This window comes from Vibrio sp. 1641, from assembly GCF_033339995.1.
Taxonomy (GTDB): Bacteria; Pseudomonadota; Gammaproteobacteria; order Enterobacterales; family Vibrionaceae; genus Vibrio; species Vibrio alginolyticus.
On the sequence record NZ_JAWOVP010000014.1, the window covers coordinates 1 to 56,674 of the forward strand.

59 protein-coding genes are annotated in these 56,674 nt (G+C 51.8%); 5 read left to right on the forward strand and 54 right to left on the reverse strand.

Annotated features, from left to right (window positions below; all coding sequences use genetic code 11):
* The 5 genes from R7Z47_RS19825 to R7Z47_RS19845 form a co-directional block, all read right to left on the reverse strand.
* Positions 1-217, reverse strand: a 217-nt coding sequence (locus R7Z47_RS19825) for a DMT family transporter (protein WP_000679421.1), incomplete at its 3' end; no start/stop codon positions are given.
* 116 nt (positions 218-333) lie between these two features.
* Entirely contained in the window at positions 334-1,179 is an 846-nt protein-coding gene (locus R7Z47_RS19830; protein WP_001749984.1) for an ANT(3'')-Ia family aminoglycoside nucleotidyltransferase AadA16, read from the reverse strand.
* A gap of 180 nt (positions 1,180-1,359) precedes the next feature.
* The gene (dfrA27, locus tag R7Z47_RS19835) at positions 1,360-1,833 is read right to left on the reverse strand and encodes a trimethoprim-resistant dihydrofolate reductase DfrA27 (protein WP_001749985.1); all 474 of its coding nucleotides are present in this window, start codon (positions 1,831-1,833) and stop codon (positions 1,360-1,362) included.
* A gap of 132 nt (positions 1,834-1,965) precedes the next feature.
* On the reverse strand, positions 1,966-2,418 hold the full coding sequence (locus tag R7Z47_RS19840) for an NAD(+)--rifampin ADP-ribosyltransferase Arr-3 (protein WP_001749986.1): 453 nt from the start codon (positions 2,416-2,418) through the stop codon (positions 1,966-1,968).
* A 173-nt stretch (positions 2,419-2,591) separates the two neighbouring features.
* Entirely contained in the window at positions 2,592-3,332 is a 741-nt protein-coding gene (locus R7Z47_RS19845; RefSeq protein ID WP_063860575.1) for a subclass B1 metallo-beta-lactamase IMP-15, read from the reverse strand.
* 152 nt (positions 3,333-3,484) lie between these two features.
* Here R7Z47_RS19845 and intI1 point away from each other — a divergent pair, with 152 nt between their 5' ends.
* From intI1 to R7Z47_RS19860, 3 genes are all read left to right on the forward strand, one after another.
* Entirely contained in the window at positions 3,485-4,498 is a 1,014-nt protein-coding gene (gene intI1 / locus R7Z47_RS19850) for a class 1 integron integrase IntI1 (RefSeq protein WP_000845039.1), read from the forward strand.
* 296 nt (positions 4,499-4,794) lie between these two features.
* Positions 4,795-5,352, forward strand: coding sequence for a recombinase family protein (locus tag R7Z47_RS19855; RefSeq protein ID WP_001162012.1), 558 nt, complete (start codon positions 4,795-4,797; stop codon positions 5,350-5,352).
* Between the two features lie 2 nt (positions 5,353-5,354).
* Positions 5,355-8,327 (forward strand): Tn3 family transposase, encoded by a 2,973-nt coding sequence (locus R7Z47_RS19860; protein WP_001138073.1) that lies wholly within the window; start codon positions 5,355-5,357, stop codon positions 8,325-8,327.
* Positions 8,328-8,333: 6 nt separating this feature from the next.
* Here the strand turns inward: R7Z47_RS19860 and R7Z47_RS19865 are convergent, their stop codons facing one another.
* From R7Z47_RS19865 to R7Z47_RS20065, 40 genes are all read right to left on the reverse strand, one after another.
* Positions 8,334-10,352, reverse strand: a complete 2,019-nt coding sequence (locus R7Z47_RS19865) for a DUF6531 domain-containing protein (RefSeq protein WP_411913056.1) — start codon at positions 10,350-10,352, stop codon at positions 8,334-8,336.
* Between the two features lie 132 nt (positions 10,353-10,484).
* Positions 10,485-11,210 (reverse strand): hypothetical protein, encoded by a 726-nt coding sequence (locus R7Z47_RS19870; protein ID WP_000988732.1) that lies wholly within the window; start codon positions 11,208-11,210, stop codon positions 10,485-10,487.
* Between the two features lie 113 nt (positions 11,211-11,323).
* Positions 11,324-11,698: a hypothetical protein gene (locus R7Z47_RS19875; RefSeq protein WP_000868821.1), complete on the reverse strand. Its 375-nt coding sequence runs from the start codon at positions 11,696-11,698 to the stop codon at positions 11,324-11,326.
* Between the two features lie 246 nt (positions 11,699-11,944).
* Positions 11,945-12,184 (reverse strand): permease, encoded by a 240-nt coding sequence (locus R7Z47_RS19885; RefSeq protein WP_000714162.1) that lies wholly within the window; start codon positions 12,182-12,184, stop codon positions 11,945-11,947.
* 72 nt (positions 12,185-12,256) lie between these two features.
* Positions 12,257-12,580: a hypothetical protein gene (locus R7Z47_RS19890; protein WP_015058952.1), complete on the reverse strand. Its 324-nt coding sequence runs from the start codon at positions 12,578-12,580 to the stop codon at positions 12,257-12,259.
* On the reverse strand, positions 12,522-14,249 hold the full coding sequence (locus tag R7Z47_RS19895) for a toprim domain-containing protein (RefSeq protein ID WP_000122923.1): 1,728 nt from the start codon (positions 14,247-14,249) through the stop codon (positions 12,522-12,524). Before R7Z47_RS19895 ends, R7Z47_RS19890 begins: the two co-directional genes overlap by 59 nt.
* A 177-nt stretch (positions 14,250-14,426) precedes the next feature.
* Positions 14,427-14,813, reverse strand: a complete 387-nt coding sequence (locus tag R7Z47_RS19900) for a hypothetical protein (protein ID WP_001077335.1) — start codon at positions 14,811-14,813, stop codon at positions 14,427-14,429.
* A 106-nt stretch (positions 14,814-14,919) separates the two neighbouring features.
* On the reverse strand, positions 14,920-15,066 hold the full coding sequence (locus R7Z47_RS19905) for a hypothetical protein (RefSeq protein WP_001032042.1): 147 nt from the start codon (positions 15,064-15,066) through the stop codon (positions 14,920-14,922).
* A gap of 204 nt (positions 15,067-15,270) precedes the next feature.
* Entirely contained in the window at positions 15,271-16,122 is an 852-nt protein-coding gene (locus R7Z47_RS19910) for a hypothetical protein (RefSeq protein ID WP_000595210.1), read from the reverse strand.
* 74 nt (positions 16,123-16,196) lie between these two features.
* Entirely contained in the window at positions 16,197-16,754 is a 558-nt protein-coding gene (locus tag R7Z47_RS19915) for a pyruvate dehydrogenase (protein WP_000064431.1), read from the reverse strand.
* Between the two features lie 73 nt (positions 16,755-16,827).
* The gene (locus tag R7Z47_RS19920) at positions 16,828-17,079 is read right to left on the reverse strand and encodes a hypothetical protein (protein ID WP_012728221.1); all 252 of its coding nucleotides are present in this window, start codon (positions 17,077-17,079) and stop codon (positions 16,828-16,830) included.
* Positions 17,060-17,329, reverse strand: a complete 270-nt coding sequence (locus R7Z47_RS19925) for a hypothetical protein (RefSeq protein ID WP_000184110.1) — start codon at positions 17,327-17,329, stop codon at positions 17,060-17,062. The genes R7Z47_RS19920 and R7Z47_RS19925 overlap by 20 nt, the downstream gene beginning before the upstream one ends.
* Positions 17,322-17,927 carry a 5'-deoxynucleotidase gene (gene yfbR, locus R7Z47_RS19930; protein ID WP_000071870.1) on the reverse strand — a complete coding sequence of 202 codons (606 nt, stop codon included), beginning with the start codon at positions 17,925-17,927 and terminating at the stop codon, positions 17,322-17,324. The genes R7Z47_RS19925 and yfbR overlap by 8 nt, the downstream gene beginning before the upstream one ends.
* 71 nt (positions 17,928-17,998) lie before the next feature.
* The gene (locus R7Z47_RS19935; RefSeq protein WP_000050848.1) at positions 17,999-18,202 is read right to left on the reverse strand and encodes a hypothetical protein; all 204 of its coding nucleotides are present in this window, start codon (positions 18,200-18,202) and stop codon (positions 17,999-18,001) included.
* Positions 18,203-18,403: 201 nt separating this feature from the next.
* Entirely contained in the window at positions 18,404-20,857 is a 2,454-nt protein-coding gene (locus R7Z47_RS19940) for a phosphoadenosine phosphosulfate reductase (RefSeq protein ID WP_001187970.1), read from the reverse strand.
* 87 nt (positions 20,858-20,944) lie between these two features.
* On the reverse strand, positions 20,945-21,331 hold the full coding sequence (locus R7Z47_RS19945) for a hypothetical protein (RefSeq protein WP_000042274.1): 387 nt from the start codon (positions 21,329-21,331) through the stop codon (positions 20,945-20,947).
* A gap of 232 nt (positions 21,332-21,563) precedes the next feature.
* On the reverse strand, positions 21,564-22,118 hold the full coding sequence (locus R7Z47_RS19950; RefSeq protein WP_001093868.1) for a hypothetical protein: 555 nt from the start codon (positions 22,116-22,118) through the stop codon (positions 21,564-21,566).
* A gap of 73 nt (positions 22,119-22,191) precedes the next feature.
* Positions 22,192-22,623: a hypothetical protein gene (locus R7Z47_RS19955; RefSeq protein ID WP_000687894.1), complete on the reverse strand. Its 432-nt coding sequence runs from the start codon at positions 22,621-22,623 to the stop codon at positions 22,192-22,194.
* Between the two features lie 60 nt (positions 22,624-22,683).
* Complete coding sequence (locus R7Z47_RS19960) at positions 22,684-24,309, reverse strand: DNA cytosine methyltransferase (protein WP_000201432.1); 1,626 nt, start codon at positions 24,307-24,309, stop codon at positions 22,684-22,686.
* Between the two features lie 77 nt (positions 24,310-24,386).
* On the reverse strand, positions 24,387-24,689 hold the full coding sequence (locus tag R7Z47_RS19965; protein WP_000410925.1) for a hypothetical protein: 303 nt from the start codon (positions 24,687-24,689) through the stop codon (positions 24,387-24,389).
* Between the two features lie 77 nt (positions 24,690-24,766).
* Positions 24,767-25,111, reverse strand: a complete 345-nt coding sequence (locus R7Z47_RS19970) for a hypothetical protein (RefSeq protein WP_000209093.1) — start codon at positions 25,109-25,111, stop codon at positions 24,767-24,769.
* 191 nt (positions 25,112-25,302) lie between these two features.
* Entirely contained in the window at positions 25,303-25,656 is a 354-nt protein-coding gene (locus R7Z47_RS19975) for a hypothetical protein (protein ID WP_000994741.1), read from the reverse strand.
* A gap of 68 nt (positions 25,657-25,724) precedes the next feature.
* On the reverse strand, positions 25,725-25,916 hold the full coding sequence (locus tag R7Z47_RS19980; protein WP_000651508.1) for a hypothetical protein: 192 nt from the start codon (positions 25,914-25,916) through the stop codon (positions 25,725-25,727).
* Positions 25,917-25,973: 57 nt separating this feature from the next.
* Positions 25,974-26,249: a hypothetical protein gene (locus R7Z47_RS19985; protein WP_000340223.1), complete on the reverse strand. Its 276-nt coding sequence runs from the start codon at positions 26,247-26,249 to the stop codon at positions 25,974-25,976.
* Between the two features lie 4 nt (positions 26,250-26,253).
* Entirely contained in the window at positions 26,254-26,706 is a 453-nt protein-coding gene (locus R7Z47_RS19990) for a hypothetical protein (protein ID WP_001176699.1), read from the reverse strand.
* The gene (locus R7Z47_RS19995) at positions 26,696-27,085 is read right to left on the reverse strand and encodes a hypothetical protein (RefSeq protein WP_000026577.1); all 390 of its coding nucleotides are present in this window, start codon (positions 27,083-27,085) and stop codon (positions 26,696-26,698) included. Before R7Z47_RS19995 ends, R7Z47_RS19990 begins: the two co-directional genes overlap by 11 nt.
* A gap of 61 nt (positions 27,086-27,146) precedes the next feature.
* Positions 27,147-27,371 carry a class I ribonucleotide reductase maintenance protein YfaE gene (yfaE, locus tag R7Z47_RS20000; RefSeq protein WP_001102700.1) on the reverse strand — a complete coding sequence of 75 codons (225 nt, stop codon included), beginning with the start codon at positions 27,369-27,371 and terminating at the stop codon, positions 27,147-27,149.
* Positions 27,372-27,436: 65 nt separating this feature from the next.
* A complete protein-coding gene (locus R7Z47_RS20005) occupies positions 27,437-28,321 on the reverse strand; it encodes a hypothetical protein (RefSeq protein ID WP_000477209.1) in 885 nt (294 codons plus the stop codon).
* A 73-nt stretch (positions 28,322-28,394) separates the two neighbouring features.
* Positions 28,395-28,895 carry a hypothetical protein gene (locus tag R7Z47_RS20010; protein ID WP_000793769.1) on the reverse strand — a complete coding sequence of 167 codons (501 nt, stop codon included), beginning with the start codon at positions 28,893-28,895 and terminating at the stop codon, positions 28,395-28,397.
* Between the two features lie 90 nt (positions 28,896-28,985).
* Positions 28,986-29,525 (reverse strand): hypothetical protein, encoded by a 540-nt coding sequence (locus R7Z47_RS20015; RefSeq protein WP_000018872.1) that lies wholly within the window; start codon positions 29,523-29,525, stop codon positions 28,986-28,988.
* Between the two features lie 264 nt (positions 29,526-29,789).
* Positions 29,790-30,125 (reverse strand): hypothetical protein, encoded by a 336-nt coding sequence (locus R7Z47_RS20020; protein ID WP_001071288.1) that lies wholly within the window; start codon positions 30,123-30,125, stop codon positions 29,790-29,792.
* A 61-nt stretch (positions 30,126-30,186) separates the two neighbouring features.
* Complete coding sequence (locus R7Z47_RS20025; RefSeq protein ID WP_000039318.1) at positions 30,187-31,983, reverse strand: VWA domain-containing protein; 1,797 nt, start codon at positions 31,981-31,983, stop codon at positions 30,187-30,189.
* 84 nt (positions 31,984-32,067) lie between these two features.
* Entirely contained in the window at positions 32,068-33,345 is a 1,278-nt protein-coding gene (locus R7Z47_RS20030; protein ID WP_000170086.1) for a DUF3150 domain-containing protein, read from the reverse strand.
* A 199-nt stretch (positions 33,346-33,544) separates the two neighbouring features.
* Complete coding sequence (locus R7Z47_RS20035) at positions 33,545-34,555, reverse strand: YqaJ viral recombinase family protein (RefSeq protein WP_000706865.1); 1,011 nt, start codon at positions 34,553-34,555, stop codon at positions 33,545-33,547.
* 62 nt (positions 34,556-34,617) lie between these two features.
* Positions 34,618-35,607, reverse strand: a complete 990-nt coding sequence (bet, locus tag R7Z47_RS20040; protein ID WP_001282585.1) for a phage recombination protein Bet — start codon at positions 35,605-35,607, stop codon at positions 34,618-34,620.
* A gap of 94 nt (positions 35,608-35,701) precedes the next feature.
* Entirely contained in the window at positions 35,702-36,232 is a 531-nt protein-coding gene (ssb, locus tag R7Z47_RS20045) for a single-stranded DNA-binding protein (RefSeq protein ID WP_000987165.1), read from the reverse strand.
* 60 nt (positions 36,233-36,292) lie between these two features.
* Complete coding sequence (locus R7Z47_RS20050) at positions 36,293-37,201, reverse strand: hypothetical protein (RefSeq protein ID WP_000739139.1); 909 nt, start codon at positions 37,199-37,201, stop codon at positions 36,293-36,295.
* A 10-nt stretch (positions 37,202-37,211) separates the two neighbouring features.
* Entirely contained in the window at positions 37,212-38,180 is a 969-nt protein-coding gene (locus R7Z47_RS20055) for an AAA family ATPase (RefSeq protein ID WP_000085162.1), read from the reverse strand.
* Between the two features lie 219 nt (positions 38,181-38,399).
* Positions 38,400-38,585 carry a hypothetical protein gene (locus R7Z47_RS20060; protein ID WP_001186917.1) on the reverse strand — a complete coding sequence of 62 codons (186 nt, stop codon included), beginning with the start codon at positions 38,583-38,585 and terminating at the stop codon, positions 38,400-38,402.
* A 303-nt stretch (positions 38,586-38,888) separates the two neighbouring features.
* Positions 38,889-39,209, reverse strand: a complete 321-nt coding sequence (locus tag R7Z47_RS20065) for a hypothetical protein (RefSeq protein WP_000547566.1) — start codon at positions 39,207-39,209, stop codon at positions 38,889-38,891.
* A 293-nt stretch (positions 39,210-39,502) separates the two neighbouring features.
* On the opposite strand from R7Z47_RS20065, the gene R7Z47_RS20070 reads away from it, so the two are divergent.
* Both R7Z47_RS20070 and R7Z47_RS20075 read left to right on the forward strand, forming a co-directional pair.
* Positions 39,503-40,144 (forward strand): hypothetical protein, encoded by a 642-nt coding sequence (locus tag R7Z47_RS20070; RefSeq protein ID WP_000796664.1) that lies wholly within the window; start codon positions 39,503-39,505, stop codon positions 40,142-40,144.
* Positions 40,145-40,266: 122 nt separating this feature from the next.
* A complete protein-coding gene (locus tag R7Z47_RS20075; protein WP_000709517.1) occupies positions 40,267-41,127 on the forward strand; it encodes a hypothetical protein in 861 nt (286 codons plus the stop codon).
* 38 nt (positions 41,128-41,165) lie between these two features.
* Here R7Z47_RS20075 and traN read toward each other — a convergent pair whose 3' ends face one another.
* The 9 genes from traN to R7Z47_RS20120 all read right to left on the reverse strand — a co-directional run bounded on the left by traN (position 41,166) and on the right by R7Z47_RS20120 (position 56,670).
* On the reverse strand, positions 41,166-43,964 hold the full coding sequence (gene traN, locus R7Z47_RS20080) for a conjugal transfer mating pair stabilization protein TraN (RefSeq protein ID WP_001256487.1): 2,799 nt from the start codon (positions 43,962-43,964) through the stop codon (positions 41,166-41,168).
* Between the two features lie 115 nt (positions 43,965-44,079).
* Entirely contained in the window at positions 44,080-45,087 is a 1,008-nt protein-coding gene (locus tag R7Z47_RS20085; protein ID WP_000983283.1) for a TraU family protein, read from the reverse strand.
* Positions 45,084-45,755: an EAL domain-containing protein gene (locus R7Z47_RS20090; RefSeq protein ID WP_001337754.1), complete on the reverse strand. Its 672-nt coding sequence runs from the start codon at positions 45,753-45,755 to the stop codon at positions 45,084-45,086. Before R7Z47_RS20090 ends, R7Z47_RS20085 begins: the two co-directional genes overlap by 4 nt.
* Positions 45,752-47,017 (reverse strand): TrbC family F-type conjugative pilus assembly protein, encoded by a 1,266-nt coding sequence (locus tag R7Z47_RS20095; RefSeq protein ID WP_000621288.1) that lies wholly within the window; start codon positions 47,015-47,017, stop codon positions 45,752-45,754. Before R7Z47_RS20095 ends, R7Z47_RS20090 begins: the two co-directional genes overlap by 4 nt.
* Positions 46,980-47,510 carry a S26 family signal peptidase gene (locus tag R7Z47_RS20100; protein WP_001010738.1) on the reverse strand — a complete coding sequence of 177 codons (531 nt, stop codon included), beginning with the start codon at positions 47,508-47,510 and terminating at the stop codon, positions 46,980-46,982. Before R7Z47_RS20100 ends, R7Z47_RS20095 begins: the two co-directional genes overlap by 38 nt.
* The gene (locus R7Z47_RS20105; protein ID WP_000351984.1) at positions 47,507-47,824 is read right to left on the reverse strand and encodes a hypothetical protein; all 318 of its coding nucleotides are present in this window, start codon (positions 47,822-47,824) and stop codon (positions 47,507-47,509) included. The genes R7Z47_RS20100 and R7Z47_RS20105 overlap by 4 nt, the downstream gene beginning before the upstream one ends.
* Before the next feature lie 14 nt (positions 47,825-47,838).
* Complete coding sequence (gene traC / locus R7Z47_RS20110; RefSeq protein WP_000637386.1) at positions 47,839-50,286, reverse strand: type IV secretion system protein TraC; 2,448 nt, start codon at positions 50,284-50,286, stop codon at positions 47,839-47,841.
* A complete protein-coding gene (locus R7Z47_RS20115) occupies positions 50,283-50,990 on the reverse strand; it encodes a DsbC family protein (RefSeq protein WP_001259347.1) in 708 nt (235 codons plus the stop codon). The genes traC and R7Z47_RS20115 overlap by 4 nt, the downstream gene beginning before the upstream one ends.
* 148 nt (positions 50,991-51,138) lie before the next feature.
* Positions 51,139-56,670, reverse strand: coding sequence for an Ig-like domain-containing protein (locus R7Z47_RS20120; RefSeq protein WP_000606833.1), 5,532 nt, complete (start codon positions 56,668-56,670; stop codon positions 51,139-51,141).
* Positions 56,671-56,674: the final 4 nt, after the last annotated feature.

Here is a 56,674-nt window from a genome sequence, read left to right on the forward strand (position 1 = left end):
CTGTAATTATGACGACGCCGAGTCCCGACCAGACTGCATAAGCAACACCGACAGGGATGGATTTCAGAACCAGAGAAAGAAAATAAAATGCGATGCCATAACCGATTATGACAACGGCGGAAGGGGCAAGCTTAGTAAAGCCCTCGCTAGATTTTAATGCGGATGTTGCGATTACTTCGCCAACTATTGCGATAACAAGAAAAAGCCAGCCTTTCATGATATATCTCCCAATTTGTGTAGGGCTTATTATGCACGCTTAAAAATAATAAAAGCAGACTTGACCTGATAGTTTGGCTGTGAGCAATTATGTGCTTAGTGCATCTAACGCCTGAATTAAGCTGCGCCGCGAAGCGGCGTCGGCTTGAATGAACTGTTAGACATCATTGGCGTGGAGCCGAGCAGACTGGCGGCTTCGTGCTTCACAAAGTAAATGAACGCAGTCAACTGATCAGCGCGTGAGGCCAAGCAATCCATCCCTTGTCCAAGGTAAGCCTGCTGGGCTTCAAGCAGCACGGGCTGATGTTGGACGGGCAGGCGTTCCATTACCCAGTTGGCAGCTACATCCTTCGGCGCGATCTTGCCGGTTGCTGCGCTGTACCAAATGCGAGACAAAGTAAGCACTACATTCCGCTCGTCGCCTGCCCAATCCGGTTGTGAGTTCCATAGTTTCAAGGTGTCGGCCAGTGCTTTGAATAGATCGCTTTCCGGGACTGAGTTGAAGAAATCTTCCGCGGCCGAACCTGCCAAGGCAAGGCTGTGTTGCCTTGCTTTAGTTAGCAGAATAGCCAGATCAACATCGGTTGTCGCGGGCTCGAAGATGCCCGCAAGAATGTCCTTGCGCTGCCACTCCCCGAATTGCAGTTCCCGTCTGGCTGGATAACGCCAAGGAACAACATCGCCGTACACGACGATGGTAACTTCCAAGGCACGGAGAGCTTCACTTTGGCCGGGAGAAGCGGAAACTTCCAGGAAATCTACGAACAGAGCCTGCCGCACAGTCTCATCGAGCTGTGCAGTCACAGTAACCAGCAAATCAATATCACTGCATGGCTTCAGGCCACCGTCGAGTGCAGAGCCGTACAAATGCACGGCCAGCAACGTCGATCCCAGATGATGCTCGATGACGTTGAGTGCCTGTGATAGCTGTACCGAAATCTCGGCGGGCACTGCGTTGCTCATGATGTCTAACTCCCAATTTGTGTAGGGCTTATTATGCACGCTTAAAAATAATAAAAGCAGACTTGACCTGATAGTTTGGCTGTGAGCAATTATGTGCTTAGTGCATCTAACGCCGCTAAGCAGCGGCACATTTTGCGTTTTGAGCGCAGCGAAGCAAAATGTGTCCGATGGCTTGGATGGTTAACCCCTTTGCCAGATTTGATAGCGATAATTTATATTTGAATGAAATTCCTGCTCGAACACCACATTGAACTCTTTGGGGATTTCCGGAAAGAAAACATTGCCCTCTGGCTCGGAATCTATTGTCGAGATATGTAGCGTGTCGGCATGGGCGATCAGACTCTTGTAGATCTCTCCACCACCAGAAACAACAACATGGTTCGTAAGAGTCTTTAGCTCCCTCATTGCTGCTTCTATAGATGGAAACACAACCACATCATCGTTAGTAGCTACCGATCCTGAGCGGCTGACAACTGCATACTTTCTATTTGGGAGAGCCCCCATTGCCTCAAATGTTTTACGGCCGACTAAGAGCCATTGATTGTAAGTTATTGCTTTAAAAAGCAGCTGCTCACCTTTAGCGTTCCACGGGATATCCGAGCCGCAGCCAATAACCCCATTTCTTGCTTTTGCAGCCATTAGTGATATTTTCACGATACTCCTTTGGGTTAACGCCGCCATAAACGGCGACAGGGTGGCGCGCCTATTGCGCATAAAATGGCGAAGCCATGCGCAACAGGCGCGGAATCTCTGGCGTCCGGTTTGATGGCTTTGTTATGCAAAGGACTAGTCTTCAATGACGTGTAAACCACGGCGCTTTAAGTCCTCCAACGAATCCAACATTCCCCTTATTAATTCAACAGGATGCCCCTCCCAGTCTTCAACAACGCCAACAATTCTCAAGGGTTCGCAGGTTCTATAGGACTGTGTTGGATTACCGGGAAATCTTTTGTTCGTAAGATTCGGATCGTCTTCGAACGGTCCTGTTGGCTCAACTATGTATATGTAGCCGCGACCCTCGAGGCCAGACAGTGACATAGCAAGTTCAGCTCCCCAAACTGCTGGCTCCATCAAGGCTGAAAAGTAGATGTGCTTAAGAATACGACCGTCCTCGAAATGAGAGATGAACCCTGTGGTTAGCAAGTCACCAATCGCCAAATTGGCTTTGGTTCCATGATAGAACGGTCCTTGCACCTGCTTGTAATTATCATGAGAGATGGGAATCCAATCTTTTACCATTTTAAGACCCTTAATTGTTGGGATTTGGCTGCATAACGCTGAGTTCAGCGGCAGTTTTTAAGTTGTGGTTTTATGGAATACTTTTGCGCAGCAAAACCATAAAACTGCGACTTAAAAACTGTCCAGCGCAGGCACGAAGTGCCGGAGCGGTGCTGCAACGACTTGTTAGAAAATTAGTTACTTGGCAGTGATGGTTTTTTACTTTCTTTTAGCCCTTTAACAGCCTGCTCCCAAGTAAGTTTCAAGAGTGATGCGTTCCCAGTTTCACTATGACTTGAAACAACCAACTTTGCTTTACCATATTTAGACATTAATATTTTGGCGGACTTTGGCCAAGCTTCTAAATTTGCGTCACCCAAATTACCAAGACCGTACGGTTTAACAAAACAACCACCGAACAAAACTCTATTTTCAGGTAGCCAAACCACTACGTTATCTGGAGTGTGCCCTGGACCAGGATAAAAAACTTCAATCTTATTATTAACTAGCCAATAGCTACCTCCGCTAAATGAATTTTTAGCTTGTACCTTACCGTCTTTTTTAAGAAGTTCATTTGTTAATTCAGATGCATACGTGGGGATAGATTGAGAATTAAGCCACTCTATTCCGCCCGTGCTGTCGCTATGAAAATGAGAGGAAATACTGCCTTTTATTTTATAGCCGCGCTCCACAAACCAAGTGACTAACTTTTCAGTATCTTTTGCCGTAAATGGAGTGTCAATCAGATAGGCCTCAGTATTTACAAGAACCACCAAGCCGTGTTTAGGAACAACACCCCAACCGTTAACTTCTTCAAACGAAGTATGAACATAAACACCTTCGTCAAGCTTCTCAATTTTTAAATCTGGCAAAGACTCTCCTGCGGCAGTAATGCTACAAAACATAAACATAAAGAATACAGATAACTTGTTCATACTTTACCTTTTCTAACTTTGTTTTAGGGCGACTGCCCTGCTGCGTAACATCGTTGCTGCTCCATAACATCAAACATCGACCCACGGCGTAACGCGCTTGCTGCTTGGATGCCCGAGGCATAGACTGTACAAAAAAACAGTCATAACAAGCCATGAAAACCGCCACTGCGCCGTTACCACCGCTGCGTTCGGTCAAGGTTCTGGACCAGTTGCGTGAGCGCATACGCTACTTGCATTACAGCTTACCAACCGAACAGGCTTATGTCCACTGGGTTCGTGCCTTCATCCGTTTCCACGGTGTGCGTCACCCGGCAACCTTGGGCAGCAGCGAAGTCGAGGCATTTCTGTCCTGGCTGGCGAACGAGCGCAAGGTTTCGGTCTCCACGCATCGTCAGGCATTGGCGGCCTTGCTGTTCTTCTACGGCAAGGTGCTGTGCACGGATCTGCCCTGGCTTCAGGAGATCGGAAGACCTCGGCCGTCGCGGCGCTTGCCGGTGGTGCTGACCCCGGATGAAGTGGTTCGCATCCTCGGTTTTCTGGAAGGCGAGCATCGTTTGTTCGCCCAGCTTCTGTATGGAACGGGCATGCGGATCAGTGAGGGTTTGCAACTGCGGGTCAAGGATCTGGATTTCGATCACGGCACGATCATCGTGCGGGAGGGCAAGGGCTCCAAGGATCGGGCCTTGATGTTACCCGAGAGCTTGGCACCCAGCCTGCGCGAGCAGCTGTCGCGTGCACGGGCATGGTGGCTGAAGGACCAGGCCGAGGGCCGCAGCGGCGTTGCGCTTCCCGACGCCCTTGAGCGGAAGTATCCGCGCGCCGGGCATTCCTGGCCGTGGTTCTGGGTTTTTGCGCAGCACACGCATTCGACCGATCCACGGAGCGGTGTCGTGCGTCGCCATCACATGTATGACCAGACCTTTCAGCGCGCCTTCAAACGTGCCGTAGAACAAGCAGGCATCACGAAGCCCGCCACACCGCACACCCTCCGCCACTCGTTCGCGACGGCCTTGCTCCGCAGCGGTTACGACATTCGAACCGTGCAGGATCTGCTCGGCCATTCCGACGTCTCTACGACGATGATTTACACGCATGTGCTGAAAGTTGGCGGTGCCGGAGTGCGCTCACCGCTTGATGCGCTGCCGCCCCTCACTAGTGAGAGGTAGGGCAGCGCAAGTCAATCCTGGCGGATTCACTACCCCTGCGCGAAGGCCATCGGTGCCGCATCGAACGGCCGGTTGCGGAAAGTCCTCCCTGCGTCCGCTGATGGCCGGCAGCAGCCCGTCGTTGCCTGATGGATCCAACCCCTCCGCTGCTATAGTGCAGTCGGCTTCTGACGTTCAGTGCAGCCGTCTTCTGAAAACGACAAACGATGTCAGAATAGAGTTAAATTTCCTATTGATTGACATATTCCGTCAAAGGTAATAGATTTCATCCTGACACTTTTGCCTTTGGAGGCATCTTGCAAGGTCAACGCATCGGCTATGTCCGCGTCAGCAGCTTCGACCAGAACCCGGAACGGCAATTGGAGGGTGTTCAGGTGGCGCGGGTGTTCACCGACAAGGCTTCTGGCAAGGACACCCAGCGTCCCGAGCTGGAAAGGCTGCTGGCCTTCGTCCGCGAGGGCGACACCGTGGTGGTGCATAGCATGGACAGGCTGGCACGCAACCTTGATGACCTGCGCCGCATCGTCCAAGGGCTGACACAACGGGGCGTGCGCATGGAGTTCGTCAAAGAAGGGCTGAAGTTCACCGGCGAGGACTCACCGATGGCCAATCTGATGCTGTCGGTCATGGGAGCCTTCGCTGAGTTCGAGCGCGCCCTGATCCGCGAACGTCAGCGCGAGGGAATCGTGCTGGCCAAGCAGCGCGGTGCCTACCGGGGACGAAAGAAATCGCTGAACAGCGAACAAATTGCCGAGTTGAAACGGCGAGTTGCGGCAGGCGACCAAAAAACCTTGGTGGCCCGTGACTTCGGCATCAGCCGCGAAACCTTGTACCAGTACCTGCGGGAAGACTGACCATGCCACGCCGCTCAATCCTGTCCGCCACCGAGCGCGAAAGCCTGCTGGCACTGCCAGATGCCAAAGACGAACTGATACGGCACTACACGTTCAACGAAACCGACCTGTCGGTGATCCGTCAGCGTCGCGGCGCCGCGAATCGATTGGGCTTCGCTGTGCAGCTTTGCTACTTGCGATTCCCTGGCACCTTTTTGGGCGTCGATGAGCCTCCGTTTCCGCCCCTGTTGCGCATGGTGGCCGCGCAACTCAAGATGCCAGTGGAAAGTTGGAGCGAGTACGGCCAGCGCGAACAGACACGGCGGGAGCACTTGGTCGAGCTGCAAACGGTTTTTGGGTTCAAGCCCTTCACCATGAGCCACTATCGGCAAGCCGTGCATACATTGACCGAGCTGGCCTTGCAGACCGACAAAGGCATCGTGCTGGCGAGCGCACTTGTCGAGAATCTGCGGCGGCAGAGCATTATCCTGCCCGCCATGAATGCCATCGAGCGCGCAAGCGCCGAGGCCATCACCCGTGCCAACCGACGCATTTACGCGGCGCTGACCGATTCTTTGTTATCACCCCACCGTCAGCGCCTGGACGAACTTCTCAAGCGCAAGGACGGCAGTAAAGTGACGTGGCTGGCATGGCTGCGCCAGTCGCCTGCCAAACCGAACTCTCGCCACATGCTCGAACATATTGAGCGCCTGAAATCCTGGCAAGCACTTGATCTGCCCGCAGGCATCGAGCGGCAGGTTCACCAGAACCGCCTGCTCAAAATCGCTCGTGAAGGTGGCCAGATGACGCCTGCTGATCTGGCAAAGTTCGAGGTGCAACGACGCTATGCCACGCTGGTAGCGCTGGCCATCGAAGGCATGGCCACCGTCACCGATGAAATCATCGACCTTCACGATCGCATCATCGGCAAGCTGTTCAACGCGGCCAAGAACAAGCATCAGCAGCAGTTCCAGGCTTCCGGCAAGGCGATCAACGACAAGGTGCGGATGTATGGGCGCATCGGTCAAGCGTTGATTGAGGCCAAGCAAAGCGGCAGCGATCCGTTCGCCGCCATCGAGGCCGTTATGCCCTGGGACACCTTCGCCGCCAGCGTCACCGAAGCGCAAACATTGGCGCGGCCTGCCGACTTTGATTTCCTGCACCACATCGGTGAAAGCTATGCCACGCTACGCCGCTACGCGCCGCAGTTCCTGGGCGTGCTCAAATTGCGGGCTGCGCCCGCCGCCAAGGGTGTGCTCGATGCCATCGACATGCTGCGCGGCATGAACAGCGACAGCGCGCGCAAGGTGCCCGCCGATGCGCCAACCGCATTCATCAAGCCGCGCTGGGCAAAGCTGGTTCTGACCGACGACGGCATCGACCGGCGTTACTACGAGTTATGCGCCCTGTCGGAGCTGAAGAACGCGCTGCGCTCCGGTGATGTCTGGGTGCAGGGTTCTCGCCAGTTCAAGGACTTCGACGAATACCTGGTGCCGGTCGAGAAGTTCGCCACTTTGAAGCTGGCCAGCGAATTGCCGCTGGCAGTGGCCACCGACTGCGACCAATACCTGCATGACCGGTTGGAATTGTTGGAGGCGCAACTCGCCACAGTCAACCGCATGGCTGCGGCCAACGACTTACCGGATGCCATCATCACCACCGCGTCAGGCCTGAAGATCACGCCGCTGGACGCGGCAGTACCAGACGCCGCGCAAGCCATGATCGACCAGACAGCTATGCTGCTGCCGCACCTCAAAATCACCGAGTTGCTGATGGAGGTCGATGAATGGACGGGCTTCACCCGCCACTTCACACACCTGAAGACCAGCGACACGGCCAAGGACAAAACCTTGCTGTTGACGACGATCCTGGCCGACGCGATCAACCTGGGTCTGACCAAAATGGCCGAGTCCTGCCCTGGCACCACCTACGCCAAGCTGTCTTGGCTGCAAGCCTGGCACATCCGCGATGAAACCTATTCGACGGCGCTGGCCGAGCTGGTGAATGCGCAGTTTCGGCAACCCTTCGCCGGCAACTGGGGTGACGGCACCACGTCATCGTCGGACGGCCAGAACTTCAGAACCGGCAGCAAAGCAGAAAGCACTGGTCATATCAACCCGAAGTATGGAAGCAGTCCAGGACGGACTTTCTACACCCATATCTCCGACCAGTACGCGCCCTTCAGTGCCAAGGTGGTCAACGTGGGCATTCGTGATTCAACTTACGTGCTTGATGGCCTGCTGTACCACGAGTCGGACTTGCGCATCGAGGAACACTACACCGACACGGCAGGCTTCACCGATCACGTGTTTGGCTTGATGCATTTGCTGGGATTTCGCTTCGCGCCGCGTATCCGTGACTTGGGCGAAACCAAGCTATTCATCCCCAAGGGCGATGCCGCCTATGACGCGCTCAAGCCGATGATTAGCAGCGACAGGCTGAACATCAAGCAAATACGCGCCCATTGGGATGAAATTCTGCGGCTGGCCACCTCCATCAAGCAAGGCACGGTAACGGCTTCGCTGATGCTGCGCAAACTCGGCAGCTACCCGCGCCAGAACGGCTTGGCCGTGGCGTTGCGCGAGCTGGGGCGCATCGAGCGCACGCTGTTCATTTTGGATTGGCTGCAAAGCGTGGAGCTGCGCCGCCGCGTCCATGCGGGGCTGAATAAGGGCGAGGCGCGCAACGCGCTGGCCAGGGCGGTCTTCTTCTACCGATTGGGTGAAATCCGCGACCGCAGTTTTGAGCAGCAGCGCTACCGGGCCAGCGGCCTCAATCTGGTGACGGCGGCCATCGTGTTGTGGAACACGGTATATCTGGAGCGTGCCACCAGTGCTTTGCGTGGCAACGGCACGGCGCTGGACGACACATTGTTGCAATATCTGTCGCCGCTGGGGTGGGAGCACATCAACCTGACCGGCGATTACCTATGGCGCAGCAGCGCCAAGGTCGGTGCGGGGAAGTTTAGGCCATTGCGACCGCTGCCACCGGCTTAGCGTGCTTTATTTTCCGTTTTCTGAGACGACCCCTACTGGGTTCCCGAGGTCATTGAGCTCAAGCTCGCGCCGGTTGCCCTGTGCATCTGTTTCCGCCACCAGCCGATGTGCAGCGTCGTACTCATAGCTGACGGTTGCACCATTTGGCTTAGTCAGCGAGCTCAGGAGGCCCACAGCATCATAGTTGTAGGCCGTGGTTCCTTCTGGTCCAGTGGAGCTGACAAGTCTTCCTCTGGCGTCATAGGTGAGGGTTTGGGTTACACCGTTGACGCCCTGAATGGTCCCGGCGCGACCGTTCGCGTCGTAGTCACCAAACTGCATCACCTGCCCCAGCGCGTTTGTTGTCCGGATCAGGTTGCCCTGGTCATCGTAGTCAAATGTCGTAACATCGCTGACGTCGGTGCGCGGACCATCAACCGAGGCCAACAGGCTCGGCTTTCCTGTACCAACAGGGGCATAGGTGTAGGTCCATGTCCGGGAAGCGCCCGAGCTGCGATCTGTGACCTTGCGGCTTATCACCCGGAGATGAGTGTCGTAGGTAAGCTCAGTGATCCTGGTTGGTTCCGTGATTTTTGCAGGGAGCGACTTGGAAGGAAGCCAGTCGGTCGTAACCTTGCCCCCATCCTGGTCTATCTGGGTGGTTTCCAATCCCCGGTCGTTATGGGTGAACGTGCGCTTCTGTCCAGCACGATCTGTAATGCTGGAGACGAGGCCTTTGCTGTCGTAGACGTAGGTTTCCTTGCCTCCCACAAAGCCGGTACACGGCGCACCCTCAACAACATCAGGCTTGAGCATCCCGTTGTGACGGCTGTAGGTATATCGCTGAACGTGGCCGAGGGCGTTGGTGACAGAGACGCTTCCGTCAGCGTTGTAGCTTACCTGAGTCTTCTCTGCGCCCCCGGCGTGTTCACTTAGAACTGCCATCCCCTGAGCATCATATCCCCATGTGGCGAAACGGTTGCCGTTCTCGTCCACCAGCCCAGAGAGCAAACCCGGTGCATTCGGGTCATCGTAGAGATAGCTGCGGCTCGTATTGTCCTGGTAGATCACTTCCGCCAGCTTGCCAGCGCTGTTGTACTGGTACTGAATACTGCCACCAGCAGGATCGGTGACACTGACCATGCGGCCATCTTGATGCTGGAACTGGATGTTGCGGCCAAAGCCGTCAGTGATCGAGGATAGCTCTCCGTTCAGATAGCTCAGGGTGATGTGATTGCCGTTGGGCTTCTCGATGCCGGTCAGTCGTCCGGTTTCATCATAGGCCTCGACTACCCCGTCAGATTGAGTGTAACGCCAGCCGGTAGCATCCTTCGTCAAGGTATCATCGGTTTTCCATGTTGGCACCCAGACAGAGGACGAGTTGTAGAACGCGAGTTGTTGCCCTTCTGGCCGGTGCAGGACAACCATGTTCTCACCGTACTTCGAGGCGTTGACCTCGACGCTCCGCGAGTAGGTATGCCGCCAGCCGCCGAGCTCTTCATCAGGAAGGTGGCTATTGTAGTATCTGGTGAATGTGAAAGGGTCGGAGCCTCCGCTTTGATAATCCAGTTCAGCCTGGAACTTGTTGCCGGTGCCAAGATGGATAGGGTTCCCTACACACATGGTCGTTGTTGGTAAGCCGAGATCCCTGTCCAGGAACGGTGTTTTATCCATCTCACCCGGCAGAACATAGGTTGAGCGCCAGTAGACCGTAGCTGGGTCGCCAGTGCAGGTAGTGGGGTCATAATCGCCAGTAGCACCTAGATACTTAAAACAGATCCTGGAGACATAACGGCCATCACCATAACTGGCAACCGGATAAAGCGCATCCCCAACTGGCGTTCCCTTCCCTTGCTCCTCACCAGAGCGATAATTCTTCATGAAGGAATGCGCGTCTATGATGGTGTTGAAGCGCATTTTGTCTACTTCGGTGCTCACGGCTACAACCCGCCATTGTGCAAAAGCAACGCATGGCAAAGTTGCGAGCACCACAACGGCCAATGACCGCAGGTTTCGCATCAGTAAAAGGGAAGGTCTCGATCTCATTTACAGCTCCAGTTTTTATGCTGGAGCTATTTTCAGGTGGGAGAGTCGTTATCAACGACTGCGTTTTTGCCCTTTTAGGGTATGAATACGTGATTTGGAGAGGTTGTGTATTCAGAACAAATGAGAAGCAGGTTACTCATTTCGCTCAAACACTGTGACAAGAACACGTTTTTGGTTGTCGTCGTTGATCACCATCAGGTACTTGAACTTGGAATCTCTATGGCCCCAGACTTCCACGTTATCTACGCGGCCATACTTTCTGGCTTTATGGCGAGCCACTTTCTCGTCAAAGGGTTGAACCTGTAACTCTGGATGCTGGAGGCGACCAACGAGTGAGGCCCACGGTTTTTTAGGGTCTCCAGAGGTTATCCGGGCCTGATACTGATCGATGGCATGTTGAGTAACAAGGACGGGACCAATGGCCGGTGTAGAGATTTCGTCATGGGTTTGAGTATAGGCTTGCTTGTCCACATCGAGGAGCTCAACGTTGCCCTCACCCGGCTCATCCATAAACTCCATGCTCTGCGAAACTTCAATAGTAGCGCCCTTTAAACGTCCAGTGAGGCAAGCCGCAAACTTGAATGCAAACTCCTTGGTGGATTTGCCCAGCGCCAGCTTTTTAATCGCACCTTTGGATACCACCAGCTTGTAACCAGCACCAGCACCTGGCTCTCTGCAAAAAACCTGTTTGTCCAGCGCCAGATAGCGAATGGCTACGAGCTCAGCCAAAAGATCTGCCTCCTCGTTGTCAAAATCAATACGAACATCAAGGATGCCTTTCCGTTTTGTACCAACGCGCCAGAATACAAGGGCTGAATTATTAGAAGTTTTCTTCGAGACAGTAGTCAGTGTCATCATGGTCTATTTCTCCATTATCGGGATAATGGTCGGCATCGCCGCCAGCACCCCTATTCGTTAGGGTTCATTTAGATGCTACCACGGGTTTTAAAAATGCAACCCCTAGTGCCACTCTATTTGTGGTCCCAAGTATTTTTATAAGCTCGGGCTAGGCGTTTCTCTATCACTTCTGACAAATTGCAACCATCGACTTCTGCCAACCGCTTCAAAATCCTGTGGGCTTTATCGCTTATAGTTATGCTTTTACCAACACCATATCCCCTTCTGCGACGTTGCCTAATTGATGTCCCGAGTTTATTGATTTGCTCTGCTGTCAGATATTTATTAATCCATTCAGTGAGTTCTGATGGTGATCGCCCCATGCTGTTCAGGCTGTCCACGGCTTCAAGTTTCTTATCGAATGGGACGTCACGCCAGAAAGCTGGGCGCGAAGCAGCTCTGAGGAGATAGATCGCCGTAGCCTGAGCATCTTCATTGGATACTTTCAAAAAAACACCTTTACCGTTACATGTCACACCAACTTCATCGTGACATGTAACACTTCAAACTGCAAGTATAAAAAAAGGCCAGCTATTGCTGGCCTTTACGTTCATTATCGCAGTTACTCTTTAGGCGTTGTGATGCTTTTTTTCCTTCTGTTTCTCATGGTAGAGATACAGACTGCCGCCAGTGACGACAGTGAAAAAAATGAGCAACCCCAACATGCCTAATGTGAAAGCGTCCATTTGACCCCCTTAGGAATTGCTGACCTTGGTTAAGATTATACCATAGATCCACAGGATAACCCCAATGACCAACACCAAACCGGCTTCTTTGACGGTTATAGTGTCCCCAGATACAGCCAATCCTACAATACCGACACCGATGGCTGTTACGGCGACCTTACGCAGGTCTTCACCGATAGCTCCCAGAGTCTTCTTGTCAGGAGAGAAAAGACGCACAAACCACGTCTTAATACGCAAAAACTTTTTCATGATTACCTCCATAGTTGAAGAGGAGGCGAATCATGCCCGAGAGGGCATGAACACCCCCTCAGGGTTAAAGTTTTAGGCAGACAAAGCTGTTGGCTTCGCCTTGTTCATCTTCATTGAGTTAATGATCTTCGTCGCTTCATCAGCAAACGGGCCAGTAACTTGGATAGGCTCCCTTCTTGCGAAGGAGGCTGTCACCATCATTCTCTGGCCGTGCATCAGATGACGATACCGAGACCGCATAAGCTCAACGTAGGCCGCAGAGTCCCCCTCCCACCCCTCAGGGGGAGAAAAGGGGCACACCGCGTCGTTACCAGGCGTTGTATCAACCTTCGAGACATCAATGACGGCCATACTCAGCTCTCCTTCTCGCAATGAAATCGCGCAGGTAGCGAGCATTCGGGAAACCGAGGCTTCCCTGACTCATCAGGACATCGTTCCAGTCAATCCCTTTCGCTCTGGGCGGGATCGGGAGTTTAGGCAGCAGGACGTACACACGAATGCCGCGCTTCTCCAGCTTGGCTTTCAGCACGTTCGCTGACTTCTCACCAGTCACAGACTTATCTTTGTCAGCCCAGATCAGTACGGTGTGAACACCTTCTGGAACCTCGAAGGACTCCATCAGGGTCGCATTGACCGTTGACCAAACCGGGATTTGAGTGACTCGATAAGCTGACAGGGCTGTTTCCAGCCCTTCTGCAACACCCAGGATACCCTCAGTCGGTTCACCGAGGCGGATGGCCGCGCCATTGACATCCAAACCGTCAGGAATGGGCATCATCTTCTTGGCGTTGCCGACCTTGGCTTTTTTACCGTTTTGGGTGAGATAGGTGCGGTGGAGCGTTACCAGGTTGCCTTCCACATCTCGGATAGCGCAGACGATAGCCGGGAATTTCCCAACTTCATTGCCATCTTCGTCGTAGTAGGCCATAGCCGGATTGAACCGCAGACAGTCTGTTTTTTCTACTTCATCAACCTTGAACAGAAGCTCGCGGTTTTTGAAGTACAGACGCATTGGCTCAGTCACATGACTGGAGAACGGCAAACACTCGTTCCATACCTTCTCGATTTTCTCACGGAGACGAGCACTGTAAGCGCGTTCGCGCTCCATTCTCTTCTCCATTTCTTCTTGGAGCTCAAGCAGCCAAGGCTTAGGTTGTTCACGAAACATCGGAACAACTTTCGGCTTGTTTTCGCTGCTTTGCTCTTCCGGTTGTGTGGCCGCATGTTGTACTTGCGGTGCCGGAGCTTCTACCGTGCGGTTGACCACAGGGGCCGACTCAACATGGTGACTCACCGGCTCAACACCACCGTTCGAGCGAGCGCGGAACTGCGTTACCGTAGCGCCGCGACGTTCCACCAGCCAGGTGTTGCGATGCGTTTGCATAGGTTGTTCTCTCACAACATTCCCCTGCTCGTCCTTAACTTCAACGACGACAGTTACAGGCTCGCGCCCGAGGTTTGTCATGACGATCTCATCCCCATACTTGGCTTCACTTTCACCAATGGCTCTTTCAAGATCCACGCCCCAGATGGTGCGTTCCAAACCGCTCTTGTCACGGATGAAGGCAAAGTAGCTGAGCTCGTTGTCTTCGTTATGCTCATAAGGAGCTTTACCGTGGGCAATCAGAGTACCGGCAATGGATTTTTTACGATTCTTGGAATCGAGAACCTTGTTATTCACCTTCATAGGCTCTTGCTGAACAGGCGCTTTGGCCTGGACAGGAGCTCGTGTCGGTGCAGCGGCTTGTTGATACTGGGGTTGCTCTTTCTCAACGCCCAGATAATCACCAACCTCGCTCAGGCACTGTTTAAAGTCCCAGTTATTGAGCCACATCAGCAGCTCAAAACCATCATGATTGGCACCGCATGTATTGCATACGCCGCCACCAGTCAGGTGGGCATCCTTGAACAGTCGGAAGCCATCTTTCCCGCCGTGGATAGGACAAGAAACATGACGACCAGGTTTACGGAGAGCTGGTTCAAGATGGGGCGCTAGGGCCGCCAGGATGAATAGCCAGTTTCCGTTTGCAGCTTCACGAACGGTGTCAGCTTTGTAGTAAGACATAGGTTTTCTCCTTAGCGTGAACCCCAGCATCGAGGCTTCCTTAAACCCCCGTCGCCAGGGTTTTAAGGAAACCCCGACACCGGGAGAATGTGCCAAGGAGGCTCCCCAGCCGGGGAGAACTCCCCGGCGAGGGGTTTAAAAAGGTCGCCCCCGAAACGGAGGCGAATTTTGTGAATATCACAAGCACAAATGAGTGCCATCTTCCGAGGCCATCATGATTGTGACATCTGCGGTTACAGGATCTGACTTAATCACAACCTCAGTGGGTTTGAAAAAGCCATCTACAGTGGGCATGGGGTAATAAAGACGAATCTTTCCCCAATTCTTGTTGTCGGTAAAAGCGACCTTTGTTTGAGCAACACAAAGCTGCAAAAACATGAAAAGGAAGTCTTCTACCGAGTGCTTACCATCTGCACCAAATACTCCATCGACAATTGCCGGGGTCACTGCCACATTGGTCAGGAAACCAGCTTGTTTACCGATGGAAGATTGGTCCACCAGCAGACCATCATTGATGGCTTGTTGACGGATTTGGGCGAGGTCCAATTTAGCTACTTGGTTCATAAGGTGTACTCCAAAGTTAATGGGTACACCTACCCCGTGCGGGGAAGTGTACCCGCATGGGTTATTGAAAGGTCACGGCCAAAGCCGAGCTTTAAGGTTCCGAGTTTTACGCTGGCTGAATGCGCCAAAGAACGGTCGGAGGAAACGAGTCAGCGACACGCTTCACATTCGCGTAAAGAGTGTCCTTAAAGACACGCTCTAAGCGACGACCACCTTGACGATAAACCAACTTAAAGTCTTGGAATTTGTTCATGGATACCTCCAGAAATAACGGGAGGTATCTCCAGCAGGAGATAGACTCCCGCAGGGATTAATAAATTAACGTTAATTTGCTGTTTGTTTTTGGCGACCAGCTATCGCACGCTTTCGCCCTCAGGGAGGACAAAATCTGCTTACTGATGGCTTAACCATGAGTAAGAAGACTTGGGAAGTAAAGCAGGGGTTTCCCCCTGCCTTGTTATGCCGCTTTGAGGTGGCGAGAGAAAAAGTCCCTGGTTTGCTGGATAGCGCCCCGGAGAAGTTCTCGTCTGTAGCCAGCGTAGCTCTTGTCATCACTGGCAACGGTCAAGCCGTGCAGACTCTCTTCACCCAGGACAATCTCGTTTTCACGAGAGAGTACCTCAACACGTAGGCCAAGCACTCGCTCTTTCCCTTCCAGGATAGAACAAATTGTTTGGTCTCTTACTTCGTCATCCCAGTGGCCCATATCGAAATCCCGCTCAGGGAGTTCAGTAACACGCACCAGGTAGTTTTCAGTGGCCCGTTCCCAAACCACTTCATCTTCGCATGGAGAGGCCTCGATCAGCGAGTACCCGTCCGCTTCGAGCTTCTTGGAAAGACTTTTTACATCATCCGCCAGCTCCAGCACAAAGCGTTCCCAGAGGTCTTGCCAGCGCTCGACCATATCCTGGTTAATCCCTTCAATGCCGGTGCCAATCATGGAATCATCATCAGGGAAGATCCCTGTGAAGTCCACGTTGTCGTCGATGTTCATGCAGTTCCAATGGCTGTAGTGATGCCCGTGACTATTCCGAGTAATGGACAGGTCACAGGAACCATATTCGCGGAGGACAGAAAGCATATTCTCAATGTCTTTCTGTGCCATCAGGTTCTTCACGCGGCTGACAGCATCCACTTGGCCGGGCTCAGTGCTGAATAGGCGATTCATGAGAGCTTTGACGTCATCAACGCTCAAATCCCCGTAGAAGGCTACGCCATCCCCCTGGCAGTATCCGAGACTGTACTCAATCGTCAGATCATCCGGGTATCCACACTTAACCAGTTCGTTTTGAAAATGCTGTTTAATCATTGGTATCTCCTTAATTTCAGAGGGAGACACCATCCCCTCAGGGACCGATGTCCCCCGTGGGGTTAATGTTTGGGTTAAGAAGCCTTGCGGTTTAATTCAGTATCAAATCGAGGACCTTTGAGAACCGCAGTTTTCATAACCTCGAAGTTTCTTGGGTAACGCAGCTTTGAAACTGCGCCAGCTCGGATGTCGGCAGCCTCACTTGGAGAGACTAGCCTTAACCCTTCGCTGGTTTCAGCGTAGAACCAACCGGCATAACGCTCATAGGCATTCTGCTGGTACTGTTCAGTCGCCATATTCTTCCGGATCGCCTCTGTTAAGGCCTCAACAACACCGTCATCTTTCGTGATGATGTTGAAAACATGAGAGACGGTCAGGAAGTTCCCAAAGAAGCAGGCTGCCCCAAGCCAAGGCTGGAACATTTCGCCATTTCGCCCCGTCCTCACCATTGGTTCAAACGGGTATGGGCGATAACAGTGATACTGCTCAAACATCGGGTCAAGAACGTTGTCACCCAGGACATCCAGTAAAGTCTGAATGCTGTCCGGGTCTTGGCCTGCCCACTTACTCCCATTGCTGAGAATCAGTGTTTTACCGTCAGTACGCTCCAGAGCTTGTTCAAAGTTAGACATAGTGCATTCCTTTTGGTTAGGACGCACCACACCCTCTCGGGATGATGCGCCCGAGTGGGTTAGTTGAGAAGGCTTAGCCGTCAAGTCCGTAAATTACGGCGGAGCCGGGCTCCATCTCGACAACTTGTGCGCTTCCTTCTTCTATCAGCTCCTGCATGTAACCAGACTCAGCATCCGGATTACGTTCGCAGTGTTCGTCCCAGCGTTTCAAAAGCCCTTCTGTGGCTTGTCCGTGGGTCTCACCAAGGCCGATAAACTCATAGTGTCCTGTGTTTACGATGATCACCACCATAGCTAGTGCTCTCCTACAGGTCACTTGGTACATACAGGTCATCTTTGATGGCAGAAAAATCGACAGGAGACTGGTCCCCATAGGTCCGATTCACGCCACCAGCATCATCGACACTGACAAAAACCGTGCGGAGTAAACCGCTGGGCTTTGCAGGGTAAACGATGCTGACATGCTGACCTTTGTACTGTTCTGACAAAGTGCTTTGAAGCTCATCAACCGAACGGAATTTCCGGTCGCGGCCAAAGTCCTTAATCTTGATGTCGCCAGGGATTGGATTAGTCATCGTTACCCCCTGCCAGCAGTTTATCTACTGAATGGCCGAGTCCGTTACCAAACCATTTGTCCAGAGCGTCGATTTCCGGGAAGTCCGATTTCACCTGAGCAACAACACGTTCCATTTTGCTGAGAGCATCCTGGAACTCAAGGCCATTACCTGCGGCCACCTCAAGTTTGCACTTGATGTAAGCGGAGTAGGTATCACAGGCCTTAACCAGTGATTGTTCATAGCCACCGGGAGCGAAGGCTATGGCGACTGCATCCTGGAGTTCTTCGGGAAGAGTCTGGATGAGTTTGTCCTCTGCGGCCTTTTCCAGTCGTTCAAACTCACGCTGCAAAACAGCGTTTGCTTTCTTGACCGGTGTTACAACATCCGAACAGAGAACCTCGGCTGCATCATGCAACGAAGCATGAGCAAGCATGACTGCCAGATCCACCGACTTCCCTTGCTGAATGGCAATATTGCCAGCCAGGTAGGAAAGCAGGGTAACAACAGCGCTGTGTTCCAACACAGACTCCGGTTGAACAGAGTGCATCAGTGACCAGCGTTTGATCAGGCGTTGGCGCAAGGCCAGAGCTAGAAAGCCGAAATTTGAATTAGACATAGTGCCTCCAAAATTGGTTGGAGGTACACCAAAGCCGACCGGGCCTTGGTGTACCCGGTTGGGTTACTTAGTTATCTCGGGTCAAGCTGCTTAGCTATAGCGAGTAAAAACGGATGGAATGGATGATCTTGCGGGACACCCCCAACAAGCTCACGGGCTAAACCGACTGAGTTTGTAGCCAACACCTCTTTGACGGCCAGAATGATTTCATTGTCGATTTCATCCTGGGTCTTTCGTTGTTGGTCCACCAGCCGACTTAACTTGTCTAGGCTCATGCTTCTCTCCTTTGTTTGTGGGAGAGAACCCAGGAGGGGTTTCCTCCCGAGGGGTTAGGTTATTGCTGTTTTGGGCCAGCTACCGTTATAGCCAGCAAGCGCTGACAATGAACAAAGAGTATGACAGCCACCTAAAAGGGTAAAACGCTGTAATTGCCCTTTTGGGGTGCAAAAGAAAAAGCCCTCCCGAAGGAGGGCTTTTTATGCGGCCAAGGACAAGCCTTGCTGTCCTCTTTGCAACTCTGTGTCGTCGCGGCGATGTAAGCGTTGAACCGCCTTGATCATCGTTCTGACATGTCGCTCCAAAGAGGCTGGATGGCGTTTTGACAGTAGGTTGATCCAGTCGAGATAGATAGCAAGCGCGGAACCTTCGGTTAGGGCTGCCTGTATCGCCTCATACTGCCCTACGGCACTCTGGACCACATCATTCACCCACTGGGCGTCAGTATTGTCCAAGAGCTCGCAGAGGGCCGTATAAGCCTTCCTTCTGGTCGCGGCCATGTAACGACGAATGTTGGCGTTTCCGCTCCCCTCTCGCCCTTCCATGACGCTCATACAGAATGCGCTGGAGTAACAAAGCATCGCGTCAGTCACGTAGTTAAACCATCGCTCCTGATGCCGTTTCTGTTCTTCCATTGCTTCCTGGTCAAGTTGCTTCTCGATGAACAACCCCGTCGGAGTACGGTGGTGCAGATGGTACTTGAACGTTAAGTGCAAGTTGACCCACCAGCGTACCGTTGCCAGTCTTCCCTTGATTTTTCGCTTCACCAGATCTTTGTACTTAGCATCGCTAAGCACTTTGACATCCTTGCGCTGTTGGATTCCTTCCATCGTCTGTAGCCCTGTAAGGCCCATCTGGTGGTAGGTTTGACCTCTTTGCATCATACGGTGATACAAAGCGCCTTTTCCTTTCGCAAGCTGGATTGCTCCGAACCGAAGGTAGAACTGCGCTGCACTACCGGGCGTATAATGTCCCTTTAGTACAGACTCCCTTAGTCGCGGGTATTCGTTCCAGATGATGAACGCAGCGGAGTCGGGATCGACTTTCACTTCATCATCTTCTGCGAAGCAAACCACCCTTCTCTTTCCGTCTGCGGTATTGATCACTTGCGCTGCCAACGGGTCATCCCCGCCGTCAAAGTAAGCCATTTCCGCTAACGGATCGGCCAAGCCATCAGAAAGCGAACCATCGCCCCAGCGACCAACCTTCAACCACAATGGCTTCGGAATTGGTGACTGAGGAACGGTTTCACACTGCGGCTCGTCTTCCAGCAAGTCCAGATCACCCATCGACCAAACCCTGTGGTAAATCTCCAGGGCATGGAAAGGCTTATCATTGAAATGATGGAAGGCCCACATGAAGTCGATATGGACTAAAGCCTCTTCCGATATGATCCGGAATTGTGGCTCTGCCATTCGACGGTTCCAGTCGTTATCCTCTGCTTGACCAGTAGCCAGCTTGTATGCCAGCTCATCAGCTCTCTTTTGCTCCATGTAGTCCATGCTGCAACAGACATGAAGCAATCGTTCTAGGAAAACAGGACTGTAAACGTCCGGCTGTATTTTGATGTATCCGCCCTCGTAAATCGTTCGACCTACGGGATGGCGGTCTTCCCATGCGTACCGGCGTTTTGCCAAGTAGCGCTGGATGCGGTTCAGCCCCGACATATAGCCATGCCTTTCAGGGTCCGTGGCAAGCAACGTCTCCATTGACTTATCCAACCCAACAGCCTGGCAAGCCCAGCAACCGAAGCGAGCGCCACAGGCGTCACTGGCCTTCTTCTCTGTTGCCGACCACACGCACTCCCCTGTTGCCGCCTTGTAAAGCTCTGCCGTAGTGACATTGCTCTCCAAGTAACTTGGCAGAGGATATGCTGAGCCCATGCCAGCGGATAGTAAGAACTCCCAGACATCACTCGCCAACCAGTTTTTCACCACATACAGCTCACCCCCATCTTTCGTCTTAATGACGCGATCTGAGCTTCCTCGCTGTTTTGCAATGTTGGCCGCACGAATAGTGCTTTCAGCATCACGACTGCCCAGCAAAAGGCAGACTTTCTGTCGAACCTCTTTGGGAAGCTCTCGCATATAAGCTGCCTTCGCTCTTTTGGCAGAGGTGATTTTTAAATCCTGGCTACACTGGCGGGCCGTGGAGTTGGAAAACGTAGGCAACCCCCTCCCAGTAAGGATTCGGCCCGTCCAACTCTGCGAGATCCCAGGCTTTGCTAGAACGATGGTCAGAGGAAGGTTTTCCTTCGCAATGAAACGCTCCAGCTCGGCCAGTTTCTGATCCGCCAGCCACCTTACCTCTGGGCTTTCGATCAGTGTGTCAGTGTGCAAGATGAAGTGGTGCTGGCTGATGGTCGCCCCACTCCTTACAGCCCGGATCAGGGCCATCAGGAACAGGTGCAAGACCGTTTCAGAATCTTTACCACTGGAATAGCCGATCATCATGGTCCACCCATCAATTAAGGCCGTGTGAATGGACTCAACCGATGACGTGATCAACGATGACAGACTGGTTCCTCTACTGGCATCAACGAAGTTCAAATCCTCGTTATCAGTCAGTTCTGACCAAACAGAATCCCACTTATCCCCACGCAAAAGCACTGGGATGGGTTGTTCTGATAGATCAAAGTTTAATGTTTGTTGCATAGGGCCTCCTGGATTAGCAGGGTGCCCATCCCTTCCGGGAAAGCACCCCGGTAGGGTTAAAATTGAATCCTGGCTATCAGACCTGAACTAGCTGCTACTCGACATCTGGTTGTCTTCGTATTGCTGCTTGGCCTGTTTCACCAGATCAATGTCACCGTCTTGCAGCTTTTGAATATCAAGCTGTAGACGAGCCTTGTGTTTCAACAGTTCAGCGACCGCATTATCAATGTGATCAATGAGCGATTGGTTTTTTTGGATGGTGTAACTGTTGAGTTCATCGAGCAGGGGCCATGCAACACTCGAATGAGTGTTGAGCAATGGGTACTCTGCTTCGATCTCACAAACCACACCGTTTGCTCCTTCTCTGTAATGAGGGAACCCGACACGCAGACCGATACGACGATCCAGCGCTGCATTTACAGTACATTCCAAAGAAGTTCGGTTTGAAAAAACATCGTTGACGTTTTTAGACATGCTATATCTCCGTTCAGTTTATGACGGAGCCCCCCTAACAGGAGGTGCTCCCGTCAGGGTTGATAATTTGCTGTTTGTTTTTGGCAGCCAGCTACCGCACTTGAGCGCCTAAGGCACTTTCCGAAGCACCCTGGGAAACCGAGATGCTTGGGAAAGCGCGGGGTTTCCCCCTGCGCTGATTACCCTTTTTAAGGGGCCGGTACGCCGATTTCTCGGCGCACTCAGGTTGAAGCTACACAGTCAAGAACCAACGTTTCATAGGGACGGTGATGTCTATCATCCCGTTTCCACATGGATTCTGGCCCCAGAATCTGTAGGTCGTCTCATAGAAGTCAAACTCAGACAAGGACTGAATCTGCGCTTCTGAGATCGGCTCAAATGGTCCACCGCAACCGATGTGCATATTGAGCCCATAATCTCGAAGCTCTAGCTCTCCGAGATTTAGCGTCTTCCCGCCCACACAAGCAACCAAGTTCTGGTTTCTGACGTCGCCTTCTTTGAACAGCAAAGCTGACTCATCGTAGCTCCCATATTGGTTGGTAAACTTCACAATATGCCCGTGCTTAGGTGAGGTTTGTTCCGACAACTCTTTCAGTAATCGCTTTACGCTTTGAAATCTCGCGTACAGAGCTGGCGTAAACTGCCCAGAGTAGTTCAAGTTTGGGCAGATCATTTCAAGCATCTCATCAGGTACAGATTCAAGCCCCATTTGCGCGGCCAATGGCTTCGCCTTTTTCAGACCTTCCTCAAGCACTCTCTGATTTACAAGTTGTTCTAATGTGTTCATTTGACTCTCCACTTTCGAGAGAGCAATGCAAGCCGTCTCCGGACTTACATTGCCCGTTAACGGCTTTATTGGTTTATCCCAAGAGGTACGGAGCTACGCCAGTCAGGAAGCCCATGACTCCCAACACAGCGCCAACCACGCCCAATTTGATTGACAGTTGGACACTTTGATCCGGATGGTTCCAGAACCACTGCCAGACTTCCCAGCGCCTGGCTCTGCGAACCTCAAGATTTACAGTGTCTTTAAAACGAACACCCAGAGCATCTACCGCATCGTAATCCAGCGCGACCGCCAGCTTTGTGATGGATAAATTCCCAGGGTTGCCCATCGCATACCGGAGAACCTTTGCTTTGGTCTCTGGGTTTACGATCATAACCGGCTCCCTCCTGAAAAAACGGGTCTTGTCTTTTCGCTTGGAATCCATGTTGCGGTTATGGAACCTGGCAATGCAGTGTTGAAGGCCTGAATCCTCGGGAGGTAAAGGCACAACAGTTTCGATTTTCATGATTACTCTCCTTTCGGATAGGCCGGAGCAAAGGCCTTTCGGCATTGCCCCGGTGAGTTACTAATGAACCAAAGATGAAGTGACCATGATTGCGTCTCCGGACATCATTACCGGGAGATATTCGCAAGGCTCATGGCCGCAGCTCTTTTTAGTTCCGTTAGGTGAATAGACAGCCAATTGACCATCCATAATGTTGAAGGGCATCCCCTGTTTTTTCGCTGCCGGTGACAGCTTGAGAGTGCCCTTTGCGTCAACCAATGCCGTTGCCCAATGGAAGTCTTCACCACCGATCACCGGCTGTGATTCATCCACGACTTCGACCATGATTGGCATCATTCCAACCCAGCTCCACAGGCTGTTCCCTAATGCGAGGGCTAAAGCCTCGAACGCGGGAAAGACTACCGATTGCCCGAGAATCTGGTGGGCAATAGTGTCCGACAGACCTTGGATGAGTTCCTCTGGTATCCCTTTCACTCGACAATGTTCTGTCGGTGTAAAGATGCGAGACAACTCCGGCTGTTCTGGATGAACAATGAAAGGTTCGGTACTTCTGCATTTTGCATAGTCCTTACCTATGGTGCCGCAAAACTCATCGTCGCCAGTCAGAAGCTGGCGAGAGAACCCCTTGCCAGCAGCTTTGTCTCTCAACTCCTTCTCAGCCAGATAGTCAAATGACTTCCAACGTTCAGAATCGAGCGGAACTGGCTCCAGGATGTCCTGTATGCGACTTTCCTTGGTGCGAACAGGCTGAACCTTCTCAAGTTCAAACCCGTCGATCCCGTGGGAAAGCGCAACAACACAAAGACGCTTGCGGCGCTCAATAACCCCAAACTCATTGCCGTCGAGAATGCGCTCTTGTAGGGAGTAACCCAACGAAGAGAGCACCGAACGAATCACTTCCATCGAAGCGGTGTTCTGGTACTCAGGCACGTTCTCAATCAGCACAACGGCTGGGTTTAGCGCTTCTACGAATTGCAGGAAGTTGAAGAACATGGCACCTGCCGCCTCATGCGATTCGGCAAACTCCAACTTGTTCTTACTGCGACCTGACTTTGACGCGCCGGTACACGGTATGCCCCCCATCAAAACATCCACCTGTGGTGGGCGTTTGCTGAGATTCACAGCCTGGATTGGCGATTCGATAACAATAGAATCTTCGTTCCAAAGCTCCGGGTTATTTGCCAAAGACGAATCGAGATATTTCCCTTCCATCTCCACGGCCACAGATATGGCACTGGCAATTCCCGCCTTGTGAAAACCGGCGTGAATCGCTTTATCAAGCACACCACCCCCATGAAAGAGGCTGCATACCGAAAGCGATTCTCCATTCTCCAGCTTACTGATAAGCCGGTTGACGCGCTCGATCACTCGCTCTTGTTGATGGTGAGCAGAGATCACAATTGCGCCGTTACGGATGAACACGCGGAGCATCTCTACACCGTCAAAAACGGTAGCAAGCTCCTGCACGGTCAGATCGATGATTGGAGACACCCGGCCATTGCGCTCGCGCTTACTGATGGTGAACTTACCCTCCTCTTTGACGCGAAGCACAACCTGGGAATCTTTCAGCTCCAGATCATACTTCATGCCAGGATAGTAACCTTCACGCAGTAGCTTTTGGCCTTCCAGCCAGACGCGCTTCTTGCCTCGATGTTCTCCTAACTTGGTGTTTACGATAGTAGCCATGAGCTCTCTCCTTTCGGTTGAGAGGCCACTACCGTCCCAATCGGGAAGTAATGGCCCCGATGGGTTTAAAGTGGTTCTCAGTTCACAGCGATGCCGTGAGACTGAATGGCATTAGCAAAGCCAGCCATTTGTTCAGGGAAGGTGTAGCGGTTGATGTCCTGGCTGCGAGCCAGATTGACATGCACCTTCTTCACCTTCGTTTCGTCAGAGTCGTACTTTTCAAGCGCCAGCTTCTCAGCTTCTTCCGGATCTCGGCCCAGCGAGTAGGCGTAAATCACAGAGGTGAAGCCAAGTCCTGAGCCGAATGCGTAGACTTGTTTCTCGAAATGGACGTCAGCGAAATAGATGCTGAATCCGGATTTGAGGTTATGTTTTTCCATGATGCACTCCAAATAGTTTGGGGGCGCACCACGTCCCGAACCGGGCGGATGCACCCGGTTTAGGGTTAGTAGATTGCTCAAGCTGTTACGCCAGCCTGAGCCTTTATTGCTTCAAGCACGATCTCTGCTTCCTTGATAGAACCAGTGCTGTACAGCTTATGCAGCACCCGGCCAAGGTTCACAGAGATCTTTTCTTTCACTTGGAGATACTTGACATAGAAGTCATACAGTTTCTCCGCCTGCTCAAGGTGGGACATGCTCTCAACGGGAATGGTATTCCCTGGATTGCAGTACCACTTTCCGAGCACCTTTTGTACAAATCCCTCTTTGTCTCCTACGAACTGATTTGTGCCAAACACCCCACTGGTTGGTGAGCGTTGAATAACAGAAATCGGATTCGCAAAGCTGGCAAGAGTAGTCATAGTTGTGGCTCCATGTTTGTCAGGGAACCACCAGCCCGAGGGGCAGTGATCCCCCAAGGGTTATGTAGAATGCTGTTTGTTTGGGGAGGCCAGCTACCTCACTATTCACTCTCGACAGAGAGCAAAATCTTGCTTTCCGAGGGGCACAAACTTTCACATGTGAAAGTCGATGCCACTGGGAAAGCAGGGGGTTAACCCCCCGCTTTAACCCGCGCTAAGCGGTTTAGGATAGACTTCACGCCTTCCCTTACTCCAGATGGATCGTAACCTGCTTCATCGCAGCAGACCACAAATGAGAATGGATGTACCTCATCGGACATCACCCAAGCCATCGTTTCCTGCTTGATTTCACTTCCAGCTCGACCATCAGCAAGGACTCTAAGGCTATGCCATAAAAGCCCATCACGTAACTGCCTTACCTCATCATCAGTCCATTCAGGCTTTGGCTCAAATGGAATGACTTCTGCGGTCTTCGGCTCTTCATCCAGGAAGAAAAGCGGCAGCTCAAGCTGGTTTTCCTTCTGGATCATCTTCACTGCATTCATGGTGACTCCTTTTACGGGCACCATGCCCCCACAGGGGCATGAAGCCCCCAGTGGGGTTACAGTCATAGTTACTTCACGCCTGCCAGTTGAGAATTGATGTTCTCTTCCAGCCAGCCTTGAAGCGATTCAAGGTCACGTTTGTCTTCCGTATTGCTGGCTTTACGTGCATCTTCCGACACAGCGCTCAACATGGCGTTAGCCTCAGCAAGTGATTCAACATTGTTCCCAGGGAACACAATCGTTTGACTGTGATCTTTCATGGTCTTCTCCTTTGAGAATGGAGGACCGTCTCCCATCAGGAAGAGCGGCCCCGTGGGTTAAAAGTAAAAATCCTCCAGCTCTTCATGGTCAGGCTTTCGCTCAACTGGTCGAAGCAACTCAGCTTCATCAGCGAACTCAAGCTCAGGATGAAAAGCAGGATGAAATCCTCGATGCCAGACTGGACGGTCATTATCGAGGTCTAAGTAGCAGTGCCTCCCACTGGCTGGGTGATAGCAGTAAAGCCACTGTCTACCACTAACGGTAAACGGCTTCTCTGCACCTCCACATGCCGGTACAAGGTTATCTGCTGCTATATGCGCTACAGCATCCATAGGATCAGTCCTCATCTTCGTCATCACGAACACAAAGATCACGAGCAACTATTTCCGCAGCTATCAACGCATAATCGTTGCCCTGCCAGAACCACCGCTCCGCCAGCTCATAGGCTTCGCTGGAAGGTTCGCCATAACCATGAGCCACCACGTAATCGTGGAACACTTCATGATCAAATGCCTTGCCATCAGCTTCCATGAACCAACCGACAGGGCACTCCAGAATGCGATGCCTTACGACATCTCGCTCTGAATACCCCTCTCTGACGGCTTGCTCCAACATTTCCCGCGACATACCAGGAGGAGTGATGATCTCTATGCTGATCCCGTCACTTCCTGCAAGATTGTCCTCGTATGGAAGACCGGCAAGTGTAAGGTGATTGCGCTTGCACCAGCCGATGGTCCGAAGTATCCGACTTTTGTCAGACTCCCTGGCCGTGTATCGGTTAAGCTGCATAGCCACCTCCAGCACACTCCCCATCTTCGATTTCACTTCCGAGCTCGACCATTCCAATCAGGTCAAGCTGGGTCATGTCCGAATCCAGAGAGCAGTCAATTGCTGACTGAATGATGCCTTTGTGGGCCAAGCCTAAAACGGACTTAATAGTCGAAAGCAGAGACTCGGCTTCGCTCTCGATTTGCTCCAGAATGTCTTTCCATTCCCAGTGCTCAAACGGTTGCCAAACGACCAGATCCTCAGGCTCGTCTCCCCGTTCGACACACTCAGACAAATACTCATAAGCCTTGCACCAATTCTCTTGTTGGCCCAGTTCACTGAGCACTAGAGCGGTAGCATGACCGTATGCGATTTGTTCAACTTTGGTATTGATAGACATAGTGTTTCTCCTCGTAATGGATAGAGGAGCCCCACCCGCAGGAAAGGCTCCTCCGGATGGGTTAAATTTCCAAGGTCACATCGGTTTTTGCTTTAGCGCAGCAAACCAACACTTCCCCTTCTTTGACAAATGCGATGGGCGTCTCGTCATAGGCCACTTGACCTTCGAGTAGACGAACCCGGCACATGCCACAAAAGCCACTGCGACAATGCGTTTCAACAGTGAGGCCTTTGCTTTCGATTTGCGCCAACAGCACATTGTTGCTGGCTTGAAGTTGTACGTTCATGGTCACGCTCCTTTGTTGTTGATGAGCGCGACCAATCCCCTCCGGGATGTCACGCCCCGGTTGGGCTACTCAGCAAGTGCATAGACACCTACCTCGATGCGAATAAAGAACCTGGCATCTTGAAGAACTTGCCTGACCTTTGCTTGCCAGTGGTTGTTCTCTCGATGCTTTGCGTAGGGTTCAATCTCTTTGTAAATCTGCTCCAGCTTCAACGTTTTCCCCTGTAGGGTTCGGCGTATTGCAGCTTTCCACGTAGTCGAAACCATATTGGTTGCTCGACGGTGTACGGCAGCAAGAAGACAGAGCGATGAGGCAACGTCGTTACGACGAAACACCAACAGCTTTTCATGGGCGATACGCACCAGCTTCCCGGAATACTGAGTTCGGTCACTCACACAGTTGTGCTGTGTTTTGATGATCTCATCCACCAGCTTCCCAGGTGCGATACGTTCCACAAGGCTGGACAGGTTGAAATAATCCCCATCGCGCCTCAGGTTTCCCATGAGGATTCCGTAATGCCCTCCTCGCTCACAGGCGTCATGAATATTCATAACGGCCAGCTCAAGGGCTTCAACGAACTCAGGCAAATTCATGCGGCTCATATCCCATTTGTTGGGCTCGCCCCACTGCTTACCTGAATACTGGATCATGTCCCAGTAAGGAGGGTGCCACCAGATCAGGTGTGCAGGCTCTCCGAGGAACGAAAGGAAGTCATCCCGCAACAGGTTGAACCCCTGATGCAAGTCTGTCCCTTTGAAACGGACACCAAGTTCATTGGCAACGTCGATGCTAGAGCCACCCCCAACACTTGGGTCTGCCACCAGCCCGTTCGGCTTTCTCATGTAAGACTCAATGAAGTCTTTAACGATAAAGCCCGAGCAGTTGCCTCGGTACTTGTTGTTTCCGTAAGGCCCCCTGTTTTCGTAGGAGCATACTGATGATTTGAACATGGCGTCCTCCATCATAGATGGGGCGCACCATGCTCCCATCAGGGGCCGGTTCGCCCCTGGTTAGGGATTAAGATCAAGCGTTATCTGCATACCACCAGCTAAGGCGATTGCAATCACGAAAGAAGGTTGCTTCATCAGGAGCCTTCATCATGACCACATCACCTTCGCAGTAGGTGCATAGCTCAAGCGTTGCTTCATTTTTCCAAAAGGCACTGCACCCCGATTCTTGATACACAACCTCCCATTTGGGATGTCGCAAGTACCGATGGAAGAAATCGAGAGTGTCACCATAAGGGAAGTTGAAGCGCTCCATCACTGAACCATTTTCTGTCAGTTCAGGTTTAACCTTGCCGGTTTTCAAGCGCTTCTTGATGATGCGCTGAACCCAACGAAGTCGTGCAAACAGCCGATTGGTGTCTTTCTCGTACCACTGGGGATTACGCTTGCTCCAGTAGAGCTTGGCGAAGATTTCCCCGGACAAATCCTTCATCTGGTTTTCGTTGAGCTCATCAAGAAAACGTCGAGAAGGTTTGTCGTAGTCAAGAACTGCTTCCAAAGCTGATAGGTTTTTCATAGGGACTCCTTATTGCGATTGCGGAGCCCCGTCCCCTCAGGGCTATCGGAGCCCCATAGGGTTAATTAGGGTTAATGGTTGAACGGCGATTTATCGAGGGTTGGTGAATCGAATGGCTTTACCAACGAAATCGGCCATCAGTCGATTCCCAGTAGAGCTGAAATAGCTCTGCCACTCTTTCCAACCACCAACGGATTCCACCGAGCTTGGAGACTCGAAGATACCCCAGATACGCATTTCACAACCTCGTTGCAACACTCGGTTTACCTGGTCAACCAAGTATTCCTTGTTCTGCAATGAAGAGAGGTTGCAAGGCATCTGCATGATCAGCTTTTCAGCTTGCTCGAAGTCGATTTTTTCAATCAACCCCGTGCGGGTATCCACAGAGAATGGAACCACCTGTTGACCGTGGTTAGACCACAACCAATGGGTGATATAGATCGGATTAACGCCAACTTCCGCTGGCACCAATACGCTGCCGCAAGACCGCAACAGCCAGACCAGACGTAAACCATCGAATCGATCCAGAGACTCCACATCGGTAGTGATGTCATCCTGGTAGATTTCAGGCAGCTTATGTTCGGCGGCGAGAGAGATCATTACGGATTTGAGATTGTTCAGATGAGACATGTGTGCTCCTTAAAGTAACTTGGGCACACAGAGCCTGTCAGGCGCAGTGCGCCCTTAGGCTGAGGTTGAATGCTGTTTGTTTTTGGCGACCAGCTATCGCACGTTTCGCCCTCAGAGAGGACAAAATTCACTTTCTCAGCAACCCTCAATGAAGGCCTCTGAGAAAGTGGGAGGGTATTCCCTCCTCACTTTGATTGTTCCACGAGAGCTGTGTGAACAGGAACGCTCAAACTGCCCTTTTCGGGTGCAAAGCTCAAAGACGCATCAACTGCCCCGTCTTTTCAGTTCTTCGACCAGATGTTCAGGCACCTTACTCGCAGTACAGGCCAGCAATACATCGAGGCCTACCGGCTTGTGAAAGCGCTTATTTGACCAGGAATCGCCAACTGATGACTTTGCCCAGTCGATTGCTTGCCCAAGACTGTGGAACTGCCGCCTGCCTGTGTATCCCATACGACTATCCAAAGTAACACCCTGGAACAGTCTCCAGTACATCGGAGGAATGCGCTTAGCAAGCAGTAAAAAAGGCGTCTCCGGCACTGTAGCCCTTCTACCTTTGTTCCGATGATACAAATCCAAAGATGAATGGAATTGGTTCATAGACTCTCCAAATAAAAACGGCCACCCCCGAAGGGATAGCCGTTTGTCGTTTCACTTCCTGTTAAGCTGCAAAAGCAGTCAATGACCGCTCCATCAACTTAAACAGTGTGCGTTGCAGAGCTGCCGCATCATCAATGACAATGTTCTTTTGGAACAGTCCTGACACTGCGGTAGTCTCTACCCCTATGCCGATCACCTCAACATCGCTTCGTTCACAGAGGTCAATCACTGAGCGACATGCCGGGGCGCTTTGAGGCTGCCCGTCAGTCACTACGATCAACATTTTTCGCTCTTCACGGGTCTTGGTGAGTTCAAAAGCTGCATACCACATAGCTTCCGCCATAGGCGTACCGCCAGTTGCTTTGAACCCAAACCGACCGGCCCGATTCTGAACCGTATCTCCATGCTTCACGACACTGAACACTGGCTGGTTCCGGTTGCCACCAAAAAAGGTGACTGCCGGGTTTACGCCGGGTATTGCTTCCAGAGCCATCGAAATAGCCAAGGACGCTTCCCGCGCAATGTCTTGACGCTCCTTTCCATTGGCGGCCTTGTAGGCCATCGAGGAGCTCATATCAACCAGGATGTGAACCGCCGTATTAGGGCGTTTCTTGGCTTCCGGCTTGAGGAATACGCGGGTATCACCCGTCACTACACGATGTAGTTTCCGAGCATCCACACGCTTCCCTGATCGTTGGTTACGGTGAGCAACTCGCTGGCTGGCCTGGACCAATCCGTAGAGCTGCGTTCTTATCTTTGAAGTGGTGCTCTTCACATCCCCTACCAGGCTTTTGCCAACAGCAGGGTTGTCCTGGGTGTTCACAGCAGAGCGAACAGTCATATAGCTACTGTCCCCCTTATCTTGAGCCACCCGGTTGAGCTCGGCTTTAAGTGCATCATGCGCGTCACCACGCAAATCACCGGCACCGGCATTCAGAACCTGCTGGAGCATTTTGGCCGCGTCTTGTTTCGCCGCGTCAGAATTGCCACCAGCCTGGCTTTGTCCTGCCTTGCTGCCACCATCAGTATCCGACTTGCCTTGGTCGCCCTGTCCTTTCGGATCAGATTTCCCGTTAGCATCGTCTTGCTTCTGGTCTTTACCTTGCTGATCACCACCATTGGCATCAGGCCCTTGGTTTTGATCGTTACCACTTCCGCCCTGACTGTTCTGAGGTTGGTTGCCACCAGCATTCTGCTGGTTGTTACCATCCTGACCATTCAGGGGCTTTTGCTCTTCTTTCTCCTTTTCCTCCTCGATCATCTTGATGATTTGGTCGGCCAAGGATGTCACCTCTGCGGTTGACTTAGTGTTCACAGCCTTACGCAGTAAAGCGTTCAGCCGAACAACAACACCCTGAGGGAACACGCGCTCGAATACGGGGGTAGCCGAATCGAGATAGGGTTGAAGGACGGATTGCCCTACAGCCTTGGTTTGCAACCAGTACAAACAAAACCCTGTCAGAATGGAGGCAGGGGCCTCTTTGTCTGTGACGTGCTCGTAATGACCAGCTTGAGCCATATAGCGAGCAACCTCATTCAGGGTCTGCGACGTACCGGGGAAGAGTTCCATCATGGCCCGTTCTATGCGGCAGTCCTCCAAAACGTTGGACAACTCAGCATGAAGACCTCTGCGGCGCTCAACACCAAAGTCCGTAAACCGGACATGGGCTGCTTCATGGGCCAAATACCCCCAGACAGCATCCATGTGAGGATAGTCGTCGGGGATATTCGGAACCACGATGGTCTTACCATCGGTGTATGCGTCATCGTTACCGATGGCGACTTTGACACCGAGTTTTTCACCATAGGCTGCGGCCACGATTGGTAGAGCGCTGTAAATGGTGCGTTTTTTGGACATATCTTTTCTCCTGGTAGGGAAGGAGATAGTCCACCCCTGGAGGGAATGGCTATCCCCTCCGGGTCGGTTTAGTTGAAGTGACTATTAGAAGAAATAGTCGCCATCGTCGTCAGTTTTAGGCAGCTCCTGGTTGAGAGGCTCCTCTGTCGGCTCCTCTTGGACAGGCTCTTGCTCTACCGGAGTTTCCTCAGGCAAAACCGGCTCATCCTCAACATCAACGCGCTCTTCTCGAACCACATCACCGGCATTGGATTCATCTTCCGATTCACCCTCGCCTCGTTCTGCAAAACTCTTGAAGAAGTTGTCGATGTCTTCATCCAGGTCAACAGCGTTACCACCGCTGTTAGTCTGTTCTGATTGAACAGATTCAGTACCACCTACCTGTTGCTGCTTGGTTTCGCCACCCTCTGTTGCAGGGATAAGCTCACCGGCTTTATCGCTTTTCTGTTCGGCCTTTTCATCTTTAGAACGGTCCCCCATCTGGGCTCCCGAACCGCCAATGTCATTAGCCATGCCCTCTACAGTAATCGAGCCATTGGCATACTGCTCGATGCGGTCCCTCTCGCTCATGATCAGCACTGCGGCCACGACCTGATAAAAGAAAGGCGCAACGATGTTTCGGCCATCGGCATGTTGCTCGTATCCCCGGAGGGTTTGGTCGAGCAGCTTGACCAGAGGGTTAAAAGCGCTGTTCAGGAAGCTAAGCCCATCCACCTTGTCGCGGATGTTACGGAGTGTCTGCCGAGTAGTGACCGCACATTGGTCTCGACCGGCCAAACGTTCCATATAGAACTTATTCGCTTCCTGAACCACTTCGGAGATGAGATCGTCACCCAAGCGCTCAACCTTGCGGTTAAGGCGTTTGGCGTTGGCCTCATCTTCGTTCACAGGCTGGATCATGAACACCTGGTACTCAAAGCCAATCCGCTCCTCGACCGTTTCCTTTGGAAGGGCTCCGGCACGGATAGCTCGTTCATACTCAGGGTTCTCCTGACACCATTCATCCACGGCTTTGTTGTAACCTTTGATGAAATCCTGTTTCAGTTGGTTAAACTGAAAGTTTATGTCATTCAGCTTGTTACAGATTTCATCGGTCTTGCTGACGGGTACGGCAAATCCGTTCATGAACGGCATACCGAATTTCAGCAGGAGGCGACGAGTTTCTGTTTTCAGGCGATGAAAGCCTTTCAGCTTAGCCGGATCACAGATCTTCTTACTTCCCAGTTGAGCTACTTTCTCAGGTGGAATTTCACCACCCTCGCCCAGCTTGAGATCAGATGCAGACAAACGGGTTTGTCCACTCCAGATGTCAAAGTCTACGTGGATAACACAGAGGCTTTGTAGATGGTTCACTTTAGTCATGATGCACTCCAAAAAGTTGGGGGCGCACCACGTCCCGAACCGGGCGGATGCGCCCGGTTGGGCTAGTAAATTAACGTTAATTTGCTGTTTGTTTTTGGCGACCAGCTATCGCACTTTTCGCTCTCCGAAGAGAACAAAATCTTGCTTTCCGTTGGAGACTCCCAGAATCCCCAAGGGAAAGCGGGGGAAAATCCCCCACTCACCAGTAGAACGTCTCTACTTCTTCCGGCAAATCATCAAGAGGAGCAAGCACGTCCTCATCAACAATGTACCGTGGCTTCACAGAGCCAGTAACCGTTACACGGCACCGCTCTGATGACTTCTCTCTGTACTGGTCAACATCCTCAGGCTTCACGCCTGACGCCTTATCAGCCAACAGCTTTTTGTAGTCTACCCGGCCAGCCGCTTTGTATCTCGTTACCATCACACCGCAGTAGTCGGCATGGAAGTATTCCCCCATGAGGGACTTCATGGTGTCGAGATGAGGCTTTTGCCTTTCTTGAAGCTCAGACAGTCGCTGTTTCAGCTCCTGAATCTCAGCATCATAGAGGCGGTATTCCTCAGCAGCAGCAATCCAACGGTTGACCTCTTCACCTTGCGGTATGTACAGGTCTCTCTCTGGATCTTTGTCGGGCTCCTTCTTGTCTACTACCTGTTGCCAGAACTTTTTAGCCTCGGCCAAGATTTCTTGAATCATGGCTTCGTCTCGGAGTATTGGAAACTCCTGAATCTGACCTTCAAAGTAGAAGACTAACCAGCCTTGCTTGGCCCCCGTTACCAGGAGCTGGTGTTGCACCTGCGGGTAATAAAGCTGGTATGCCTTGCTGTTTGCTTTCTCAGCACAAACATCTTCCCAGACAGTCGCACTCGGGCTTTTCAGCTCGACGGGCTCCCCGTTATCTCTCAGGCCATCCAGGGAGGCCCTCATGAGCGGGTATTGAACCGATTCGACACAGGCGGGGAGCAGCATGTCATCATACTTCTCCTCGAAAGCGCGTCTTGCAGCATCTTCGTTTTCTATCCCCCGGCGAACCAGCGGATTAAGACTCAGATCGACTTCACGCGCATACCCAGTCTTCTCGGCCCACAGTCTCCATCGTGTTTTGTACGGAGACCGATTGAGCAGGATAGCGGCGTCAGTGGCTGTTACACCTTGACGCCGCCAATCAAGCCAATCTTCCTCTCGTTGCGATAGGTTGACTATTTTCATGGACCTCTCTCCAATGGTTAGGAGGGAGATCTCCCCCAGCGGGGGAGTCCCCCCCGTTGGGGTTAGTAGTAACTGCCTTCCGCGCCCTCCTCTTCTGTAACAGGGATCATGTCCTCGTCACTCAAAGGCGGCATTTCTTCGGCACCAGGTTCAGCATTTGCAGAACCACCAGCGGCGGACTCTTGCTCGTGCGCTTCCTGGTAGTCAGGTTTCGGAGGCTCCATTTGATCCATCTCCTTGTCACGAAGGAATTGAGTCGCATATTGCAGTTCCGAACCTTCATACCGTCCCTTCACATACTCATGCGCCGCAGACCATGCGTTTTCAGCAATGGCGCGATTTGCGAGTTTGGTTAGGATCGGGTCAAGCTCTTTGTGCTCAATAGCCAAAGGCTCTTGGCTTTGAACTTGAGATGGTGAAGGGAGATTGGCAATAGCCGGGTTAATGGCCGATGCCTGCTCCATTTCACGGATGCGTTCAGCTTCATCCTGGTCATAAATACCAGAGAAACCAAATGCGACACGAGAACACTGGATCAGCGACTTGTGCCGGAGTTGACGCTTGGTGTGCGTTTGCCAGGGGCCATCAACAGTGTAAGCACCATTGCGACCTTGACCCTGAAACGGTTCACGGTACACCTCATCAATGAACTCCTTGATGCGGATAGGGCGAGATCTGTCCTTACGGTAAATCACGCATTCAATCCACTCAGGGCAGTCAACTTTCGCCCCCTGCATTCTGACCATCTTGTCCGAATACACGAACTCGACGCCATCATACTGGGGATGCTCGTTGATGATGCGGCTCCAACCATCAACACCTACTACCGGAATGATCCCATTTTGCTTGTCAGGAAACGCATAGATTTCCCGAGTGAAAGGGTTCAAACCGTACTGTTCAGCCACGATCAGGAGCGTCATCATCTGCTCATCGGTCGGGGCACTTCCATCTCGCTGCTTGAATGCGGTCGCCTTCAAAGTTTCATAGAACTTTCGGGTGTCCACGCCAAACCGGCTTGCGATACGGGTTACAAGAGATTTGTTATCAGACATGGTGTTTCTCCAATTCACGAATGAACGGTTTGAGGACACCATGACCCCCTCGGGGCATGAGTGCCCCCGTGGGGTTTAGTAAGAGTTGGCGGTGTTACCCGCCAGCCAAGTGGTGCAGCCGCATGAACGGGATGTCATCATCCCAGCCATCAGGAGCGGGACCATAGCCTCCGCCCATACCACCTTGCGGTGCTGATTGCTGCACAGGAGCAGATTGCGTACCGGCTCCTGTACGTTGCCCTTTTTGGGGCGCTGCACGTTGAGAGTTGTCCTGAGGTGCATTTCCACGACCACCAAGCATCTGCATTTCAACGCAGTGTACTTCGGTGGTGTAGCGCTCGATTTGTTGGCTGTCAGTCCACTTCCGGGTGCGGTTGCTCCCTTCGAGATAGACTTGGGAGCCCTTTTTCAGGTACTCACCAGCGACTTCTGCCAAACGACCTTTAAGCACAATACGGTGCCACTCAGTATGCTCTCTTTGCTCGCCAGACTGCTTATCGCGCCACGTATCCGTTGTTGCAACGTTGAAGTTGGCAACGGCAGTTCCGCTTGGCATGTAGCGAATTTCCGGGTCAGAACCGAGATTACCGACCAGAATTACTTTGTTGACGCCTTTAGACATCATGACCTCCAAGTTATTTGGAGAGGGCCAACGCCCCTTTCGGGGAGCAAGCCCCCGTAAGGGTTAAAAAAAGTGATCCTCTTGTTCGGCGTCGATCTCTGCCAGGCGAATCAGCTCAGATACAAGGCCAAGCCTTTCTGCATCTGCTCTTACTTCGTCGTAGCTGAAACCAAACCGTTCAATGAGGGGTTTTAGTGAATCAAAACGCTCGTAGTCGAAGGTATCACCCTGTTCATCACAGAATGCCACCAGCGGCTTCTCTACGTTTGAAAAGTCATCCGCGAAACGCTGTTGCAGGTAAACCAACATCAGCAGGGGTTTGTGACCATGTTCCGGGCGGAGTTCACCAGCGCCTTCCAGCGTAGCTGGATGGATAGTGTTTTCGCCTAGTCCAGTGCTAACCCCAAGCTCATAACCGCTGTCAGTACGCATCAGCACACTGGGTAGCAAGTCATTTGAGCCTTCGCTCCGAGCAACCTCAAAGCCGATTAAACCGGCTCCTTTGGCAAAAACCCCAGCAACAAAACCTTTGAAGAGGTTTATGTCACCTGGAGGTAACTCAGAGGGCGGAGATAACAGCCAGTTGAGAGATCCCAAGCTGGCTGTTTGTCCGGCTGAAACATTCCCCCCTTCCAGCACCGTCTGTGTCTCTGCGTTTACCAGCACCTCATCCAGAAAGGTGTACCCCTGGCTGAGAAACTGTGACACATACTGGCTTTCTTTGTCCTTGTAGGACATTGGGATCGTGTCTGGGCCGTTAGCTTCAAAAGGTCCTTCGAGCTTTGTCTCAGACCAATTTTCAGCTTTCCCATCAGTGACGGTTCGGCGTAGCTCGACCATCGTGAATTGGCCTGGCTCCGAGGAGCTGGGCTCCCGGAGCAACTTGTAGCCAATGAAGACTTCTATTGTGGTTTCGTCATTGCCCCACTCTTTAGCAGTGTAACGACGGCACAAACAGTCATTTTTCTTCATGCGTCACCCCTTAGCGCCATTGGTCCCCGAACACATCCTTCGCAACACGCAGGATGGCTTCACGCTCCTCTTTGGCCGCACGGATAAGCAGAGCTTGATCCAGGGCGTATTCAAGAGCATTTGGGGCACCACGGAACGCTAGAGACAGTTTCGCCCAACGCACCAACGTCCGAGTGGACATGGTGACGCTGATCTGACCATCTTCACCGTTTTCGCCAAGAAACAGTTTGCGGACCTGATTAGCAATCCGAACCATTCCCTTCCGCACATTTTCCGGAAGTTTCGGAGTAACACGGCCAAGAATGCTGAGTTCAGCTTCCTCATCCGCATACCCTACTTTGGTGAAACGATAGCGATCCATAGCTGCGAGGTTCTGCATCATCACCCCCTGGTACAAACCAGAAGCATCACCGGACCCCGTAGAGTTACCAGTAACGACCACACGAAACATCGGGTGCGGCTTGATGATTTCCCCGCCATTCTGAGCGATCACAAGGGGACGCCCTTCAAGGACATCGTTGAGACCAGCCAGCTCGGCAGGGTCGGCCAAATCCACCTCGTTGATGAGGAGCAGATGACCTTCACGCATAGCGACTGCCAGAGGTCCATACATGAACTTCATGACAGGTGGTTGACCAGGCTTTTCCGCGACCAGAGCGTGATGTCCAATCAGATCTGTCAGCTCCATCCGCCCGTGGGCAGTGATTTGCTGAACAGGCCAGTTGAGACGACCAGCGATCTCGGTGATACCTGAGGTTTTGCCAGACCCGGTAGGGCCGGTTACGAACAATGCGTCACCGCCAGGCTCTTTGAGATAGGCCAAGACCTCTCGCAGAAACTCTTTGCGGAAAACGTAGTTGGTATCAGTGGCAGGGATGAAAGGGTTTGAACCGTCAGCGTAGCCGATGGCCGTTACCTTCTCCGGAATGCTGGGCATACCGAAAACCTTGCTTACTGAGAATTGAGAGTATTGAGACATAGGTGCGCTCCTATTGTGACAGGCGCACCACGTCCCGAACCGGGCGGATGCGCCCGGTTGGGCTAGTAAATTAACGTTAATTTGCTGTTTGTTTTTGGCGACCAGCTATCGCACTTTTCGCTCTCCGAAGAGAACAAAATCTGCTTACTGATGGTATTCACCATGAGTAAGAAGACTTTTAAGGAGCGAGGAGAGTAGCCTCTCCTGGAGGCCACTCCCTCAATGGACGAACATCACCACATCGTCGTTTTGACCAATGACCCCGGTTTCTTTGGCCCACTTCACTGCTTCACTGTGCGCCTGGTAGGAGCTGGAATACAGTTTCGGATCAAATTTCACCTCGCGTCCATCAGCCAGATAGATGATGCCTGCGTGATCGTCGTAAACATGAAGATTCTGTTGCATTCGACATTCCCCCTGTAGCTTGTCGTCAAAGCCAACTGACACCAGAAGACTTTGAGGACAAGCCACAGAGGCTTGACCAGAAAGAGAGGGGTTGCCCCCTCCCTTTGCGTTGACTATCAGCAGTAACCGAACGATTCAGCGATTCTCACGAAAGGACGAGAGATTGCCCAACCAGTAGGGATACACAAAGCGATGATAGCGATTTCCATGATGTTGCTCCTAAGCAAAAAGGGGCAACATCCCCGTCGGGGTATGGTTGCCCCGATGGGTTTGAAAGTGTCGAAGATTACTCAGCGACAGTTATTACCAAACAAGTTCCTTGCCCTTACGAAGGTAAGTCGGGATTTCGAGATAATCCCAGTCAGGTTCTTGTTTAGCGACTTCTTGAACTTGAGTTACCTCAGGTTCAACGACTGCTTTGGCTTGTTCAGCCTTGGCAGCACGTTCTTTGATGACGGCCTGTACAGACCGCATTGCAGGAACTGCGAATTTGTTCCAAAGGAACAAACCGATACGCTGGAACACTTTAGCGAGAACGATGAAGGAAAAAGCAAATGCCTTCGCGCCTACGTACAGTGCGCCCAGAGATGCAAGCAGAACTACAATGAAAGTGATGATGTGCATGGTGTTGCTCCTATGTAAAAAAACAGGGGCAACACCCGAAAACCGGGAGAAGCCCCCGGCTTGGGGTTAAGTAATGCCATACGGCATAAGACTAGATGCTGTTTGTTTTCGGAGACCAGCTATCTCACCTATAGCCGCAGAGCGACTAAGATGATTCAAATATAGCTCACCTTTGCTAAACAGAAAACGCTGTAACTGTCCATTTTGGGCACTTCGAGAGGTCAGGTTACAGATTGACCGCATTTATCCTTTCCAGTGCGTTTATCTGTACCTCAAATTTAGGAGTATCTCTAATGGCAGAAGCACAAGTAGCACTGGACACAAACAACGACCGCAGCAACCACTACTCTCGCCCTGTTTTCAAGCAAGTTCTGAAAGTAAACAGCCTCCAAGCTCAGCGCGTCATGGAACGCAGCTTTGAGCGAGTTTCCAACTCCCTGTTCTCCATCGACGTGATCCTTCGCATCATCGGTGAGCAGGACGAAATCGACCAGGTTGAAACCGTCATCCTGGAACACATTTCCAAGGTCTCCGAAGACCTGGACAAAGCTACCGCCCAGCTCAACAAGCTGATGGAAGACAACGGCATCGACATGATGCCCGGCTACACCAACCCGAATGAATACACCATCGAGATCAACTCTCCTCAGGTTGCTCAGTTTGCACACCTGATCCGCAAACTGGATACCCTGATGGGGATCGTTGACACTCTCTGGCTGAACACCGTACTGACCAGCAAGCAGCGCACCGACGCCACTTACCAATGGCAGCAACGCCTCATCAAGCTGGCCGGTCGAATCATCGGCATCGAGAAACGGGCTCGCATTTCCGCCCACAGCAAAGGCAAAGAAGGTGAAGTGGCCGAAGCCGCTCCGGAATCTGCAACCGGCGACAAGGAAATCGCAGACGAAGCCGAGAAAACAAAAGCAGCATAACCCAGCCCAAACCTTTGCCCCTCGCCCGAGGGGCTTTTTTTTGTCTTTTATGGTTGCATTTTTTGATGCTGTGATATTATCGAAGTAAATCAGATTCAACTCAGGTAAGAACGGAGAACAACATGAAAAAGGCTTTAATCACCACCGTGGCTCTGGCTGTAGCAGCTCTATCTGGCTGTGCATCCACCAGCAGTTACGAACCCACAGCGTACAAAACCAATCACAGTCGCGCTTACAACATCGCGGAGGCCGGTGGCCTGGTAACAGGCATCCAAGACGCTTCTGTTCCGCGTGACAAGCTGGAGCGTCTGACCGACACCAAAACGTTTGGGGCAGCCTACGTGCTGTCTGGCTACATGTCCCCTCAGCTCGGAATGACCGACTGGCAAGGTGGCTTGGTCAACCTTGCGAACTGGGCTATCGGCCCCAAACAGCATGGCGCTCGCAATAGCTTGATCGCTTGGATGCCTGCTAACGAAGCAGTTTCACCGGCAGACGCTCAGGCCAAATTTCTTTCACATGTGAAAGTTTCCATTGAGTCAGCGCTGACTGATTTGGGTGCCAATTTCACGCTTCTGTATGACAAAGATGGTCGCCTAACCTATCAGTTCTACAAGAATGAATGGGGTTGCCCGACGTGGGTGAACGGACAAAGTAAGGTAGCTGACATGTGTTCCGTTAAGGTGAAAATCGTGGAGCCTCGCCTAGGGTCAGCTCCTAATTTTGTCTCTGGCGTTCAAGGTACAGCGTATGCCTTCACATCAGGCCATGAGACCGCATACAACTTTGTGAATGTCGGTAATGGGGCAGCAAGCCATGCTCCTCAGCAAGCGATCTACGCAGCTATTAGCAAACAGCTACCAGCTTGGGCCTACCTCTACCTTGCTCCAAAATCGGTTGAGCTGGATAATGGCGAAAAAGTTGCTTTCCCTTACCTTCTTGATCAGGGAAAAGCAGAGTTATTTGTTTACCCAGAAGCGTAATCAATCTACATGAGAAAGGGGCCGAAAGGCCCCTTTTTTTATCCACCACCACCAGTTGGCGCGCCTGTTTGAGGGTCTATGCTGTTTGTCGCCTCTTTTCGCTTCGCGTCAATATCAATCCCTTCCAACCGCTCCAACGCCCTTTCCTGAGCATTCTTCCGCGTCCCGTCAATATTGAAGTCATTCCCTGCTCCAGTCAGCGAGTCGAGATTTATTGAGGCCGGATCAGGGAATTTACCGTTCTGCTGTAATATCCCAAGCCACTCATCCAAATTAATTTTGCTCCAATCAATTTCGGCAATTTTATCTAGTGGAATCCCTTCACACTGAGGATTTTTGGGGTCTCCAAAGTTCTGCCCCAATTGAGGGCGAACCTGTTCTTGTATAATACGAGAGAGCGGAGAATTGAAGCAGCAATACGCTTCTCTTTTTTCAATACAAGCGCCCAACACCTTAGATTTACAATAAGAGCCTACATAGGTGCAATTCTTGAGCGCTCTTTTGGCGTTCATAGTGAACTCTTCTTCCTCGCACTTATAAATCATCTGGATCATCACCATCGCAACGACATAGACGGTATATATCGTCATGGCAGTGCTAAGCCATGTTGTCGCAGTCTCCATCATTGCTTCGGCAGCTTGTTCAGATGCTGCGGCAGCCGCCTGCTCTGTTGCTGCATCTTGGCCTGCTGATTTCATGACATCCATCATCACTTCTTTGACTTGCTCTTTGAGCTGGTCAATGAGTTGATCAACAAACTGCTCTACAGGCTGGAAGAACGAATCAACAGCACCTGAAACGTTCTCTATATAACTTGTGAACGGTTTTGTGACTTCTGTCCACCCTTGAAGGGCAGGTTCCCTAAGTACCTGATAAGCACCTTTAAGCGCATTACCATCAGTCAGCCCCATCACTGCGCCATCGAGCTTTGGAACGGCCATTATTAGGTTCAGATAATCGGCAAGAGATATATTGGTTGGCTTTTCACAGCAATCAGAAACTCCCCCAACAGCTATCTTGCATTCGCCAGCTTCCCCTGCAAAAGCAGAGCAAATAACGTTTTCATCCCCGGTAGGATTGTCATCCCCATCTTGGCCTGTGCAGCTCATATCCTGCGTCATGAATTGGGCTGCATTGAGCAACGCAGTAGCGCGAGCAAAATCAGTGCTTTGTGTTTTGGTCAAATCAAGGCAGTCATCTCCCATGCAGCGTATAGGCCCACCGCACTGGTACTCAGTTTCCTTTTCCAAGGTCGGAACAGAAACATCTGTACCACAGTCATAAGTATCCTCGTGGACGTAGCACGTACCAGAACTTCCCTGAGCACCATCAACACATTTGGAACTGATGAAGCCGCACTGAGGGTTTTCTTCATATTTCTGACAGCTATCGAGATTCCCGCCCGTGTTTACCGGACAGTGCGTTTCACCTTGAGGGTCTGTCCAGCAGTCCATTTGCCCCTTATAAAAGTCATAGTCAGCTTTAACTCGAACCTTTTTGCATAGTTTTGGAATACCAGGCAAAGGTGACGGCTTGAGTTGAGATTCGCAAACTTTGATCCCATTGATGACTGTGCAGCCCGTAGCATCAGTCGGGTCATCTATACATGTGATCTCGCCTTCCGCAAAACCATCTACAACCCCTTTGGCTGAATCCATGCAGCTCTGTGGAGCCCACTCATCCTTGGTAATGGCTTTTGATGGGTCATAGCGTAGCTTTATGCGGCCAAAACCCTCACCTGCGCCAGTTACTGAAACGCGGATCTTAAACGTAACAACATCACCATCTTTCACATTCTTGAAATAGGGAGTGACATCAATATTAGGGTTTCGCTCCCAACTTGTTGACAATTCACATCGGCCAGCCGTTTCTGGAGGGAAATTGCCGTCAGGGCCGGACCATACTTTAGTTTCCTGACCTGATTTACCAACCCAAACTTGCATGTAGTCATCCCACTTGGCGTACTCAAGAGTTGCAGACACTATGGCGTCTGGATTACTGACTTGGACCCGCGTGTATTCCTCATAAATCGAACAGTTGCCACTCCAGTAGTCGTTACCAACTCGGCCAATCCACAACTCAGTACAGCCTTCTCCACAAGATTTGAGGTTATATGGACCATCATAGTGCTTCACCACAGAGGCATCGTAGTCATGGACAACCTCACAGTCCGCGCTTTGATCTACAACACGCTGACACCGTTCATACTCTGGAATGTGGGCGTTGATAGTATTCTGATTGATGGTTGTTTCGGCAGAACAATCCCCAAAGCCACCTGCGATGAGGTCCATATCCTCATAGGTCTTTTTGCTTAGATTTAGTACAGGGTCATTACTGAAATCAGGGCGTGATCGATTAGAGGCATCGAGAAGAACCTTGTATGCCGCACCAGAGATTGATGGATTAGCACTATTGGCATCACTCCACAGCGACCCTTTTGCATTATTCCCCACGCTGTCCATGTCATCGCCAGAGTCGTAAATGCCTTGCAGACCGCCCACATCAGGTTTATTGGCATCAGGGAAGTAATAACTATCAGGTTTATTGTTGGTCCCGCTCGTTCCGGGGAATAGATCATTGACATTAATCTGACTCCCCCCGTTCATTTGGAATTGACCGTCTTTCAACGTCGGCATAGAGATTGTGCCATCTTGCACAGTCCCCGAGCTCGACTTGAATGAGTTTGAGAGGTTTTGTCCGAAAGCCTGGGCCTCTTTACCCACCGCTGTGATGTCCTGGTCTTGGCTACCGTTAGCGTAGGAATGTATCGGCAGCGCAGACATGGTTACTGTCAACAGCGAGGCCACAGCTTTCATAAAGTAATTATGACTTCGCATTGTGTTCTCCATTTCAACCTTCCCATGCTATCTGAGAAGACAAGGGCCACCTGTACGTGTAGTGGCCCTTTTGGGGCATAATCTAAAATGCCCGTGCAAATTCGTTAGGGTCTGCTCAATTGTTACAGCAATCATTCCATCGCCAGATGGTGTAAATAGGGTCTTGCCCAATTGCCGGTATAGTTCGCGCCAGACCCCACGTAAGAGTGGATTCGCCAATTACGTGAGATGAGTTTGTCTCTGGAACCGGATGCAATAGCGTGAATTTGTACTGCGTTTTGGGTAGTGTTGGGCTAATAACACCTCTACACATAGCCTCAGAACCCATTGTCTTCCACGCTAACCCCCGGCGATGCAAAGCAGCCAGAACCCTTGTGCTAAGAAGACTGCTATCGCGGATAACACCTTTTCCACCATTCTGGTTGCCACTAAATGGATACAGGGTGCCCCATGAACCAGCACACCAGAAAAGCTGTTTTAAAGGTTTTCCAGCGGTTGATGAGACAGCATCAGCAGTACACGCAGCCGCCGCAATTGGGTTTGCTACTGCCGCCGCCTCTGGATTGGTAAAAAAAGCGAGCTCATCATTGTTCCAGGTCGGGTCGAGCTCCGACATGTACATGATGTCGAGATCCATATACCCATCAGCATTACAGGTCTGCTTAATAAATAAATCGAGCATCACCAACAGAGGAAACGCATAGTAGTGATAGTGCATAAAAGAACCATCACCACCATCCATGTCTCCCATGCCATGATGCCCTTGGTTAGTCCTATCAAACGGGAACCTGACACCATTCAAGACAGATGAGCAGCCAGGCACTCTCTGAAATTCAACAAGCCGTGCTGGCTCCCACATAGAAGTGGTGACTCCAGGCCGAGGGACCCCTAGATTATCCTCGCACATACACAGAGGGTTGCTTACGGCTTCACTCGGGAATGATCCGCCTCCACCACTTATAGGAACCCCTGCTACTTTGATGGGAAAAATACAGCTCCAGCAGATGTCAGTAATCAGTTTTCCGCCGATTACTTCCGCATTCTGGCACCCAGGGTCAGCCGATACCGAACGAACCCAAAAGACCGCGCTAACGGCAATGACCCGTAGAATTTTTTGCATCATGGTAAGGCCTTTACGTAATTCAAGTGTTTCTCCATGACAGCAGGCTTCCCGTGATAGAAACCTTGTTGCCATGACAGTCCAAGTAATTTGGCGCTCTCCCCCAATGGGAAGCTCTCCACCTGCTCAGCAATGAGCTGTATGCCTTTTCGGCGGCAGTGGAGGATGGCCGAGTAGTCTTCAAGCGACCGCAGTCTTCTCGCGTCAAACTTGCAATAGTGCCAGTCATAACGACTCAGGCGCTCCAGCGAAGAGTTTTTGTCTCCATAGTCATCCAGCGCCAGCTCAACCCCTATTTCGGTAAGAGCCTCCCATCTCAATGCGAGAGAGGCATCCTGAATGCCCTCGGTAATCTCGATGACAAGCCGTGATGAGTGATTCTTAGCAATGTCGCGGACAACCCTCCACCACGCTTTGAAAATGACGTCTGATTGCAAAGTATGTTCAGAGACATTCAGAAAAAGAGCTGGGTACAGATCCAAGCAATAATGAAGGTTGTCCTGAATGAACCGTGCCATCTCCATATCCACCAGCCCCCAATAAGGAGGTGATGACAGAGAGGATGGTGTAAGAACCCGGCCTTCGTCGTACCAACGAGCCAGTACCTCAGCAGCGACAAACGAACCTGTGCCGACGTCTTTAATTGGTTGGAAAGCCGGGGCAAAAATCATTCACCGCCCTCCTCAGCAAGTTCGCGGACAACAAACTTCTTGCCTCTGGCAGTAATGACGCTCGGTGTGTGCTCCAGCTCGAACCGGGTAATCAGATCTGGCGTCAGCAGATATACCGGCGCGTCAAAGTTGTCGGTGACACTCTTGTAGGAATCCCAGCCTTTGTCTTTGTCGAACTCTGTGGCGATATAGGTAATCCGTTGTACGCCAGGTTCCTGCTTAATTTCAGGCAGCTTCTTGGCGAGCAGCTCCATTTGCTTTTTGTCCAGCGGGTCGAAAACTACGACCGCTTGGGTAAATGGCCGCGTTCCAGGCTTGCAAACTTCCTTCGGATCGCACAATGGGTTGATCACGTCACCCGCGTGAGCGAACACAGTGCCATCCGGAGTGCTGATGTCACTGGTGATCATGACGCTAGGGTCAATTTCTCGTGTTCGAGATTTTGGCGCTCTGGGCAGCTCATTGAAATTCTGCTTGGTCCAGAAGCGCTCTATAGCCTGTTTCTTCTTCTCTTCCCAGTCGATATTGGCAAGGCGTTTCTTGGCAACATCAATAAGGTCTGGCTCACTGATTTTCTCCACCGGCCCCTTAACGCCGAGATCGCCTTTTTCTCCGTTATCCACTTCCCGAGCCAACCATACCGGGTCGGACAACCCGGAGACCTGGGCGACGACGTTTGGTTGTTCGCCAGGCAGCGGCTCATCCTCCAGCATCACAATCGTGGGAACGGCTGTGATGTTGTACGTTTTGAACAACGTAGGGTTGATGATGATGTTCGGCACTGGGTCTTTTTTGGCCGCGAGCGCCTGAATAGCTTTAACTCCCTGCCCCAAGTTCATTCCTTCCGGGATGCCACGGAACACAATTACAGAATCAGGCTGGCCTGACACCGCCGTTAGGACGTCATCTAACCCCTGTTCGCCAAGAGACAACGAGGCGAAAACCAGTATCCGATGGTCAGAGTAGATACCCTTTTCAGCCTGTTTCCGGTGCATCTCCTTGAGCGTTGGGTTAGTAGTTTGGAGCTGCTTGAAAAATGCCTTGGCTTCGGCCTGAGCCTCGTCCATGTGTTGGTTTTGCAACAGAGATGGCATTTCCATCTTCTGGGCCTTTTGGGCAATTTGCTTTCCTTTCTCAATAAGCGCCTTATCCTGCTCTGTGAGCGGAGACTCTTGAGCGTATGCCCCGCCAGCCACAGAGAATATCAACGCCACCAGAACGCTCTTAGAACAGGGGATATGCGCGGCCAATGATCTGATCATTTTTCACAGTCCCCCAGTAACGTGAGTCGAAGCTGAATGGGCTTTTGCCCATAAACCAGTAGTTATTCTCTTTCAGCGTGGTCTTGCCGTAAAAGTGGCTCTCTGGCAGATGTAGTTTCCCTGCGAGCTGGAGCCCCTCTCCGACGACATCACCATTGACGGTGATCTTCCACTTATCGTTGATCTCGACTTTATCCCCCGGCATACCGGTGAGGATTTTGACCATGCGAGTCCCGTCCTTGTAGAAAGGCTGCATGTTCTTGGCTTGGAAGGCGTAAACAGCTCCCCTCTCCAGAGTTTGGTCGTTCAGATCAATGAGGAAGAAGGTGTAACCCGGCAGGCACTTCTCCTGTTGTGGATCAATGCCAATACGGTAGCGGCTGGCAAAGGCCGCACCAGCAGCCCAAAGAACCAGTAGTGTCACACCGGCCTTAACCCCGAAGCGCTTCCAGGATTCCTTTTTGACGAAATACTTCTTGAGTGGAAAATTCATTTCAGCACCTCATCAGGGAGGTACACGTCACTTGGAGCACCGACGACAGCACTTGCGTCAAGGACCAAATAACCTGCGTCTTTCAACTTCAAAATTGCGTCATTGGTCTTGACCATCAGTCTTTCAACTTCCTCCTGAGAGGCACCAGCGGGATACGCCGACGCCACTTTAGCGAAGTCAACCACGACCACTGGCGGGGTTTGATTCAAACGCTGATGGATGCTTGCCGTTTGTTCGCTCATCACGTAGTAGCTACCGCCGAAGCCACCAGCGGCACCGAGAATGGCGGCGATTGCGATTGATTTAATGTCCATTACTGTCTCCCTGGTTATGCAGCCTGCTGACGGCTTCGCATCACGGCCTTGATTGCCTCAGGAATGCTCATGCCTTGTTTCACAAACTGGTCGATGGCGTTAACGTCCACCGGATCGGTCGAATAAAGCAGCTTCTGGAAGTCGCCCACTATCAAGCGTCCGACGCCCATGCCGCTCTTCGATTTGATAAAGATTTCTGAGTACACGCCCTGGATGGTGTGTACCGTCTTGAGGGTGTGGAACCCGCCCTCTGAAAGGGTCAGACGACCGCTACGTTTAACAGATTCCACGGTTTCTTCGGTTTGGCCGAGCAAGTACATGCTGGCCGAGTTCTCCGCGATGGCGCGGCCCACTGCGTTCTCATAGAGGTCGTTGATGGACTGCGTTGCAATGACAACGGAGCCACCGTACTTACGGAATTTGCGGTAGGCATGTTCCATGAAGACCGAGACCTCGCCCTCTTTGAGCAGGTCCCAGGCCTCATCCACGATGACGACTTTCTTGCGGTTACGTTCACCCAGGAATACTTCTTGCTGGATCTGGTAAATAAGCTGGAGCAGTACAACCTGACGCAAGTGCTTACGCCCTTGCAGTTCATCGAGCTCCAGTACAGTGAACTGGTTCTGGAAGCTGACGTTGTTCTTGCGAGAGAAGTATTTCCCGTAGCTACCTTTCGACGTAAAGGCGTAGAGCTGCTGACCAATATCCTTGAGGCGCTGGTCGTTTTCTTCTTCCAGACAGCGCTCAGCGATGTCGTCAACCTTCATCTCTTTACCTTTCTCTTCCCACAGGCGAGAAAGGACCTGTTTCAGCGCAGAGATTTGCCATTCATCCAGCAAGCCTTTGGCCGACGCCATTGCACAAACGAGGCTGACAATCGCGTCTTCTTCGTCCTCGTAGTTCTGTATGAGCTCGAACGGGTTGAGGCAGACGTGCGTTCCTTCTTCAAAGTGAACGAAGTCGCCATTGAGCATTTCCGACAGCTTCTGGTAGGACTTACCGGCATCAATAACCCAGACCTGAGCACCCTCGGACAAGTAGGAAAAAATCAGTTCGTTGGTAAGGAACGATTTACCCGAGCCGGATTCGGCTGCGATCACCAGGTTTTTGTTGGTATTACTGTCGTGAAGAGACAGACTCATGAGCTGGCCGTTGCGGGAAATCAGCGCTGCATGATAGGTCCCGGTCCCCTTCCATTCCCCAAACACCGGCAGGACCACAGCCGCCTGCTCGGTTGTCATGGTCTTGTAGCGGAATAGGTCTCGCACTGCATCCCGGTCTGTACAGAATGGCAGGCAGTTGAGGAACATCGGCAGAGCAACGAACTTATCCTCCATCAGCTCGAACCGAGATTCACGCCAGATGTTTCGTGCGGCCATCGCCGCCGCTTCAACACGTTCTTTGGTTGGAGCAAATAAAACCACCGAGTAGGTGATCTTGACTGGCTTAGCCCCCTCTTTCATGGACTCATAGAGAGTGTCGAAGCTCTCCTTTTTGTCCGCCAGCACCGGCACGAATTTGAGCATCGGCCCGTAGGCTTGGTTTACAGTGAACTGGCGTTTGCGCTCCAGAGTGTTTTTCGTGCTTTCTGCCTCAGGGAAAAACACATTGGTCACAACCATGTAGTTTTCTTTGATGCTGGAGTTGCCGCCGCTGAGATCCCCGGCATAGGTCAACGCATCACCAAAGTAGAAAACGTCAGGCAGCTTTTTCGCTGACATGACTTTCGCGTGGTAGTCCCCCAGCCTGATGCCGTTCTTGCTGACTTCCACATCAGTGCCGTAATCGAAGATTTGCTCGCAGATGGGCTTATCCATCTCCCAATCCACAGAGTCATGTCGCCATGAAGCATCCGGCCCCCAATTCAGGATGGTGCTCATGATCCGGATGTAGTTCACCGCCGTCATTGTGCGGGGACGCAGACCAACGGTTTGAAGCGATGATTCGACCTTCGTGCGAAGCTGTGCGAGCTGCTGGAGTTCGCTTTCAGTCGGGTTATTGTTCTTGATGGGGACTTTGCACGTAACGAACAGCTTGAGGTCTTGGATCAAGCCATTGTCGTAGATACCTTTGTTGGTCTTGGCAAATATGCGTTCTGTCGTGTGGTGCTGGAGGAAGTTAATCCGTTCCTTGATGACAGATGTCAGCAGCTCGTGACGGAAGCCATCACGCAACCCCATCATCCGGTACATCTCCTGATTGATGTCCGGGGAGCGGAACAGAACAAACTGGAGCGTAGTCTTCGACGGGAACTCCTGATTCAGGAAACCGTTCATTCGCTCCTGAACTTTTTCATCGGCACCACACAGGGGCTCACACATGAAACCAAAGCCTGCACTGTGGTCATCCATAAGGAAGACATGATCGTCTTCGTCATAGGCCAGGACAGGAATAATCCCGGCAGCTCGCAAGTGCTCCGGGATCAACGTTTCTTCGAGTTTCTTTTTGATGGTTACGATCATTCAACACTCTCCAACCATGATTTCAGGTTCTTCGGACGTCCTTTGCTGACACGACCATCCGGAGCAACCACGAACGGAACGCCCTCAATCCCAATGAAATGAGCTGTCAGCAGCGTTTGATCGTATTGGCCGGGGTCGCAGGTTTCTTTTGAAGGAAGGGAACCCAAGGTGTTGTTCATCAGCGCATCGAGCGCGTGGGTTTTGTCTTTCGCGCAGTACAAGTTCTTTGCCAAGCGGTTGGACTCAGCACCCAGAGCAGGAATCACGATAAATTTAAAGGTGTAATCATCCACCAGCGATTTGGCATCACCCATGAGCTGATGGCAAACCGCGCATCTAGGATCGACAAAGACCACCACCTCTTTGTCACCACGCCCCATCGAAACGGTGTTCAGCGTGTCCACATCCATGCCCATGCTCTTGAAGTGGATACGCTCCGCTACATCCCTCATTTGGGACATCGTGTTGAGGGGCTTCTTGCTCCACAGGTCGTAGATTTGTCCTGAAATAACAAATCGCCCGTTTTCAGAGAGGAACATGATCTGCCCATCACTTTGGACGGCTCGAACCCCTTTGATGGGTAGCTCTACGATGTCCTCTATCTTCGCCGCTCTGGGATCGGTGATTTCCAATTTCGATGACGCATGAGCCGTGCCGGTAATAATCCCGAACACCATCAGCGCCCCGAGTAATTTTGTCCGCATGTCTATCCCCTAAGATTGGATTACTGGATGCTGGGCAGTGTATCCGGGGGAGGGAAATAGACTCGCCTCTGTAATAGCCCAATTTGGACAATTCCAGCGCGATACAAAAAAAAGCCCGGTCTGAACCGGGCTTTGAGAGGAATGAACCTTAGTTCATGGTAACAGCTTCGGATTTGCCACCAGAGTCATCGACCCCAACCAGAGAGATGGTCGGCATCGTTTCATAGGTGCCCTTGCTGATAGTCACTCGATCAGAGCTGATGCTCTGCAACTCACCGGCAATGGTCCATTCGTAGGACTTCATGCGGCCATCGGTATCTTCGCAGTTCGCATAAACGATCCACGACCCAACGGTCTCTCGTGAGCTCAGGCTACATGCAGGCAACTTGTTCTCTGCCACATTGATGTTCACCTCGCCCTCAGCTTCATGCCCCATTTCTGAGGTTATTTTCAGCTTGATGCTGTGCTCACCAGCGCCCAGAGTTGCTCTGCCGTAGTAACCGCTGCTTTCCAACGGCGTACCATCTACCGAGTAGACGCGAGTCGAAATACGGTCGCGTGGGTGGCCGCCAGAAATGTACGGTCGCAACAGCACATCCAGAGGCTCACGCTCGTATTTGTTCGAGCCAGAGTATTGCAGGTCGATAGCATAGGGCTCTGCCTGGCCGATCTTGAGCGGTTGCTCGATCACGGTTTCATGGCCGCGAGCATCACGGACAGTCACCTTGATGTTGTAATCGCCCGGCTCATTGATCACAAAGGACCGGACAATATCCTGCCGCTGATCCTGAATCACTGCGCCTTCCGGCAACTCCCACTCGTAGGTCGGTTCTTCCAGCTTGCCGTTGAAGGCAATTGGCCGCACTGACGCGGTGATCGTCGCAGGAGCCACGTCAGCGTTCTTCCTGACCTGCATTCCGAAGCTCGGCCATACATACTGCCACACGCGGGAGCGTAGGCTATGCGAGGCTTCTGCACCCTGATCTCGGTATCCTTCGATCCAGGTGGTGTACTTCGTTTCTACAGTAGCCTGGTTGAGGTCAGTGTCCGAAGGCACGTACTCAGCAGTATCACCCTGCACAATTGAGCCATCAGGCAGCGTGAAGAACCCGTTCAGCTTCACGTCCATCCCACGGTAAGGCAGGCTGGTTTCGGCTTTGAACACATACTTCTTACCGGTCTCAATGACTCGCGGCCCTGTCACGTAAGGACGGGGGGCCTTCACTGCTCGGAAGTCAACTGCCGTTTTCGCAACTTCATAGGCATAGCCGTCATCAGCCGGTGCAGTGGCAGAGCGCACACGAGCCCACAGGCGGTATCGGGTTTCTTCATCGCTCGAAAGCGTGATGCTATCCCCTGTCTGCGCGTAGGTTTTGCCACCGTCAGTAGACCACTCAACAATGGCATTGCCACCGGAGATTGGCTCATCGTTCAACGTCAGGTTCGCTGTGTACTTGCCTTCACTTCCGACAAACAACGTGGTCGGGCCGATAACAGCAATATCAGGTTTGTCGTAAGCGACAACACTGACCGCTTCGGTGTACTTTTCCGCACCTGAGTTGACGTTCACCACCTTGGCCCGAACCTGGTACTCCCCCTTGTCGAAGGTCTTCACAAGCTGATACTTGTATCGATCTTCTGGGATGAACTGCTCCCAGGTTTTACCGTCGTCCTTACTGGTTTCCCACACAACCTGGCCGGTAGCCCGGAGATCCTGACGGTCGTCCAAAGATAGCTTGAACACAGCAGTGAACGGAGCTTCACCAGACAACTTGCGAGCCTCCACGCCAGCACCGATGGCACCACCACGAAGCACTGTCAAGAAGGCAGGTCTGATAGACAACTCTGTGCGGTTGTAACCCTCAACAGGGCTTTCCAGAACAGCCTCAGCAGCGATACGGACGGAGGAAGTATCCACACCAGACAGGTCTACTGAGAACTGAGCTTCACCGTTCGATGCTTCCGCATAATCAGTGAGCGCAACCGTCTCGTTGTAGGCCTTTTGCTGGATCAGGCGTACTTTCCACACCCCCATCGTGTTAGCGTCATAGTCACCATCAGGTTTGTACTGATCACGGATGAGAACCCTAACCGGCAATGCCTGGGTGTCAATCGCGGTATCACCTTTAACTTCAACGATAGGACGGATACTGTCAGAAGGTGCAGAGATAGCCCGGTAGACAACCTCAGTCTTCACATCAGGCACCTTGTTGTAGGCCGCGTTCACCTTGTAGGTGGTCTCCTCCCACAACGCTCGCTCATCGGTATTGATGCGGCGATACACCTTATTGGTGGCACCCCATCCCGGAGTGAAGGTCTCAGACTCAAGAACATCAGAGTTGCGCGATATGGCAATATCCAGATCAGCTCGTTCAGAGTTGATAATGGCATCACCCAGGTAGTTACCTGTCATCGGCACCAAGTAGATGTTGTCTTTGAAGTTGTAGTCGGAGGCTAGTTCAACGGTCGGAGCTGGTGGGTCAACCGCTTCGACATTGAAAGTCTCGTCGTTCAACGTCACCCGAGTGCCGTTACGGGTGAAAATACTTACCCGCCACCCCAGAGGGTGATCACCGTTCTCGGCCAGGGAACCTGACAACGAAGGAGATTCCGATAACGGGTCTTGGACCAGTCCATCGGGGATCTGCTGCCACTCGAACAGACAGGTGCGGCTTGCACTGCCAACAGCTTTGTTCGCGGCCTCGTTTTTCGCACGGTCAGCACTGAGAGTGATTGAACAATCAGGACCTTTGCTCTGCTTGAAGTTCACATCAAAGTCTTCAATGACGCGATTCACCTGAGCAATGTCATCAATCGGGGTGTAACCAACAGAGCCATAGGCAGTAGTTACCGTCAGGTTCTGAGAGCCAGACCCAACTTTTACCTTGGAACCGTCACCACTGAACAGGTACAGGCTGTATTCGACAGGTTGTTCACCAATGCTCACAGCCTGCCCCACCAGCCCGGCAACTTTCATCCCGTTGTTGTCCTGCGTAGTTTGTTCAGCCTCATCCGGAGTTCTGTCCCATTGGAGCAAACACACCGGGTCACGAATTGGGTCTGCGGCCATAGCCACATCCTCTTTCGTGGTGAACCGGCAAGGCACACCCGACTCTGGCAGGGCATAGATTTTCACCGGGTCAATAACCTGGCGAATTGTCCATGATTCAGCCGAGAGCTTGGCCGTCCCTTTCCAGGTATTGATGTCCACAACCAAGATGGGTGAGTTCGGCGCGGAGGTCATGACAAGAAGACTGGAAGAGCCGACCACATCAGGAACAGCCGGTTTAACCGGAATGCTCAAACGACCACCTGACGCACCGAAATCATGTTGGCTCATGATCCCCATTGTCTGGCCCGGCTCGATACGCACCCCATTCACCACCAGCGGCACTTTCGCATCAGAACGGAGGGTCGCAAACACGTCGTATGAACCTGTCACGACAGCACCATCACTGAGCGTCAGCGGCTTGGTCTCGATGATCCGCTTGCCATCTGCATGAACAAATTCATGAGTGACAGCGGGGACCATAACCTTGCCATCCATCCCATCCGCCAGCATCACCTGACGCGGTTTGTACTCGAAGCCAACCGCCTTTTGAACCGCGTTGCCTTGTGCGTCCTCACCGGAAACAGTCAGCGTGTAAGATTCCCCTTCCTTCAAAGACGGGAACATTACCGGGTACTCAAGGCGGAATCGACCTTTCGACTCCTCACGCCAAGACAACTGCACCTTGTCATCGGCTGGGCCTCCGACGAGGGCAATAGAGGTCAGCTTAGGACTCGGGTCGGCAGTATCAGTCAAGGTGATTACAACATCATCCAAAGACTGGATTGGTGCTCCATCACTGATCGATACGGTTAGTGTCGGCGCTGAATTATCTATGCTCATAGCATATTGGGAGCCAGTGAATACCTGCTTAACCTCATTACCGAAAGCATCTTTAGCTACGAGAGATATGCCGGTATATGTGCCCTCTGACAGATTCTCAGCAGAAAATGTGAAAAACCAATCATTTGTGCTACTACGAAGAACTTCAGTACGAGACAACGGACGTTCTTCGCCAGTCGAGGTTATCGCAGACGCACTTGAGTTGTTAGAAATAACCCACTGGTTAACACCCCAACCGTCAAATGAATCAGGCTCACGGAAATGAGCTTTAAAAATCCGCCCATTTCGTTCTAACCCAGCAATTTCAGGAGGGTTAAGGTCATAGCAGAACGTTGCCCCAATCCGATCAGACGGAAGTTCAGGCTTCCCTTCCGGTCGAGACCAATATCCAGGCCATGAACATGAGCGCCCACTGAACGATATATCCGTATCCACTTCTGCATAAGAAGCATTTGCCGGAATTTTAGTAGTAGGCAACCAAGATCCCCATAACTCCTGAGCGTAAGGTCTCGGCTCAACATGAAATCTCAGTTTTTTATAATGGTTAACTGAGCTCATATTAATGGTTTCACCGCGGACCCACTGACCATCATCCCTAAGATATTCAACATACTTACCGATGGGAGCCAAGCTAACCGATGGATCAGCTTTCACACTGACGGATGTATTACCAAGAGAGTTCATAACCCAGTCGTAAATAATAAACGACTTAGTTTTTGTCCCATGTTGCTGGAATACATCAGCTTGCGTCTGCCGATAATCATATGTACCGTCTTCGGCAATGATATTGCCTTCAATACAGTTTTTATAATCACACCAGTTACCGCTTTGAGCACCGTAAGGTGAAGAAGGATAGGAGTTTGTTTTGGGTATCCGGTAGAGCACCCTGTAGGTATCGGAATAAATGGTCATTCCGTTCTGATAAGGCGCAAAACCTGATAGGGCCTGACCATTAACCTTAAAAGTTGAGGCCTGCGGGTTCTTAGGGTCATACACTGCTACTGGCTCAGGATTCTCTCCAGACTTTGCACCTACTGAATCCCAAGCAATAGGATAGGCTATTGACCCTTTGTTCCCTGCTTTATCCAGGGCCTCGAAATGAAGCGTATATAGATCCTCCCCATTAGGGAACACAGTGCTCCAGTTCAACAACTGGCCTTGGCCGTTGGCGTAATTAACCGAGACAACAGGACTCCTCTTGCCTTTGCTATCTACAGCATACGCCTGTATAGAGGAAACCGAAGAACCGGCATCAGATGCAGACACATCTATACCTGAAAATCGGTTAGGACCTCGCAGTAGCGTTCCATCAGAAAGCGCCCGGTTCCATTCCCCTTTTACTGTCACGTTTGCCAAACTTGGCGCTGTCGTATCGACTTGAAGCGGGTATTCATCAGTCTGAACGGAACTTCCGTCTGACGCCAGTATTTCGGCCCTTAGTTTGTAGACTCCCTCGGAAGGAGCCGGTAGTTGAAGTTCCGCACCATAGTAGGATTTTCCACCCACTGTGATGCGATCAGTAGCCCCAAGAAGGTGGCTGGTCGCTGTCGAAACCACTGTTCCATCCGACCGAATCACCGAAATCTTTACCTTTCGGTCGATACCGGCACTCAAGGCAAACGAGATATTGCCCGTTGGGTTGGCATAGTTGGCATTCGGAGTCAGAGACCGTTGCGTACCATCTGGAGCCTTAAAGGTGTATTCCAGCAGCTCTGCATGAGCAGCACCAGCGGTAAGAACCGCCAGAGCCCCAAGCATCGCCGGAATTTTAGGCTTGAAATTGATCATCGCA

Bases quoted from the DNA above. Each gene is read 5' to 3' on its own strand.
- R7Z47_RS19830 (WP_001749984.1), bottom strand. From the start codon at position 1,179: ATGAGCAACGCAGTGCCCGCCGAGATTTCGGTACAGCTATCACAGGCA.
- R7Z47_RS19840 (WP_001749986.1), bottom strand. From the start codon at position 2,418: ATGGTAAAAGATTGGATTCCCATCTCTCATGATAATTACAAGCAGGTG.
- R7Z47_RS19845 (WP_063860575.1), bottom strand. From the start codon at position 3,332: ATGAACAAGTTATCTGTATTCTTTATGTTTATGTTTTGTAGCATTACT.
- intI1 (WP_000845039.1), top strand. From the start codon at position 3,485: ATGAAAACCGCCACTGCGCCGTTACCACCGCTGCGTTCGGTCAAGGTT.
- R7Z47_RS19860 (WP_001138073.1), top strand. From the start codon at position 5,355: ATGCCACGCCGCTCAATCCTGTCCGCCACCGAGCGCGAAAGCCTGCTG.
- R7Z47_RS19865 (WP_411913056.1), bottom strand. From the start codon at position 10,352: ATGAGATCGAGACCTTCCCTTTTACTGATGCGAAACCTGCGGTCATTG.
- R7Z47_RS19870 (WP_000988732.1), bottom strand. From the start codon at position 11,210: ATGATGACACTGACTACTGTCTCGAAGAAAACTTCTAATAATTCAGCC.
- R7Z47_RS19885 (WP_000714162.1), bottom strand. From the start codon at position 12,184: ATGAAAAAGTTTTTGCGTATTAAGACGTGGTTTGTGCGTCTTTTCTCT.
- R7Z47_RS19890 (WP_015058952.1), bottom strand. From the start codon at position 12,580: ATGCTCGCTACCTGCGCGATTTCATTGCGAGAAGGAGAGCTGAGTATG.
- R7Z47_RS19895 (WP_000122923.1), bottom strand. From the start codon at position 14,249: ATGTCTTACTACAAAGCTGACACCGTTCGTGAAGCTGCAAACGGAAAC.
- R7Z47_RS19900 (WP_001077335.1), bottom strand. From the start codon at position 14,813: ATGAACCAAGTAGCTAAATTGGACCTCGCCCAAATCCGTCAACAAGCC.
- R7Z47_RS19905 (WP_001032042.1), bottom strand. From the start codon at position 15,066: ATGAACAAATTCCAAGACTTTAAGTTGGTTTATCGTCAAGGTGGTCGT.
- R7Z47_RS19910 (WP_000595210.1), bottom strand. From the start codon at position 16,122: ATGATTAAACAGCATTTTCAAAACGAACTGGTTAAGTGTGGATACCCG.
- R7Z47_RS19915 (WP_000064431.1), bottom strand. From the start codon at position 16,754: ATGTCTAACTTTGAACAAGCTCTGGAGCGTACTGACGGTAAAACACTG.
- R7Z47_RS19920 (WP_012728221.1), bottom strand. From the start codon at position 17,079: ATGTACCAAGTGACCTGTAGGAGAGCACTAGCTATGGTGGTGATCATC.
- R7Z47_RS19925 (WP_000184110.1), bottom strand. From the start codon at position 17,329: ATGACTAATCCAATCCCTGGCGACATCAAGATTAAGGACTTTGGCCGC.
- yfbR (WP_000071870.1), bottom strand. From the start codon at position 17,927: ATGTCTAATTCAAATTTCGGCTTTCTAGCTCTGGCCTTGCGCCAACGC.
- R7Z47_RS19935 (WP_000050848.1), bottom strand. From the start codon at position 18,202: ATGAGCCTAGACAAGTTAAGTCGGCTGGTGGACCAACAACGAAAGACC.
- R7Z47_RS19940 (WP_001187970.1), bottom strand. From the start codon at position 20,857: ATGCAACAAACATTAAACTTTGATCTATCAGAACAACCCATCCCAGTG.
- R7Z47_RS19945 (WP_000042274.1), bottom strand. From the start codon at position 21,331: ATGTCTAAAAACGTCAACGATGTTTTTTCAAACCGAACTTCTTTGGAA.
- R7Z47_RS19950 (WP_001093868.1), bottom strand. From the start codon at position 22,118: ATGAACACATTAGAACAACTTGTAAATCAGAGAGTGCTTGAGGAAGGT.
- R7Z47_RS19955 (WP_000687894.1), bottom strand. From the start codon at position 22,623: ATGAAAATCGAAACTGTTGTGCCTTTACCTCCCGAGGATTCAGGCCTT.
- R7Z47_RS19960 (WP_000201432.1), bottom strand. From the start codon at position 24,309: ATGGCTACTATCGTAAACACCAAGTTAGGAGAACATCGAGGCAAGAAG.
- R7Z47_RS19965 (WP_000410925.1), bottom strand. From the start codon at position 24,689: ATGGAAAAACATAACCTCAAATCCGGATTCAGCATCTATTTCGCTGAC.
- R7Z47_RS19970 (WP_000209093.1), bottom strand. From the start codon at position 25,111: ATGACTACTCTTGCCAGCTTTGCGAATCCGATTTCTGTTATTCAACGC.
- R7Z47_RS19975 (WP_000994741.1), bottom strand. From the start codon at position 25,656: ATGAATGCAGTGAAGATGATCCAGAAGGAAAACCAGCTTGAGCTGCCG.
- R7Z47_RS19980 (WP_000651508.1), bottom strand. From the start codon at position 25,916: ATGAAAGATCACAGTCAAACGATTGTGTTCCCTGGGAACAATGTTGAA.
- R7Z47_RS19985 (WP_000340223.1), bottom strand. From the start codon at position 26,249: ATGGATGCTGTAGCGCATATAGCAGCAGATAACCTTGTACCGGCATGT.
- R7Z47_RS19990 (WP_001176699.1), bottom strand. From the start codon at position 26,706: ATGCAGCTTAACCGATACACGGCCAGGGAGTCTGACAAAAGTCGGATA.
- R7Z47_RS19995 (WP_000026577.1), bottom strand. From the start codon at position 27,085: ATGTCTATCAATACCAAAGTTGAACAAATCGCATACGGTCATGCTACC.
- yfaE (WP_001102700.1), bottom strand. From the start codon at position 27,371: ATGAACGTACAACTTCAAGCCAGCAACAATGTGCTGTTGGCGCAAATC.
- R7Z47_RS20005 (WP_000477209.1), bottom strand. From the start codon at position 28,321: ATGTTCAAATCATCAGTATGCTCCTACGAAAACAGGGGGCCTTACGGA.
- R7Z47_RS20010 (WP_000793769.1), bottom strand. From the start codon at position 28,895: ATGAAAAACCTATCAGCTTTGGAAGCAGTTCTTGACTACGACAAACCT.
- R7Z47_RS20015 (WP_000018872.1), bottom strand. From the start codon at position 29,525: ATGTCTCATCTGAACAATCTCAAATCCGTAATGATCTCTCTCGCCGCC.
- R7Z47_RS20020 (WP_001071288.1), bottom strand. From the start codon at position 30,125: ATGAACCAATTCCATTCATCTTTGGATTTGTATCATCGGAACAAAGGT.
- R7Z47_RS20025 (WP_000039318.1), bottom strand. From the start codon at position 31,983: ATGTCCAAAAAACGCACCATTTACAGCGCTCTACCAATCGTGGCCGCA.
- R7Z47_RS20030 (WP_000170086.1), bottom strand. From the start codon at position 33,345: ATGACTAAAGTGAACCATCTACAAAGCCTCTGTGTTATCCACGTAGAC.
- R7Z47_RS20035 (WP_000706865.1), bottom strand. From the start codon at position 34,555: ATGAAAATAGTCAACCTATCGCAACGAGAGGAAGATTGGCTTGATTGG.
- bet (WP_001282585.1), bottom strand. From the start codon at position 35,607: ATGTCTGATAACAAATCTCTTGTAACCCGTATCGCAAGCCGGTTTGGC.
- ssb (WP_000987165.1), bottom strand. From the start codon at position 36,232: ATGATGTCTAAAGGCGTCAACAAAGTAATTCTGGTCGGTAATCTCGGT.
- R7Z47_RS20050 (WP_000739139.1), bottom strand. From the start codon at position 37,201: ATGAAGAAAAATGACTGTTTGTGCCGTCGTTACACTGCTAAAGAGTGG.
- R7Z47_RS20055 (WP_000085162.1), bottom strand. From the start codon at position 38,180: ATGTCTCAATACTCTCAATTCTCAGTAAGCAAGGTTTTCGGTATGCCC.
- R7Z47_RS20060 (WP_001186917.1), bottom strand. From the start codon at position 38,585: ATGCAACAGAATCTTCATGTTTACGACGATCACGCAGGCATCATCTAT.
- R7Z47_RS20065 (WP_000547566.1), bottom strand. From the start codon at position 39,209: ATGCACATCATCACTTTCATTGTAGTTCTGCTTGCATCTCTGGGCGCA.
- R7Z47_RS20070 (WP_000796664.1), top strand. From the start codon at position 39,503: ATGGCAGAAGCACAAGTAGCACTGGACACAAACAACGACCGCAGCAAC.
- R7Z47_RS20075 (WP_000709517.1), top strand. From the start codon at position 40,267: ATGAAAAAGGCTTTAATCACCACCGTGGCTCTGGCTGTAGCAGCTCTA.
- traN (WP_001256487.1), bottom strand. From the start codon at position 43,964: ATGCGAAGTCATAATTACTTTATGAAAGCTGTGGCCTCGCTGTTGACA.
- R7Z47_RS20085 (WP_000983283.1), bottom strand. From the start codon at position 45,087: ATGATGCAAAAAATTCTACGGGTCATTGCCGTTAGCGCGGTCTTTTGG.
- R7Z47_RS20090 (WP_001337754.1), bottom strand. From the start codon at position 45,755: ATGATTTTTGCCCCGGCTTTCCAACCAATTAAAGACGTCGGCACAGGT.
- R7Z47_RS20095 (WP_000621288.1), bottom strand. From the start codon at position 47,017: ATGATCAGATCATTGGCCGCGCATATCCCCTGTTCTAAGAGCGTTCTG.
- R7Z47_RS20100 (WP_001010738.1), bottom strand. From the start codon at position 47,510: ATGAATTTTCCACTCAAGAAGTATTTCGTCAAAAAGGAATCCTGGAAG.
- R7Z47_RS20105 (WP_000351984.1), bottom strand. From the start codon at position 47,824: ATGGACATTAAATCAATCGCAATCGCCGCCATTCTCGGTGCCGCTGGT.
- traC (WP_000637386.1), bottom strand. From the start codon at position 50,286: ATGATCGTAACCATCAAAAAGAAACTCGAAGAAACGTTGATCCCGGAG.
- R7Z47_RS20115 (WP_001259347.1), bottom strand. From the start codon at position 50,990: ATGCGGACAAAATTACTCGGGGCGCTGATGGTGTTCGGGATTATTACC.
- R7Z47_RS20120 (WP_000606833.1), bottom strand. From the start codon at position 56,670: ATGATCAATTTCAAGCCTAAAATTCCGGCGATGCTTGGGGCTCTGGCG.